Raw genomic sequence first — 55082 nt, 5'->3', positions numbered from 1 at the left:
GCGGAAGCGTGCGAGGCGGTGGACGATGTCCGGCGGGACCTTGCCACGCGCAGCCTGGTTAACCGCACCAATGGCGAGCGCATGGAACGGGTGAGCTTTTCGGCGGGCGTCGCCAATGTGCTGGCCCATGACGATCCGCGCGCGGCGCTGAAGGCGGCCGACCGGGCCTTATATCTGGCCAAGGAGCATGGCCGGAACCGCGTTTATCTGGCGGTCGAAGGCGAATGAACGTCCACGGCATCTCGCCTTCCTATGGCCGCCCCGGAATTTTCCTGACCTCAGCTCAAAAATCCGGCTTTTCATAATGGGGCGGGGGGGTGATGACCTCCATCCGCTCCGACAGCAAAGGCCGGAACGACGGGCGCGACTTGAAGCCTGCATACCAGCGCTTCACCGTCTCATGCCCGGCCCAGTCTATGCCGCCCAGATAATCGGCAACCGATAGATGCGCTGCCGCCGCAATGTCCGCAAGGCTCATCGTGCCGCCCGCCATCCAGCTACGGTGATCGAGCAGATAATCCATATAATCCATGTGGACATTGGCGCGCTTCATCGCCTCGCGCAGCACCCGCGCATCGGGAGGGGCGCGTTCGATCAGCCGCTTCTTCATCCGCTCATGCAGCAGTGGGCCGACGACGTCGCCATAGAAATTCTGGTCGAAGAAGGCGACGAGCCGCCGCACCTCCGCCCTGCCCGCAGCCGTGCCGGAGATTAGCGGGAATTTCTCGACCGTTTCCTCAAAATATTCGCAGATCGCCTGGCTGTCGATCAGCGTCGATCCCTTTTCCTGATCGACCATGACGGGCGTCGTTCCGGCGGGGTTGAGATCGAGAAACTCGTCGCGCGCTTCCCAGGGCGATTCGCGCACAAGGTCATAGCCTATCCCCTTTTCGCCAAGCAGCAGGCGCACCTTGCGGGAGAAGGGACAAAGCGGGAATTGGAAGAGCTGCCACATGGCTTCCTGTTAAGCGGAGGCGGCGCCTGCGAAAAGCGGCAAAATGGGTGGCTCCTGCTTTAATGTGAGGGGTAATGGTAGAACTTTGGCGGCAACGGAACGATCCGGGCTTCCGATGATCGCCTCTACCCTCTAGAGGGGCAGGCAACGCACAGGAAAGGATACTCGATGTCTGACGATTTTTTCCCGGTATCTAAGGAATGGGCCGCTTCGGCGCTGCTCGACCGGGATGGGCGTGAGGCAGATTATCAGCGGTCGATCAACGAGCCGGAATCCTACTGGCTGGAGCGCGCAAAGCGCCTGGATTGGCTGACTTTCCCCAGCAAGACGAACGAAAGCAGCTTCAACGAAGCGGATTTCGGCGTGAAATGGTTTGCCGACGGTGTGCTCAACGTCAGCGCCAACTGCATCGACCGGCATCTTGCCGAACGGGGCGACCAGACCGCGATCATCTGGGAGCCGGACTCGCCGGATGCCGAGCCGCGCCGCTACACCTATGCCCAGGTGCATGAGGAAGTCTGCCGCTTCGCCAATGTGCTGAAAGCCGCTGGCACGAGGAAGGGTGACCGCGTTACCGTCTATCTGCCGATGATCCCGGAGGCGGCGTTTGCCCTGCTCGCCTGTGCGCGGATCGGGGCGATCCATTCGGTTGTCTTTGGCGGCTTCTCGCCCGAGGCGCTGGCGGGGCGGATCATCGATTGCGATTCCAACATCGTCATCACCGCCGACGAAGGCTGCCGCGCGGGCAAAAAGGTGCCGCTCAAGGCCAATGTTGATGCCGCGCTCAAGGATTGCCCGAGCGTCAAAAAGGTCGTCGTGGTGCAAGCGACCGGCGGCGCCATCGCCATGCAGGAAGGCCGCGACCTGTGGCTGCATGAGGAAGCCGGGAAGGTGTCAGCCGAGTGCGCCCCTGAGCCGATGAACGCGGAAGACCCGCTGTTCATCCTCTATACGTCGGGTTCGACCGGCAAGCCCAAGGGCGTGCTGCACACGACGGGCGGCTATCTGCTGTGGGCGAGCCTTACCCATGAGCTGTGCTTCGATTATCGCCCCGGTGACATCTACTGGTGCGCGGCAGACATCGGCTGGGTCACGGGGCATAGCTATATCGTCTATGGCCCACTGGCGAACGGCGCGACGACGCTGATGTATGAGGGCGTGCCCAACTATCCGACCCCCAGCCGCATCTGGGAAGTGGTGGATCGGCATCAGGTGCAGACGATCTTCACCGCACCCACAGCTCTCCGCGCGCTGATGAAGGAAGGTGATGCCTTCGTCCACTCCACCAGCCGCAAGTCGCTGCGCCTGCTCGGTACCGTGGGCGAGCCGATCAATCCCGAAGCGTGGCGCTGGTATCATCATGTCGTGGGCGAGGATCGCTGCCCGATCATCGACACCTGGTGGCAGACGGAAACCGGCGCGGCGATGATCGCGCCGATGCCGGGTGCGACGGACCTGAAGCCGGGTTCGGCGACGCTGCCGATGCCGGGCGTGATCCCCCAGATCGTCGATAGCGAAGGCAAGGTTCAGGATGGCGCGGCAGAGGGCAATCTGGTCATCGCCGGAAGCTGGCCGGGACAGATGCGCACCGTTTGGGGCGATCATGAGCGCTTTTTCCAGACCTATTTCACCACCTTCCCCGGCAAATATACGACCGGCGATGGCGCCCGCCGCGATGCGGACGGCTATTATTGGATCACCGGGCGCGTCGATGATGTGATCAACGTGTCTGGCCACCGGATGGGCACCGCCGAGGTCGAGAGCGCGCTGGTCCTGCATGAAGCGGTCGCCGAAGCGGCTGTGGTTGGCATGCCTCATGACATCAAGGGGCAAGGCATCTATGCCTATGTCACGCTGAACAGCGGCGAAGAGCCGAGCGAGGAATTGCGCAAGACGCTGGTCGCCTGGGTCCGCACCGAGATCGGTCCGATCGCTACGCCCGACGTGATCCAGTTCGCCCCCGGCCTGCCCAAGACCCGGTCGGGCAAGATCATGCGCCGAATCCTCCGCAAGATCGCGGAGGGCGAAGTATCGACACAGGCTCTGGGCGACACCAGCACCCTTGCCGATCCCTCGGTGGTGGATAATCTGGTCGCCAACCGTCACGGATAAAACGCCCAAGGATCAGGAGACGCCGGTGGAACGATACAGTTTGGTTGCCCGAGCGTTGCACTGGATCATGGCGATCCTGATCCTGTTCAACCTGTGGCTGGGGCTGGCGCACGAGTCCCTGCCGCGCGATTGGCAGGTCATGCCAGTGCATAAATCGGTTGGACTGACCGTGTTGGCGCTGGCGATCCTTCGGCTGTTCTGGCGCCTGATCCACCGGCAGACACCCTTGCCCGAGGGACTGCCCGCTTGGGAAAGGCTGGCCGCGAAGGTCACACACTACATCTTCTATGCCTTCATGCTGCTGGTGCCGCTGACCGGCTGGATCATGAGTTCGGCCGGAAAATGGCCGCTCAACTGGTTCTTCCTGTTCGATGTGCCGAAATTTGCGGTGACGAAGGATGACGCGATCGTTGGCTTTTCTGCGGAGGCGCATGAGATACTCGCCTTTGCCTGGATCGCGCTCCTCGCCCTGCATGTCGCGGCGACGCTGCGCCATCACTTCATCCTGAAGGATGACGTGATGCGGCGGATGTTGGGGTAGCGGCCACCCAGGCGTGACCCCAGCCAAAGCCGGGGTCTACATGCCAGCTTTCGCTGGCATGACGGGAGAACCTAGACCAATTCCCCAATCAGCAGCTTGGGTAGCGCGCCGGATTCGCCGCGTGCCTCCGCCATGAAGCGGTTCTTGAGCATCGGCGTGCGCTGGACGGCGGCGAGCCCGAAGCGGCGGACGGCGGACGGGATGCGGCCGGGAACGTCGAACAACCGGACAAGTCCGTCCATGGCGACGCTGACGGACATCGCGTCCAGCCCGCGCCAGCGCTGGTAGCGCGCCATCAGCTGCGCGTCGCCCGGATCAAGGCCGAGGCGCATGCCATCGACCAGAACTTCCACCAGCGCAGCGACGTCGCGGAAGCCGAGGTTGAGGCCCTGCCCGGCGATCGGGTGTATCGCATGGGCACTGTCGCCGACCAGCGCCAGCCGGGTGTCGGTGATGCGCGCGGCGTGGTGGAAGCCAAGCGGATAGCTGGAACGCGGCCCGGCGAGCGATATCTCGCCCAGGAAGCCGCCCATGCGCTTCTGCGCTTCGGCGAGCCACGCCCGCTCGGATAGTTTCAGCATTACCGGCGCCTGTTCGGTCGGCACGGTCCACACGATTGCCGATCGCGTGCCCGGCAGCATCGGCAGCAGCGCGAAGGGGCCGCCGGGATAGAAAATCTCGTACGCCGTGTTGGCGTGCGGCACCTCATGATCGATCGCCGTCACCATGGCGGTATGCTTATATTGCCAGCGCGTGGTGCGAATGCCCGCTGCTTCACGCGTCGGGCTGTTCCGGCCCTCGGCGGCCACCAGAAGCGCGCCGTGCAGAACCTGCCCACTGGCGAGCGTCAGGCTGACGCCATCGGCATTGCGATCGACATGGATGGCGCGGTCTGGCTGGAAGCGGGTGAGATTCTCCGCCTTCTCCGCCGCTTGAGCGAGGGCGATGCGCAGGTCGCGATTGGGAAACATGATGCCCATGACGCCATCGTCAGCATCGGGCGCGAAGTCGAGCGCACCGGGCTCCAGCCCGTCGCTGACCCAGATGCGGTCGATGGGGCAGCCCTTCCCTTCCAGCAATGCGGCTACACCGATCGCTGACAACATGGCATGGCTGGTCGAGGAAATGGCGGACACGCGCCCGTCGAAACCGACGGCGCTGGTTTCGACCGGATCAGCAGGGTCGATGACGGCGCAGCGCACCCCATGACCGGAAAGCGCGATGCCCAAGGTCAGCCCGACAAGGCCCCCGCCCAAGATGACGACATCAAAACGTTGCATGCAAGCTATCTAGGCGCTTGGCGGGGGAATGGGAAGCGTGACGAACCGCACCAAGAGTGCCGATTATTTTGGTTCGCGCAGAGGCGCAGAGGACGCAGAAGATTTTTCTCTGCGATCTCCGCGCCTCTGCGCGAATAATCTTTCCACATCCCCGGTCGGCAGTGAGAGGTTCGCCGCCTTAGGCGCTGTCTGCATTCACAGGATTCCCATTGAGTTGAAGTTCTGATTCAAGGTTGTCGAAGGAGACGATCATTGAGCAGACGTGCACTGACGGACGACCAGTGGGAGCGGATCAAAGGGCATCTTCCCGGGCGATCTGGCATGCCGGGCCGGAGCGGAGTGGATAACCGGTTGTTTGTCGATGCGATCTTGTGGATGGCGGGCAACGCAGCGCATTGGCGGGATCTTCCTGAGGTTTTCGGGAAGTGGACGGGGGTGCATGCCCGCTTTCGCCGCTGGTCTCACAATGGCGTGTGGGAAGAGCTTTTCCATGCCATGGCCGATACGCCCGACTTTGAGTATGTCATGATCGACAGCACGATCTCAAAGGTCCACGCCGACGCGGCGGGCGCAAAAGGGGGGCTCAAAGTGCCGCCATCGGTCGTTCGCGTGGCGGGCTGACAACCAAATTGCATGCCGTGGTCGATGCGATCGGCCTGCCGCTGCGCATCCATCCAACGCCGGGGCAATATGGCGATTGCCCGCAGGCCCAGTCCCTCCTGGCCGGGCTCAAGGACGTTGATCATGTCATTGCCGATGCCGCCTATGACGCCGATCCGCTACGCGCCTTCATCGCCGGTGAACTCGGCGCAACCGCTCAAATCAAGGCCAATCCCAGCCGCGCTGTCGCGCCGCCCATTGACTGGAGGCTCTACAAGGAGCGCCATCAGGTCGAATGCTTCTTCAACAAACTCAAACGCTTCCGTAGGATCGCCTTACGATGCGAGAAAACCATCTCAGCCTTCATGGGCTTCGTCCATCTCGCATGCGCCATGATCTGGATACGGTGAATGCAGACGGCGCCTAGAGCTTGCGCACCCAACCAGCGGGGTCCGCCACCGTCCCGCGCTGAATGCCGGTCAGCTCGGCGCGCAGGGCTTCGGTCACGATGCCGCCGTCGCCATTGCCGATGGTGAAGTCGCCATCGACGCTCTTGACCGTGCCGATCGCCGTCACGACCGCAGCGGTGCCGCAGGCGAACGCCTCGCGAAGCTTGCCGCTGGCCGCATCGTCGCGCCACTGCGCAAAGCTATAGGGTTCTTCGCGCACATCATGCCCCTTGGCGCGGGCGAGGGTGATGATGCTGTTGCGGGTGATGCCGGGAAGGATCGTGCCCGACAGCGGCGGGGTCACGATCGACCCGTCGTCCATAACGAAGAAGACGTTCATGCCGCCCAGTTCCTCGACCCACTTATGCTCGGCGGCGTCAAGGAAAACGACCTGATCGCAGCCATGCCTGGTCGCCTCGGACTGGGCGACCAGGCTCGCGGCATAATTGCCGCCGCACTTGGCCGCGCCCGTGCCGCCCTTCGCCGCGCGGGTATAATGTTCCGACACCCAAAGCGTGACGGCCTTCTTGCCACCCTTGAAATAGGCCCCTGCGGGCGAAGCAATGACGCAGAAGATATATTCCGCCGCCGGGCGGACGCCCAGAAAGCTCTCGCTCGCGAACATGAAGGGGCGCAGATACAGGCTGCCTTCGCCGCTGGGTATCCACGCGGCGTCGATCTTCACCAGTTCCTCGACCGCTTCCATGAAGATGTCTTCGGGCAAGACGGGCATCGCCATGCGTTCCGCCGATTCGGCGAAGCGGCGGGCATTTTCTTCCGGCCGGAACATGGCGATGCTGCCGTCCTCAAGCCGGTAGGCCTTCATGCCTTCGAAGATTTCCTGCGCATAATGCAGCACGGCGCAGGCAGGATCGAGCTGGAACGGCTCACGCGGGCCGACGGCATGGCTGTGCCATCCCTGCCCCTCGGTGTAGCGGATTGTCACCATATGATCGGTGAATAAGCGGCCGAAACCGGGATCCTCCAGCAATACCGCGCGCTGGTCAGCCGATACAGCCTTGCTGCTCGGGTTGACGGTAAAGCGCGACTTCTGCTGGACGTCCATGATCAATGCTCCTCTAGTAGGACCGGCCGCCTATGTCACAAACGGCTGGCCGAAACAATGGGTCATGATTACTGACCAATTTGTTGCGGTTTCGAAAGGGCCGCTCGCCACCTGCTGGCATCTTGGCGCAAGGCAGCGGTGCGCTTATGCCGCAGCCATGCACTTCTTCTCGGACAATGCGACACCGGTTAACCCACAGGTCATGGCGGCGATGGCAACGGCTGATGTCGCCGATCATGGCTACGATTGCGACGCGTGGACCGCGCGGATGGATGGCGCCTTCTCGGGCCTGTTCGGCACCCCGGTTCGCGCACTGTGGGTGACGACCGGCACGGCGGCGAACAGCATCGCGCTAGCCGGCCTCTGCCCACCCTATGGCGGCATCTTGGCCCATGAAGAATCGCATATCGTGGTGGACGAATGCGGAGCGCCCGGCTTCTACACCCATGGCGCGAGCCTGATGAGTTTGTCGGGAGATGGCGCGAAGCTCTCCCCCGAACTGCTGATCGAGCGGTTGAAAGCGATCCGGCCAGACGTGCACCAGATCCCCGCTCGCGCGATCAGCATCACTCAGGCGAGCGAATATGGCCGGGTCTATACGCCAGCAGAGGTCGCCGCGATCGGGGATGTGGCGCGGGGCCATGATCTTGGCCTGCACATGGACGGCGCCCGCTTTGCCAATGCCGTGGCGCATCTGGGATGCCATCCGGGTGATGTGTCTTGGCGGGCTGGCGTCGATGTCCTGACGTTCGGCTGCGTCAAGAATGGCGGTATGGTGGGTGAAGCGCTGCTCTTCTTTGGTCCGCGGGCGGATGCGCGGGCGACCGAAGCGGCACGATGGCGCAAGCGCGGCGGTCATCTGCTGTCCAAGGGTCGCTACCTTGCCGCGCAGATATTGGCGATGCTGGAGGATGATCTGTGGCTTACCAACGCCCGTGCCGCCAATGCCGCCGCTGCCGCTCTGGCGCAGGCTGCGCCCGACCGACTGCTCCATCCCGTGGAGGCCAACGAGCTGTTCATCCGCCTCTCCCCTGCCGAGGCCACAGGTTTGCGCGCGCAGGGCTTCGACTTTTACGACTGGGGTGAAGGCGCCGCGCGCCTTGTCACCAATTGGGCGCAGGATCCTGCGTCGGTCCAGCCATTCGCAGACGCCCTTAAGGCTCTGGCATGAGCGGATCGTCGGACGCGCGGGGCGGCGTCATCCTGCCATTCCTACTGGTCACGCTGATCTGGAGTTCGACCTGGATCGTCATCCGCGATCAGTTGGGCGCGGTGCCGCCGAGTTGGTCGGTCTGCTACCGATTTCTGCTGGGCGCGGCGGGCATGGCGCTGTTCGCGATGATCCGCCGAGTGCCATTGCGTCTGCCACCGGCCGGGATCGCCTTTGCGGGCGCATTGGGCGTCGCGCAGTTCGTGCTCAATTTCAACTTCGTCTATCGGGCAGAACATTATCTGACCTCCGGCGTCGTCGCGACGGTCTATGCGCTGCTGCTGATCCCCAACAGCATCCTCGCGTGGTTCGCCTTTCGCCAGCCTGTCAGCCGCGCCTTCGCCCTGGGCTCGCTGGTCGCGATCGCTGGCATCATGCTTTTGCTGCTGCGCGAATATCGGGCTGCACCGGTGTCGGCCGAAGCCGTACTAGTCGGCATCGCGCTCAGCATCGCGGGGCTGCTCAGCGCATCCACGGCGAACGTCATGCAGGGTATGCAGATCGCCCGACGCTTGCCCATGGCGGCGGTACTCAGTTGGGGGATGTTGATCGGCAGCGCAGTTGACGCAACTTATGCTTGGGCGACCGTGGGACCGCCGGTGATCGAATGGCGCGCGGGTTATCTGTTTGGCATAGCCTGGCTAGGCATTGCGGGGTCGGTGGTGACCTTCCCGCTCTATTTCCAGCTTATCCAGCGGGTGGGGCCGGGGCGAGCCGCTTATAGCAGCGTGCTTATTCCCGTTATCGCCATGCTGATTTCCACGCTGTTCGAGGATTACCGCTGGTCTACGCTGAGTGTCGCAGGCGCAGTGCTGGCGGTGGCTGGCATGGTGATCGCGTTGCGGGCGAAGGTGACTTAACGGCGAAGGCCAGGCTCGTAACCGCGCTTCGCCGCATTCACCCGGTCGATCAGGCTGGCAAGCGATTGGGGCGCGGGCGCTGCGGCTTCGGGCATCGCCAGGCGGCTCATGCGCTGGCTGAGTGCGGCGAAGTTGCGGTCGATCCGTTCCATGGCGAGAAGTCCTTGGCGTAAGCTGTGGGACCATCCATGGGGCTCTTTGGTTAACGCCGCGTAAGCGATGCGGCGACCCGAGTCATTCCGCCCCGGCAAGGCAGGCGGCAAGGCCTTCGCGATAGGTGGGGTAGCGCGGCGCCCAGCTCAGCAGCCGCTTGGCCCGACCGTTCGCCACCCGCCGATTTTCCGCATAGAAGGATAGTGCCATGGGGGACAGCCGCGCTTCCTCCAGCGTCAGCAGCGGCGGCAGCGGTGCGTCCAGCATGGCGCAGGCCGCTTCGATCAGCCGATTCTGCGCGCACGGCAGGTCGTCGGCCAGATTATAGGTGCCCGGCGGTCCGTCGAACGAAGCGATGATGCCGCTCACAATGTCATCGACATGGGCGCGGCTGAAAATCTGATCGGGCAGGTCTATGCGGTGCGCCTTGCCTTCGCGCACGCGCTCGATCGCGGAACGGCCGGGACCATAGATGCCGGGCAGGCGGAAACAGCGCATGTCCTCGCGAAGGGCGCGCCAGTCGCTGTCCGCTTGCACTCGCGCCGCGCGGCGGCCCGAGCCGATGGGGCTCGCTTCGTCCACCCAAGCGCCCGCAGCGTCGCCATAGACACCGGTCGAGGATAAATAACCGCTCCAGAGGGCCGGGGCGCCGACGATGGCCGTGCCGTAGCGGGTGAGGACCGGGTCGGCCTCCCCTTCCGGCGGGACAGAGGAGAGAATGTGGGTCGCGTTGCCGATGCTGGCGCGCACGGCATCGTCGTCATCGAAGGCGAGTGAATCGGCATCGGCGGCCCGGCGGACGCCTGTCACCTCCCAGCCCTCGTGGCGCAGGCGAGCGGCGAGGCGGGAGGCGGTGTAGCCCATGCCAAGGATCAGCATGTGGGGGATGGCGGGGACCCTCCGGAACTAGACCGTGAAGCTTTCGCCGCAGCCGCAGCTACCCTTGGCGTTAGGATTGTTGAAGACGAACCCGGCGGTGAAGTCGTCCTCCACCCAATCCATCGTCGATCCGACGAGATACAGAACCGACGCGCCATCGATGTAGAAGGTGCCGCCCGGCGTCTCGATCTTTTCGTCGAACTTGGCTTCCTCGGTCACATAATCGACCGAATAGGCGAGGCCCGAGCAGCCCCGGCGCGGGGTCGAAAGCTTGACGCCGATCGCTCCCTCGGGCGCCTGATGCATCAAATCGGCGATGCGCGCTTCCGCGTTCGGCGTCAGGATGACGGCGACGGGACGAGCGCGGGTCTTGGTGGTCGTCTCGGTCATGTTGTTCCTCTTCTCTCCTCCCGCCTGCGGGAGGGGAGATGGTTAGAGCATCCCTAGTTCGAGCTTGGCCTCGTCGCTCATCTTCTGCGGGTCCCATGGCGGGTCCCAGACCAGATTGACCTGCGCATCACCCACGCCCGGCACCGCGCCGACGCGCAGTTCGACTTCACCCGGCATGGATTCGGCCACCGGACAATGCGGCGTGGTGAGCGTCATCGTGACGACGACATGGCCGTCCTCGGTGACATCGACGCCGTAGATCAGGCCGAGGTCATAGATGTTCACCGGAATTTCCGGGTCGTAAATTTCCTTCAGCGCATCGATGACGCCGTCATAGAGGCTGCCGCCCGGCTCACCGACAGGCGTTTGGGCGGGCTTCTGTGCGAGGAAGCCGTCGAGATAGTCGCGCTGGCGAGGCTCATCATCCACGCGCGCCTTGGGCGGCGTATCCACCGCTTCGACTTCTTCCACCAATATCTTCCGCTCTTCGCTCATCCGAAGATCTTCCTCACTCGCTCAATGCCTTTGACCAGCGCGTCCACGTCGCCTTCGTCGCTATAGATGCCGAAGCTGGCCCGCGCCGTCGCTTCGACGCCCAAATGGCGCATCAGCGGCTGAGCACAATGATGCCCGGCGCGGATCGCAACACCCGTTTCGTCCAATATGGTGCCGACATCATGCGGATGCACCCCCTCGACTTCGAAGGAGAGGATGCCCGCGCTGTCCTCCGGGCCAAAAACGCGCACGCTGTTCAGGCTCTCCAGCGCCGCCCGCGCCTTGGCCACCAGCATGCATTCATGGGCGTGGATCGCGTCGAGCCCGATCGCCTGCACATAGTCGATTGCGGCGGACAGTCCGACCACGCCGGTGATATGCGGCGTCCCCGCTTCGAACCGGGTTGGCGCAGGGGCGTAGGTGGTCTTCTCGAACGTCACCTTGTCGATCATCGACCCGCCACCCTGATAGGGCGGCATGGCGTCGAGCAATTCCTTGCGGCCCCACAGCACGCCGATGCCGGTCGGGCCGTAGAGCTTGTGCGCGGAAAAGACGTAGAAATCACAACCGAGCGCCTGCACATCCACGGCAAGGCGCGGCACGGCCTGGCAGCCGTCGATCAGGATTTTGGCGCCAACGCTGTGCGCGATGTCAACCGCACGGCGGACGTCGAGGACGCTGCCCAGGACGTTCGACACATGGGCGAGCGCGACCATCTTGTGCGCGGGCGTGATCATCGCCTGCATGGCGTCGAGGTCGATCTGGCCGTCGGCGGTGAGCGGCACGACGTCGATCTGCGCACCGACGCGTTCGGCGACGATCTGCCAAGGCACGATGTTGCTGTGATGCTCCAGCATGGAGAGCAGGATGCGGTCGCCCGCCTTCAGCTGCGTGCCTGCCCAGCTATGCGCGACAAGATTGATGCCCTCGGTCGCGCCACGAACGTAGATGATCTCGCTGTCGGACGCGGCGCCGATGAACTGAGCGACCTTGCGGCGGGCGGCTTCATAGGCGAGCGTCATGTTGGCGGAGCGCTCATAGACGCCGCGATGGACAGTCGCATAGTCGGGGCCATAGGCACGCGCGATGGCGTCGATTACGGCGTTGGGCTTCTGCGCGGTGGCGGCGCTGTCCAGATAGTGCCAGTTGCCGACACCGGGGAAGTCATCCCGCAACCGCAAAACGCCGTTCGGCTGTTGGGTCTGGTCGGTCATACCAGCGTCTCCAGCTTGGCGAGCGCAGCGGCTTCGAGGCTGTCCTTGACCGCCTCATCAGCCACGTCGTCGAACACGCCAGCGACGAACGCCTTCAACAGCAGCGTTTTGGCCGTTGCCGGGTCCATGCCGCGACTCGCCATATAGAACAGCGCCTGGCGATCCAACTCGCCCACGGTCGCGCCATGGGCGCATTTCACGTCGTCGGCGTAGATTTCGAGTTCCGGCTTGGCATTGGCCGTGGCGGTGCGGTCGAGCAACATGGCCTTTACCGACTGGAAAGCGTCCGTCCGCTGCGCATCACGCGCGACGTTGATGGAGCCGAGATAGCTGCCCGTTGCGCGTTGGCCGAGGATCGAGCGGATCGTCTGCCCGCTGGTCGCGTCCGGCTCGGCATGGGTGACTTTGGTGATGATCTCCAGCACCTGATCCCCGCCGCCGATGATCGCGCCGTTCAGTTCGAAATGGCTCCCCTTGCCCAGCGTCACCGCGAAGGTCACGCGACCCAGCTTCCCGCCGATGTTGAGCACATGAAAATCGCAGCGCGCGCCGTCCGCGATGGTGATGACATAATCATGCACGGCCGCCGCGCCTTCGGTCGCATCCTGCAACAGATGGTGGCGGGAGGTTTGTCCGGTCGCAACATCGATCCGCGTCGGCGCGGGCGTCGGCCAGATGGTGGCCACAGCTTCCAGATCGCTGTAGCGCCATTCTTCCGCCTTGCGCGTGGGAAGGGTGAGCGTCGTCACGCCGCAACCACCTCCGCATAGCCTTCGCGCTCCAGTTCCAGCGCGAGTTCGGGGCCGCCCGACTTTACGATCCGGCCGCCAGCCAACACATGGACATAGTCCGGCTTCACATAATCGAGCAGGCGCTGATAGTGGGTGATCAGCAGCACCGCCTTGTCAGGCTTGCGCATGATGGCGTTGATGCCCGCGCCCACGATCTTGAGTGCGTCGATGTCGAGGCCGGAGTCCGTTTCGTCGAGGATCGCCAGCTTGGGATCGAGGATACCCATCTGCACCATTTCCGCGCGCTTCTTCTCGCCGCCCGAAAAGCCGACATTCACCGGACGCTTCAGCATCTCCATATCAAGGCCGAGCAGCGCCGCCTTTTCCTTGGCGAGCTTGATGAACTCGCCGCCGTTCAATTCCTTCTCCCCGCGCGCGCGGCGCTGCGAATTGAGGCTTTCGCGCAGGAACTGGAGGTTGGACACGCCGGGAATTTCGACGGGGTACTGGAAGCCCAGGAACAGGCCAGCAGCGGCGCGCTCATGCGGGTCCATGCTGAACAAGTTCACACCGTCCAGAGAGGCCGTGCCGCCGGTCACTTCATAGTTCGGACGGCCGCCGAGCGTATAGGCCAGCGTGGATTTGCCCGCGCCGTTCGGCCCCATGATCGCATGGATTTCGCCCGCCTTGATGGAAAGCGAGAGGCCCTTCAAGATCGCTTTGCCGTCGATTTCGTTGGTCAGATTCTCAATCGTCAGCATTGGTTATCCCTTGTGCGTGCGCTGAAGCGTCCGCGCGGTCCAGAAGGCCATGTCGCGCACATCGCCCGGCGCGGGAAACAGCGTGTCGATATGGCGCTTGATCGGCATATAGGGCCACCAGTCGGCGCCCGGCTCGGGCGAACCCTTTTCCAACAGTCCGGTCACGAACTCTGTCACCGGACCCATGCGGGCGAGGTTGGGGGCCTTCGCTTTGTGAAATGCCTTGTCGGTCCTCAGCTTCTCGGTGAAGGCGACGTCGCCCTTCTCCAGCGCGGCGCGGCATTCGGCCTGATAGGCGTCAAGGTCGCCGAAATCCTTGGCGGCGCGGGTCTGAAGCTCGCCCTCTTCCAGCTCATAATCTTCAGTCAGGATCCGGATCGCTGCGGTCCATGCCTGACCATTGCCGACATCCTCCGCGAAATCGGCGAGGGCATCCTGAATATCGTCTTCGTCGCTCAAGTTTCAGTCCTCTAATAAGTAGCGTGGCAGGGCAGCTGTATCAGCGCGCCCGACTTTCCGCCGTTAGACGGCTGCCCAGATATTGCTCCGTGTCCTCATTTAATTTCTTGCGATCGGCAGCGGAAAGTGCCGCCAGCGCAGTCCCGCCATGCGGCTCGCATGTCGCCATGGCCATGTTCAGGAGCGTGCCGTCGCTGTACGGGGTAGCGCCCTCCTGACGAGCAACAGCAGCTTCCATGCCAGCATGCGACCAAGCGTCATATCCCGGACCTGCCATACAGGCGGCCCAATCTGTGAGCAGCCCCTTCGTCGATAAAGCTCGCCAACGGTCAGCACCGGAGGCACAGCCGGTAACCAACCCCAACGAAGCGAGGGAGAGCGCCACGCGATCAATCACCCCACGCTGCCTTCCAGGCTGATCCCCAGCAACTTCTGCGCCTCAACCGCAAACTCCATCGGCAGCTGTTGCAGCACCTCTTTAGCGAAGCCGTTCACGATCAACGACACGGCGCTTTCCTGATCCAGTCCGCGCTGCATTGCGTAGAATAGCTGGTCGTCGCTGATCTTGCTGGTCGTAGCCTCATGCTCGATCTGTGCCGAGGGATTGCGCACCTCGATATAGGGCACGGTATGCGCGCCGCACTGGTCGCCGAGCAGCAGGCTGTCGCACTGGGTGAAGTTGCGCACGCCCTCCGCGCCCGGCGCGACGCGCACCAGTCCACGATAGGTATTGTTCGAGCGACCCGCCGAAATCCCCTTCGACACGATGGTCGAGCGCGACCCCTTGCCATTATGGATCATCTTGGTGCCGGTATCGGCCTGCTGCATGTTGTTGGTCAGCGCCACCGAGTAGAACTCACCGACGCTATTCTCACCATTCAGCACGCAGCTGGGATATTTCCAGGTGATGGCGGAGCCGGTTTCCACCTGCGTCCAGCTGACTTTCGAATTCCGCCCCTGACAGAGCGCCCGCTTGGTCACGAAATTATAGATGCCGCCCTTGCCATTCTCGTCACCGGGATACCAGTTCTGGACGGTGCTGTACTTGATCTCCGCATCGTCCAACGCGACCAACTCGACCACAGCGGCGTGAAGCTGATTCTCGTCCCGCATCGGCGCGGTGCAGCCTTCGAGATAGCTCACATAACTGCCCTCGTCCGCGACGATCAGCGTGCGTTCGAACTGCCCTGTATTCTCCGCGTTGATGCGGAAATAGGTGGAAAGCTCCATCGGGCAGCGCACCCCCTTGGGGATGTAGACGAAGGTGCCGTCGGAGAAGACCGCACAGTTGAGCGTCGAGAAATAATTATCGTGCATCGGCACGACCTTGCCGAGCCACTTCTTCACGAGGTCGGGATATTCGCGCACCGCTTCGCTGATCGAGCGGAAGATGACGCCCGCTTCCTCCAGTTCCTTGCGGAAGGTGGTGGCGACGGACACGGAGTCGAACACGGCGTCGACCGCGACCTTGCGGCTACCCTTTACTCCAGCCAGCATCTCCTGCTCGGCGATGGGGATGCCCAGCTTTTCATAAGTGGCGAGGATCTCCGGATCGACCTGGTCCAGCGAGTCCAGCTCCGCCTTCTTTTTCGGCTCGGCGTAATAATAGGCGTCCTGATAGTCGATCGGCGGGATATTGAGCTTGGCCCAATCCGGGGATTCCATCTTCTGCCACATGGCAAAGGCCTTCAGCCGCCATTCCAGCAGCCATTCCGGCTCCTGCTTCTTGGCGGAAATGAAGCGGACGGTATCTTCGTTAAGCCCCTTGGGCGCGAAGTCCTGCTCGATGGCGGATGACCAGCCATGCTCGTAGGCAGAGGCGCGCTCGGCGGCCTCATGTGCTTCAAGGTTGCGGATGGTCGTAGCTTCTTCAGTCATGCCATTTCTCGGGTCAAACTGGCGATCGTCACCCCGGCCAAGGCCGATCGTATCGCATTGTTCGCGACATTCATGTGCGGTCGCACGCGGCAGCCATGTTCCAGCGTGCAATCATGGGCGCCCTGTTCGGCGCAGGCGGTCATGGCGATCGGACCTTCCACCGCTTCCACGACATCCACCAGGGTGATTGCCGCCGCAGGGCGCGCAAGCCGCACGCCGCCGCCCGTTCCGCGACTCGATTCCAGCAGCCCCGCAGCCGAGAGACGGCTCACCAGCTTTTGCGCGGTGGGCAGTGGGATGCCGGTTTCGCTGGCAAGCGTCGTGGCATTCATCTTCACATGTTTGTTGGTCGCAGGGTCAAGCCCAGCTCCCGCTCCGCAATGACGCGCAGCGGCCGACATCAGCACCACGGCATAATCTGCGAAACTAGAAAGCCTCATTCTGGCCAAGCGTCCCGGTTGCGAACCATTCTCAAATCGGATCGAATCAATCCGATTGCGCATGTGGTCGCGCGGGCGCGTGGAATCAAGCCATTTCTATGAGTCTGCTCGTCTCAGCTGAAACGGTTTAGCACCGCCACGTCCCCACCCAGCGAGCGCCGCAGCAGGGTAAGCTGTGCCACTGCCGTCGGTTCGGTCTGCAACTGGTGCGGGGTCAAGCCGATGAAATGCTTGATCTCGCGGATGAAGTGCGACTGATCGTAGAAGCGGCCATCCTCGCACAATTCCTGCCAGCTATGCTGGTCCAGCGCGATGCGCGCACTGCATCGCAGCGCCCGATATTTTCGTGCCAGCAGCTTGGGCGGGCAGCCATAATAACGATTGGTCAACCGTGCGAGCTGGCGCGGCGACAATCCCGTTGCCTCCACCAGCGCTTCGATCCGGGGCGATCCTTCCCCCATCAGCCACGTGTCCACTGCCTCCAGCAATTGCCAGGTCGTAACCGGCAGGGGTTTTACCCATTGTTCCAGAACCGACCAGCAATGGGCAGCTATGGTTTCCGGGTCGTGCATGTCGGCCAGGCTGGCATGAAGCGCGGCCATTGCTCCCTTTTTCTCAGGGGTCATGTCCCGCACGCCGTCGGCAAGCGCACTGGCATCGCCGCCATCCAGGCTGACCCAACCGGCCGGGAGCAGCGACACGCCCACGACGCAAGACGGTCCATCCAGTTCGAACCGTGTCGCGCCCAGCGTCGGGCCTAACAGACATATCTCCGGCGTGGGGGCCACTGTTCCGTCATGGAAATGATAGCTGCCCGACCCCTGCAACATGAACCGTAACTGGGGAACATCGGCACGCGTCACGTCCAGATAGCGCTCCGCGCTTTCGGTGAAGAGGTAAACCGACCCGAAATAGGCCCGCAGATGTTCGGGCGGCGCGAAATAGCTTAGCCGAACCGGGCCTTGAGCCGCTTCCACCATATAGGAAAGCGGTAGGTCTCCGACCTTTTCCCTTCCATCCGGCATCCCCCCGGACGCACTGTCGCGATGCGGCCCCATAATCACCCCGTAGGTGTACTATGAAGCTTCTTTGTTCCCGCGCAAGAGAGATACTGAGGCCCGGGTCATTTTTTTCGAACCGCTTCGAAAAAAATGACCCGGCGGTTTTACCCGCCGGGTCAGTAAAAGGTCTCGTCAGCCAATAATGGCCAAGAGCCTTCGGGTCGCAGCACTTTCATAAGTCCGAATCGGACTCGGTTGATTGGATGGATCGGACATCTCGCGACTTGAATCGGGACTAATATGAATGATTTTGCAGCAGAAATTATCGTTATCGATCAACTGTTGCGCTATTGTCACAGCGACTCGACGGCGGCCTGCGGCAATGGCATAGGCGCCCCATGTCTTACCGCCTCGTCCGCCCGCTTTTCTTCGCGCTCGATGCAGAACGCGCGCATCATCTTTCGGTCATGCTGCTCCGCTTGATGCCCGCTTCCCCTCCACCCGCACCGGACGCCGCGCTGGCCCAAACGGTGGCGGGCATCCGCTTTCCCAATCCGGTCGGACTGGCTGCCGGCTATGACAAGGAAGGGCTGGTGGCGCACAAGATGCATGGATTGGGCTTTGGGTTTACCGAACTCGGAACGCTCACCCCGATGCCGCAGGCGGGTAATCCCAAGCCTCGACTGTTCCGTCTTGTCGAGGATCGCGCGGTTATCAACCGCATGGGTTTCAACAATGGCGGGCTAGCGGCGGCGGCAGAGCGCGTTGCCAAGCGCCGCCGTCCTGTAAGCGAGGGGTCTGCACCGATCGTCGGCATCAATATCGGCGCGAACAAGGACGCGACCGACCGCATCGCCGATTATGTCACCGGCATCACCTGCATGGCGCCGCTCGCCGATTATCTGACGGTCAACATCTCATCCCCCAACACGCCGGGATTGCGCGCCTTGCAGGACAGGGCAGCGCTGGACCAGTTGCTGGGCGCCGTCATGGCCGCGCGCCGCGTAAATGGGGGCCGGGACGGGAGTCACCTGCCGCCCGTCTTCCTGAAGGTCGCACCCGATCTGGAGCCCGAGGATGTCGAGGACATCGCCGCCGCTTGCCTCGATCACGGGGTGGACGCGTTGATCGTGTCCAACACCACCATTTCGCGGCCCCCGCTCCGATCGGTCCATGCCAATGAAAGCGGGGGATTGTCAGGCGCGCCGCTCACCGATCTGTCGCTTCAGCGGCTGTGCGATTTCCGCCGGGTATTGGGTGCGCGCCTGCCCTTGATCGGCGTTGGCGGCATCGGCAATGCGGAACAGGCCTATGCCCGGCTCCGCGCGGGGGCGAGCCTGATCCAGCTATACAGCGCGCTTGTCTATGAAGGGCCGTATCTCGCCTGGCGCATCAATGCGGGGCTGAAAAAGCTGATGGCGCGGGATGGCTTCACGCATATCAGCCAGGTCATCGGCATCGATAGCTGATCTCGACGGGTGATCTCAGGGGCTTGCGGCGGCCTGGCCGAACGATAGGGTGCGGGGCATGACGCCTCGCCTCACTGGCCTGCTGGCCCCCATAGCGTTCGCCTTCCTATATGCCGCCCCCGTCGCGGCGCGCGAGCCTGTCTCACTCAATGCCACGGTTTCCGCCGCCGATCCGCGCGCGGCGGCGGCGGGGCAGGAGATGCTTCGCCAGGGCGGCAGCGCGACCGACGCCGCCATCGCCATGATGCTCGCCCTCAATGTGGTCGAACCGCATAATAGCGGCATCGGCGGCGGCGGCTTCCTGATGCATCATGATGGCGAGACGGGGGTGCTAGAGTCGATCGACGGGCGCGAAACCGCCCCGGCGGCGGCCCAGCCCGACCGATTCATCGGTGCGGACGGTCAGCCCCTTCCCTTCCGATCGGCCTGGCCTGGCGGCTATTCAGTTGGCGTGCCCGGTAACCTCCGGCTCGCCTGGGAAGCCCATCGCAAATGGGGGAAGCTTCCATGGGCGGCATTGTTCGCGCCCGCGATCCGCTTGGCCGAGGATGGCTTTGAGGTCCGTCAGCGGCTTGACACCGCGATGAAGGCGGTCGCCCCCATATGGGCCGACTTTCCCGAGATACGAAAGTTCTTCTGGATAGATGGCGCCCCCGCACCCATCGGCACGACCCTTAAAAACCCTCCGCTCGCTGCCCTGTTTCGGCGGATTGTGGCGGAAGGGCCAGACGCCTTTTACAAGGGCGAGACCGCACGAGCGATCGCCAGCACCGTCACCAACGCACCCAAAAATCCCGTGCCGATGACAGAGGCCGACATCGCCGCCTATCAGGTGAAGGCGCGCAAGCCGGTCTGCGGCCCGTATCGCGGCTACAGCATCTGCGGCATGGGTCCGGCTTCGTCAGGCGGCATCACCGTCCTGCAAATCCTGGGCATGGTCGAACGTTTCCCGCTAGCCCAATGGGGGAAGGATGATCCCCGTTCCTGGCATGTCATCGGCGAAGCCATGCGTCTTGCCTATGCTGATCGCGACACATGGCTGGGTGATCCCGAATTCGTGTCCGTGCCGATCGCGGGACTGATCGACCCGGCCTATCTTAAGAAGCGATCGGCGCTCATCGCGCTTGGCCGCACCCTCAACGACTATCGTCCGGGCAGCCCTCCAGGCGCGGAGTCACGCACCGCGGCGTTGCCCCAGCCGGAAAGCGGCACCAGCCATTTCGTGGCGATCGACCGGGATGGCGACATCGCCGCCTGGACATCGACCGTCGAAAGCTTCTTCGGTAGCCAGTTGATCGCCAATGGCGTCATCCTCAACAATGAACTGACCGATTTCAGCTTCACGCCCGAAAAGAACGGCGCGCCTGTGGCCAACCAGGTGGAACCGGGCAAGCGGCCCCTGTCGTCCATGTCCCCGACCATCGTCTATGACATGAAGGGAACGCCGATATTCACCGTCGGCGCGGCGGGTGGGCGGACGATTATCATGCAGGTAGCCAAGGCGTTGATCGCCCATTTCGACTGGGGCCTTTCGGCGCAGGAGTCGATCGCGCTGGGCCTTGAATTCTTCAATGCGGAAGGGCTGGTGCTGGAACGGGGCACGTCGCTGGAAGCGATGAAGGCGCCGCTCGAAGCATGGGGCCACAAGGTCACGATCGCTCCGATGGGGTTGAAAGCGAATGCGGCAGAGCGCGCGCCCGATGGGCATTGGCGGGGCGCAGCTGATCCCAGAAGCCCCGGCGTTTCGCTTCAGGAATAACCATCCACCTACCTCCCGTCATCCCAGCGGAATCTGGGATCTCAGGCGAGAGGGCGCAAGCTAGCCTCACGAGATCCCCTGAGTTCACGGAACAAGTGCAACACCTGCTAGGGTGTTGTTGCGATGGGACAGAGATATGGCCAGCTCAGCCTTGAGGAGCGGATCGAGATTTACCGCCTGCATGCAGGCGGTAAATCGCAAAGAGCCATAGCGGCGCATCTCGGGCGGGCGCCAGCTACGATCAGCCGCGAACTGCGGCGCAACAGCGTGCGAACCAAGGTCTGGCCCGGTGGCTATGAGCCTGTCCGCGCCCAGCAGCTTGCCGAACGCAGGCGCCGATGGGATTGCCGCTTCAAGCTGGAACGCCAACCGGACCTGCGCGGCCTTGTGAGGGACGGCCTTGCGATGGGATGGTCCCCCGAGCAGATCGCAGGCCGATTGACGCGCGAGCACGGTCGCACCCTCATCAGCCCTGAGTCAATCTACCGCTTCATCTACCACCGTTCGGCGCAGAAGGATTATTGGCACCGCCTGCTGCCGCGCGCCCGGCACAGGCGCGGCCACCCTGTCCCTACCGGCGGGAGCATGCTCGACATCATCAAGCATCGCCGCTCCTTGAGCGAGCGCCCTCCTGACGCCGATGATCGGCAAAGCCCAGGCCATTGGGAAGCCGATTTCATGCTCTTTGCCCGCTATGGCCAGGCCATCCTCGTCGCCCATGAACGCGCCTCCCGGTTCACGATCATCCACCGGCCACAGGATCGAAAGGCCCCAAGAACCGCAGGCCATCTGGCGGACATGCTGGCCGACCTGCCCCAAACCCTCCGACGCTCCATCGCCTTTGACAATGGACCCGAATTTGCCCGGCATCACCAGCTCGCAAGCCAGATCGGCATCCAGACCTTCTTTTGCGATGTTCGATCACCCTGGCAGAAAGGCGGCGTCGAAAATGCCATCGGACGCCTCCGCCGCAGCCTGCCGCGCAAAACCAACCTCGATGCCATCACCACCGATGACATCCTCGCTGCCGTACAGCGCTATAATCATACGCCAAGAAAATGCCTCGACTTCCTTACTCCCGCAGAGGCATTCTCACGCTTCAATCCAAATGTTGCACTTCAAACGTGAATCTACATCCCAGCTTCCGCTGGGATGACGAGAACGTTTAACCGAACATCACTTCTGCAAATCCAATCCCGCGACATTGAACGCGAACGGGAAGGTCTTGTCCTTCGGGCCAACCACCAGATTGACTTTCAGCACCTTCGTCCCCTTGATCGCCTGATCAGCCTTGGCGGCGGGCAGCACCTCTATCCCGTCCTTATTTTCCGTCATCCGCCCGCGCCAGTCGTGGCTCTTACCATCGTCGGTCACGGCCGTGACGCGGCAGTCGGACAGGTCGCAGCTGAAGGGCGCGCCCACCAGCTTCACCGTCACGTCCGCGCCGCCTTCCGGCATCGGTTGCATCAGCAGCACCGAAAATGTGTCTTCGGCCGTCATGGTCTGCACGCTGTTCGCGCTGCCGATATAAGCGACCTTGGGTTTACCCGCCTCGCCGCCTTCATATTTCCACGTCTGGCCGATCTGCTCGCGCTGCGTCGGGCCTTCTTTTTCGCCGCCAGAGCAGCCCGCCAGCAAGCCGATTGCCGCCAATGCCCACAGGCTTCGCATCGCGCATCTCCTCAACTTCCGTTTCGATCACGCAAGGAGAACGCCCGGACGTCGGCAGGTTTCCGCTTAGCTGTAACGCTCCGCAGTCTGCCGGATCAGTGCGATCATGTTGGGGATGCCCTGTGTCCGATTGGAGCTGAGTTGATTTTTAAGATCGAACGGCGCCAGTGCGCCTTCGATGTCGGCCGCCCCGATCTGCGCGGGCATCTGGTCCTGCACCGTCAGCAAGACCAGCGCGATTATCCCCTTGGTGATCGCCGCATTGCTGTCCGCCAGGAAATGCAGCCGCCCATCGTCGCGCACCGTCGGGTAGACCCAGACCGCCGCTGAACAGCCGCGCACCAGCGTCGCGTCGGTCTTGAGCGCGTCGGGCATCGCCTCCAGCGCGCGGCCGAGGTCGATCAGCAACCGATAACGGTCATCGGCGTCGAGAAATTCATATTCTTCCTGAAGATCGGCAAGGGCAGGCACATCGGTCATGCCCTGCATATAGGCAGAAAAGCGGCCCGCGAAAGCCGCTTTTCCTTACAGATCGACCCCGGCCGCGATCGCCTCCAGCTTGCGGATGCGTTCCTTGAGGTCGGCGAGTTCGATTCGCGCGCTCGCGAAGGGAGAAGCATCCGAAACGGGCCGCGCCAGTTCCGCGCGCTTCAGTGCCAGCCAGCCGTTCCAGCCGCGCAAAGTAGCCGTCGCGACGATCAACAATGCGATAATGCAGCTCGCCGTGACGGTCAGGGTAATAGCCATGTCCTGCATGCCGTCCTCTGAACGCCTTGATCAACGCAGGCTGTCGATCTCGTCCGCCAGCCTCGTGTTGCGGCTGGTGTAGAATGTCTCGATGTCCGCCAGCCGCCGGTCGATGTCCCGGAATTTGGACCGTACATCCCGCGCCGACCGCGCCGGATTGGTCCGCACGCCCTGCCAGAATTTCTGGTCATCCTGATCGGCATAGAGGTCCAGCGGCTTGGTTTCCGCGAAATAGGCCACAGCGAAATAGGCGATCAGCGACCAGGGAAAGGCACCCATCAGCGTCACCAGCACGGCGCCCACGCGGACCCATATCACGTCGATCCCGGTATAGTCGGCGATGCCTGCGCATACGCCCATCCATTTGCCATTCTGCTTGTCGAGATAGAATTTCGTACGGCGCGCAGCCATGTCAGTTCCTCCTGCCGAAATCTTGGCGGTCGAGATCATAAGCGTCGTCAGGCGTCGGGCGAGACGGACGGAAATCGGGATTATCAGCCGCGACGATCCGCTCGACCGTTTGCAGCCGGTCTTCCAACCGCCGCGCGAGCAAATGCAGCTCATCCAGCAACCGCTCATCCTCATCGGTGATCTTGGGCGCCTGCTTCCACTTTGTCGTATAGTGCAGGATCAGCCAGGGCATGCCGATGAACAGCATGCCGCAGATCATGATCGGCAAAAACACATCCCCCATGCGTCAAAACTCCCCTGTTCAGGCCGGTCGGTTCATGCTGGCTTTCATCGCGGCGAGTTCGGCATCGACCTTCTCGGTCGACTGCAACTCGGCAATTTCCTCCTCCAGAGTCTTCTGACCCTGACCGAGATTCAGCGCATCCGCACGCCCCTCGGCCATGTCGACCCGGCGCTCCAATATGTCGAAGCGGGCGAAGGCCTCATTCACCTTTTCCCCGGCATAGGCTTCGCGCATGCGCATACGATTTTGCGCGCTTTCCATCCGCGTGACCAGACTGTTCTGCCGGGTCCGCGCCTCGCGTAGCTTCCCTTGCAGCTTGGCGATGTCTTCTTCCGAAGCCTTCAGCGCTTCGTCCAGCACCTCGATCTCATGGGAGAGCTTCTCCGCCATGTCGGCCGCCTTCTGCTTTTCCACCAGTGCCGCCTTGGCCAAGTCCTCGCGATCCTTGCTCAGCGCCAGCTGCGCCTTCTCGGTCCAGCTGTCCTTCAAGCCCTGCAGCTTGCCGATATGGCGGCGCATCTCCTTTTGATCAGCGATGGTCCGCGCGGCGGACGCACGCACCTCGACCAGCGTTTCCTCCATTTCCAGGATGATCATGCGGATCATCTTCGCGGGGTCTTCGGCCCGGTCGAGCAGGTCGGTGACATTGGCGGCGATGATGTCACGTGTGCGAGAAAATATACCCATCGGAACTGCAATCCTTCCGTCTGACGGTTTGACCGCTTGCTTTGCAGGAGCCGTGCCAATTCGTGAAAAGACGGATTTTCTGGGTTTATCCCCGCTGGTTCCAATATATCTTGCCAATAAGTGGTAATTTTCACCATAATCTGGCAATGGAACGAAACAGCCAGTTCATCGGCCAGTCGCTGCCCTTCCTTGACGCCGTCGAGCAGGCAGGACGCGCCGCCGACCTCGATCGCCCGATCCTGGTTGTAGGTGAGCGTGGCACGGGCAAGGAATTGATCGCCGAACGCCTCCATCGCCTCTCCCCGCGCTGGGGCGAGCCACTCATCGTCATGAACTGCGCCGCGCTTCCCGAAACGCTGATCGAAGCGGAACTGTTCGGCCATGAACAGGGCGCCTTCACCGGCGCCACCCGCGCCCGCGCGGGCCGGTTCGAGGAAGCCGATGGCGGCACGCTCTTTCTCGACGAGCTGGCGACCCTCTCGATGGCGGCGCAGGAAAGGCTGCTGCGGGTCATCGAATATGGTGAAGTGACCCGGATCGGCGCCTCGCGCCCGATGACCGTGGACGTCCGCATCATCGCGGCGACCAACGAGGACCTGCCGCTGCTGGCCGAGACAGGCCGTTTTCGCGCGGACCTGCTCGACCGGCTCAGTTTCGAGGTCATCACCCTGCCACCACTTCGGGCTCGCGAGGGAGACGTGGCCGTGCTCGCCGATCATTTCGGACGCCGCATGGCCGCCGAACTGGGACAGTCCGAATGGCGTGGCTTTACGCCCGACTGCCTCGCCGCGCTAGAAGCGCATGGCTGGCCCGGCAATGTCCGCGAGCTGCGCAATGTCGTGGAGCGGGCCGTCTATCGCTGGGAAGATCCCTCGGCACCCGTTGGCCGGATCATCTTCGACCCATTTGCTTCGCCCTGGAAACCGCAGGCACCCCCGCTCAGCACCGTAGCCGAGGAACCCAAGCTCGCCCCCACAACCGGCTTCACCGACGTCAGCGACCTGCGCGCAGCCGTGGACGCGCATGAAGCCGCAATTGTGCAGAGAGTGCTGGAGCGCCACCGCTACAACCAGCGCGCGACCGCCAAGGCCCTTGGCCTAAGCTATGATCAGCTGCGCCATTGCTTGAGAAAACATGGATTGGGCGCTGATCGCTCTGTCTGATTACCACCGTCCGGGCTGAGGCCGACAGCCCGAACGGAGTGGTATATTATCGGGTTGGCACGGGTTCCGGCCCGGAATAGTCGTAAAAGCCCTTGCCGGTCTTGCGCCCCAGCCAGCCCGCCTCGACATATTTCACCAGCAGCGGCGCCGGGCGATATTTGGAATCCCCGGTCGTCGACCGCAGCACGTTCAGGATTTCAAGGCAGGTGTCGAGCCCAACGAAATCGGCCAGCGTCAGCGGACCCATGGGATGGTTCAGCCCCAGCCGCACGCCCGTGTCGATGTCGCGGATGTTGGACACTCCTTCGCCCAGCGCGAAAATGGATTCGTTGATCATGGGCAGCAGGATGCGGTTGACGACGAAACCGGGGGAATCGAACGCCTGCACGACGTGCTTGCCCAGCCGCTTGGTATAGGCTTCGATCGTCGCGACCGTCTCATCCGACGTCGCCAGCCCGCGGATCAGCTCGATCAACGCCATGACCTGCACCGGGTTGAAGAAATGGATACCCACGAACAGCGCCGGATCGGGCACCACCTGCGCCAGCCGGGTGATAGGGATGGACGACGTATTGGTCGCCAGGATCGTGCCGGGCGTGATCACCGCGCTCACATTGGCGAAGATGCTGCGCTTGATCTCCTCCCGCTCGGTCGCGGCCTCAATCACCAGCTGCGCCTCAGCCAGCGGAGCCAGATCGCCGCTCGGGCGGATGCGCGCAAACGCAGCCTCGGAGTCCTCCGCGCTCAGCTTGCCCTTTTCCACCGCACGGGCAAGCTGCTTGGAAATGCCCTGAAGCCCCTTTTGCGCGCGCGCCAGATCGACGTCGCACAGGATCACATCATAGCCAGCCTGCGCGCTGACCTGCGCAATCCCCGCGCCCATCTGACCAGCGCCGATGACGCCCACGGTCTGAATGTCGGTCATGCTAATGTCCTCGCAAAATCAATTTGCCGCCCACTAGCGCTATGGCAAGCGGGGGGCCAGCGCTTTCGAACATCAATCACAACGAACGCTGTGTTAATCGGGGCTGAGCGCGCCTTGTTTATGGGACGGATAGCCCCTGCTGCCCGGCAGGCCGCTCCGATCCTGTTCATTTACGCCTTTGCCTGCCGCGTGCATGATGGTTAAAAGGCCGCGCATGTCCGTTTCAGCGTCCATGCCCGAGCCGGCGACCGGAAGGTTCATTGCCGCCGTGCATCACTTTCCCCTGCGCGTCTATTTTGAGGATACGGACCTGTCCGGGCTCGTCTACCACGCCAATTATCTGCGCTATATGGAGCGCGCGCGATCCGACATGCTGCGCGTCGCCGGGATCGATCAGCGGGCGGCGCAGGAAGGTGGCACCGGCGTCTATGCCGTGACGAATCTCCAGATCGCCTATAAGCGCCCCGCGCGGCTCGACGATGACCTGCTCGTCGAAAGCCGCGTGACCGCCATTCGCCCCGTCGCCTGCACCATTCATCAAAGAGTCAGGTGCGGCGATGAAATACTGACGGACGGCGAGGTCTCTGTCGCCTTCCTGACCAGCCAGGGCCGTCCTACGCGGCAACCCAAGCCCTGGATCGACATTTTCAGCCGTTTGATGAGAGGGGAAGACATCAACCCATGAGCCTTTCGATGCCCGACGTTGGCGCCGCTGTCGGCGCCGCCACCCAAGCTGCGACCATTTCGCCGCTCGCCCTGTTTTTGCAGGCCGACATCGTCGTGAAGGTGGTGATGCTGGGCCTCGTGCTCGCCAGCATCTGGACCTGGGCGATGATCATCGGCTTCAGCTTCACCCTGCGCAAGGCCAGCCGCCAGAGCAGCGCGTTCGAGGATGATTTCTGGAAAGCGGAGGACATCGACCGCTTCTATGAGGCACGCGGCAAGTCGTCCGACTTCCCCGCTGCCAAGGTCATGGCCGCAGGCGTCACCGAATGGCGCCGCTCCACCGCGCAGAAGGTGATCGACCGCGACGGCACGCGCGACCGGCTGTCCACCGCCATGTCCAGCATGATCGCGGCGGAGGTTGATCGCCTGTCCGATCGCCTGAACATCCTTGCCACCATCGGCTCGGTCGCGCCCTTTGTCGGCCTGTTCGGCACCGTCTGGGGCATCATGCGCGCCTTCACCGCGATCGCGAAGGAGCAGAACAGCTCGCTCGCCGTCGTTGCGCCGGGTATCGCAGAGGCGCTCTTCGCCACCGCCATCGGCCTGTTCGCGGCGATCCCCGCCGTCATCGCCTACAACCGTTTCAGCCATGGCATCAACCGCATGGAATCCAAGCTAACCCGCTTCGCCGACGGCTTCTATTCGACACTGAGCCGGGAGCTGGAGGCGCAGCGGTGAGCGTGTGCCCGCTCCTCCTCCACCCCGTCATCCCAGCGAACGCTGGGATCTCGTGCCTTATTCACAGCCTCCTCCCCCCGTTCGGGCTGAGCCTGTCGAAGCCCTTCACTTCACTTGAAGAGAAGAAAAGCCCTTCGACAAGCTCAGGGCGAACGGAGGATAGAGCAACCCACTTGGCCGGAGGTCGCCGCTAATGGCCATGTCCGGCCCACCCTCCCACCGCCGTGGCCGGGGTCGCGCGCCGATGGCGGACATCAACGTCACGCCGCTGGTCGATGTCATGCTGGTGCTGCTCATCATCTTCATGGTGACCGCCCCGCTGCTCGTCACCGGCGTGCCTGTTAACCTGCCCGAAACGCGCGCCAAGGGTCTTGATCAGGACGACAAGCCGACCGTGGTCTCGATCGATCGCGACGGGGGCCTCTACATCGACGAGACGCAGATCAGCGACGCCGATTTGGCCGATCGCCTGGCCGAGATCGTCTCGGCCAACGCAGGCAAAGCCGAGCCGCCGCAAATCTTCCTGCGCGCAGATACAGGACTCGACTATGGCCGGGTCATGCGTGTCATGGGCGAACTCAATCGGGCGGGCCTCAACAAGGTGGCGCTGGTCAGCACCGGCGGTGAAGACGGCGCCGTCACCGGCAGTTCAGAATAGGGGCCATAGGACTCGGGCATGGAACGCGCGGAGAAGATCGGCCTTGGCGTGGCGACGGCGGGACATGTCCTGCTGTTCGGCTTGCTGTCGGTCGGATTCCTGGCAACGCCCAATCCGCTCAAGCTGAACTCGCCGCCGATGGACGTCAGCCTGGTGGACGAAGCGGCGCTGCAATCCGCCGCGCCACAAATCTCGACCCAGCCCCCCCCGCCCAGCGTCGCGCCGGAAGCAGGCCCGACCGAGGATGCGGCACCGGCTCCTGTACCGGAAACGGCGCCCATTCCTGAACCCCAACCAACACCCGCGCCGCCGCCGCCAAAGCCTGCTCCGGCCAAAAGGGACGTGGCGAAGGTTCAGTCAAAACCCAAGCCCGCACCTGAAAAGCCCGCAGCGAAGCAGACGCCCTCAAAGGCGAAACCTGCCCCTGCGGCGACCAAGGCTACCCAAAAGCCTGCCGCAAAGCCCAAGCCAAACGCTCCTGCCCGGGCGTCCGGCCAGGGCAAGGCCGAAAAGCCGCGCGGCTCGCTGCTCGGCAAGGATTTCCTGAAGGGCATCAACACCGAAGCCGACGCCCCGCGCAAGGCCGCACCGCCACCCGCTGCGACCATGGGTCCCGCGCAAAAGGCTGCGCTTGATCGCCTGATCGGCGATCAAATCTATCGGCATTTGAAGCTTCCCTCCGGCGCGGACGTCGAGCAGTTGGTGGCCTTTCTGGAGGTGAAGATCGACCGCAGCGGCCGCGTGATCGGCCGGCCCGAGGTGATCGATGTGCAGGGTCAGACCGCCAGCAACAAGCCGCAAGTCTCGATCTACAAGGAACGCGCCGTGCAGGCGGTCATGCAGGCTTCCCCTTTTCAAGGGCTGCCCGACGAATATTATGAACAGTGGAAATGGCTCAAACCCTTGAGAGTCTACGCAAGGAAAGCGCGATGAGAAGCTTTGGAATAACCGCACTGCTCGCCCTTTGCGCAGCCTTTACCAGCCCTGCGATGGCCCAGTTGTCGGTCGATGTGACCGGCGACATCGACAGCAACCTCAAGATCGTCGTGCCCGCCCTGCCCCCGCAGGCCGAAGTTTCCACGCCTGCCGGTTCGTCCAGCGAACTTGGCCGCAAGATCGCCGAGGTAATCGCCTCCGACCTCAAGGGCTCGGGCTTGTTTGATCCGTCCGGTCCGGGCGGCATCCCTGCCATCGGTTTCCCCGAAGTCACCAACCCCGCCTACGACAAGTGGGGCGCCTATCAGGCGCTGGTGCAAGGCTTCGTCCGCACCACAGGTGGAGAGGCGGACATCACGGTTGGCTGCTATCTCTATGACGTGGCGCTCAAGCAGGAACTGACGCGCCAGGGCTATGTCGTCGCCCCGCGCGATTGGCGCCGCGCCGCGCATAAATGCGCCGACGCCATCTATGCGCGCCTTTCCGGCGAGAGCCCCTTCTTCGACAGCCGCATTGCCTATATCGCGGAAAGCGGGCCGAAGGGGAACCGCACCAAGCGCCTCGCCATCATGGATAGCGATGGCGCGAACCACCGCTTCATCACCAATGGCCAGTCGATCGCCCTCACCCCGCGCTTTTCGCCTGACTACAAGTCGATCGTCTATGTGAGCTATCTGGGCAGCCGGGTACGCATCTATGTCTATGACATCGGCACCGGCCGCCAGCGCCTGGTCACCGAAAGCAACAATGCGACCTTCGCGCCGCGCTGGTCGCCCGATGGCCGCAACATCCTCTTTTCAATGGCGGTAGCAGGCAACACCGACATCTACCGCGTGTCGGCCCAAGGCGGCCAGCCCGTCCGCCTCACCACGGCGCCCGGCATCGATGTCGGCGGAAGCTATTCGCCCGACGGCACCCGGATCGTCTTTGAAAGCGATCGTTCGGGCAGCCAGCAGGTCTATGTCATGAACGCGGATGGTTCGGGCCAGCGCCGCATCAGCCATGGCGGGGGTCGCTACGCCACGCCCGAATGGAGCCCGCGCGGCGACCTGATCGCCTTCACCAAGATCAGCGGCGACATCAAGATCGCCGTCATGACGCCGGAGGGTGGCAATGAACGCATCCTCACCAATGGCTGGCAGGATGAGCAGCCGACCTGGTCGCCCAACGGCCGCGTGCTGCAATATTTCCGCACGAGCCCCGGTCGCGACGGTGCCAGCCAAGTCTGGCAGGTCGACCTGACCGGCGTCAACGAACGCCGCATTCCCACGCCGCTCAGCGGCTCCGACCCTGCATGGGGTCCGCTGCTGCCCTGACAGGGAACCACTTCATCGCGCAAGCGTAACGACCGCATAGACTTTTTTGAGGAGCCTCCCATGAAACTCAACCGCCCCCTTCTGATCGCCGTGTCCGTGCTGGCGCTCGCTGCTTGCGGCAAGAAAGCACCCAAGGACCTGCCGCCCCCGCCCGCGACCGACAACAGCGCCCAGACTGGCACCGGGACCGGCACGACCACTGGCTCGGTCAAGGGCAGCCAGGAAGATTTCGTCGCCTCGGTTTCGTCCGACCGCATCTTCTTCGACACCGATCAATATGATGTCGATGTGCAGGACCAGCAGACTTTGCAGAGTCAGGCGGCATGGTTGCAGCAGAATCCCAATGTTCGCGTCACGATCGAAGGCCATGCGGACGAGCGCGGCACCCGCGACTACAATATCGCGCTGGGTGAACGCCGCGCCAACGCCGCGAAAAACTATCTCGCGTCGCTGGGCATCGACCCCAGCCACATCAACACGGTCAGCTATGGCAAGGAACGCCCGGCGGCGCTGGGTTCGGATGAATCCGCCTGGGCACAGAACCGCCGCGCGGTGACGGTGACTGTTCAATATTAAAAGCCTTCGGGTCGCACCAGGCTTTCAGGAAGTCCGCCGGTCCCGACCGGCGGACTTTTCTATATGAGAATGTTGGCAGCAAGCGCTGAGGGTGAGCGGCTCCGCTTGGGGAGCGCTCACGAATGGCGGCGCGTCCTAAGCCTGCTTGCGCCGTTCAGCGATGCGACGAGTGAGGAGTTGCATCATGTTGACGGTGATCTCGACCGCGGCTTCGGGGACGCCTTCGAACAGCTGCTGCGACAGATAATCCAGCCGTGCTTCGATCCGTGCGGCGAGGTCGCGGCCCGCATCGGTGAACTCCACCCGGTTCGATCGCTTGTCTTCCGGATGCGGCAGGCGCTCGATCAATCCCATCGCCGCCAGCCCATCCAGCGTCCGCACCAGTGACGGCTGGGTAATGCTCAGCTGATCGGCAAGGTCAGCCTGTCGTACGTCGGGTCCCAGCCGGGCGAGATGCACCAGGCACCAGCCCGCGCTGGAGGACACGCGCAATTCCGCCAGAGCTTCGTCGGCCAGATGCCGCCAGCCGCGCGCGACCAGCGGGAACTGTTGCACCAACCCCTGCGTCAGACCGGAACTAGACATCAGGATAATCCCACGGTGGCGCGGCCGGTCATTGGTGGAAACGTCGGCTTAAACGCGCCGCGTGCCGGAAAAGCCCGCCACCCCGAACGCGCCCAGTTGCATGGTGCCGTTGATCGCGTCGCCTTCCACGACCGCTTCGCATTCCATCGTGATGGGCATGGGCATCGTCATATTCATCTTCCAGTTGAGCTTGTCGCCATCGACCTTGCCCTCGGCGACGTCCAGCGACCCCATCATGCCCGCGAAGGTGCCGTGGAAGCTGTTACCATTGCTGATGACGGTGAATACGCCCTTTTGATCGCCCAGAGGGGTCTTTGCCACGCAGTCATAAGCGCCATCGACATTCGCCATCACTTCATCTCCTCAAAGCAGCCTCAATCGGCAAGGGTTCCCATTTCGACGGGCAGGCCCAGCGCGTCAAGCTGCGGCCGGACGAGTTTTGCATCGCCCACGACGACCCAGATCAGCCGGGCGGGATCGATCGCCTCGCGCGCGGCCTTGTCAAGGTCGGCGGCGGTCATGGCGCGGTAGAGTCCCGGCAGCGTTTCATAAAAATCGTCCGGGCGGCCCAGCAGACGGTTGCGCATCATCGCCCCCATCAGGTCTGACGATGTTTCGAAACTGCCCGGCAGCGACAGGATCTGGCTGTTGATGGTCTGGTTACGTTCAGCCTCCGTCGTGCCCTTGGCAGTCAGAAAGTCGGCTATGTCTTGGCGCGCGGCCGCGATGGACGCGCCGGTCTTGTCGGTCTGGACAGGGGCGTAGACCAGCAGGGGGATGGTTTCCTTGACGCCGGGCAGGCTCGTGCCAGCGGAATAGGCCCAACCCTTCGTTTCGCGCAGGTCCATGATCAGCCGCGAGGTTGAGCTGCCACCCAGAACTTCGTTGGCGGTCTGCAGCGTCAGCGGATTGTCGGTGCCCTGCTTGCCCGTCAGCAGGCCCGCCAGGATCATCGATTGGGGGCTTTGCGGCTTGTCGACCAGGATGATCCGCGCCGGGCGCGCCATCCGGTCCATGCGGAAGAGCTTCGTGCCTTTGGCCACCGCAGGCGCTTTCCAGTCGCCGAAGCGTCTTTCGAGCAGCGCCATGATTTCGGCCAGACTGGTGTCGCCGGTGACGAAGATGGTGGCATTGTCAGGCCGCATCCACTTGTCGTGGAAGGCAACAAGATCGGCGCGGGTGGTCGCCTTGACGCCGCTTTCCGTGCCCGACCCGGTAAAGGGGATGCCGTAGGGATGCGCGGCGCCATAGAGCAAGGGCGGCAAAAGGCGCTGGGCGATCGGCATCGGCGCGGTTTTCTCGGCAGCGATGCGGGTCAGTAATTGGCCCCGGATGCGTTCGACCTCGGTCAGAGCGAAAGCCGGATTGCGGATCACGTCGGCGAGCAGTCCGAGCGACGCGTCGAGATTGGGCTTGAGCGCATAGAGGCCGACATTGGTGCTATCCATGCCATTGCTCGCGCCGATCGACGCCCCCAGCCGTTCCTGTTCTTCCGCGATCTGCACCGAACTGCGCGTCTTCGTGCCCTCATCCAGCAGGGCCGTGGTCAGCGCGGCCGTGCCCAGTTTTGCCTTGTCATCGGCAGCATTGCCCGCGTCGAAGGATACCGACACCCGCACGACGGGAACGGTTGCGCGCCGGGCGAAGACGACGGGAATCCCGTTCTTGAGCTTCCCCTCTTCGACAGCGGGGAAATCCAGATCCTTTACCGGCTCGATCGACGGTTCGGCGATGCGGGTGGGCGGCGGCGGCGTGGCAGCAACCGGCGCGAGCTTTTTGGGATCGCGGAAATAGGCGGGGTGGTGCGTGGCGTTGCCCGCGAGCGCATTATCCTCTGCCGTCCGTTCACCGGGCGCCACGGTCAGCCGGAATACGGGACGACCAAGCCATTTGCGGGCGGTGTCGCCCACCGACTGCGGCGTGGCGGCGGCGTAGAGGGCGAGGTCCTTCTTATATTTCCCCGGATCGTCGGAATAGACCGCACCTTCCGCCAGGGTCACCGCCTTGCCACTGAAGCCGCCAACCTTTTCCAGACCGCCGATCGTACCCGACAGCTGCTGGGTCGCGGCGCGTTGAACCTCGTCGGCGGTGGGACCCTTGGCGAGATAGTCGGCCAGCAATTGGTCGAGCCGCCTGCCAACGGCGGCGGCATCCTGCCCCGGCTTCACGTCAACGGTGATTTCCGCGATCGACAGCTTTTCGAACGGTTGGATGCTGGCCTTGACGCCGACGGCCACTTTCTCGTCGCGCACCAATATATTGTCGAGGCGGGATGATTTGAGGCCACCGAACACCGACATCGCCAGGTCGAGTTGGGGCAGGTCGGCCGAGTTGACGCCCGGCACGATCCAGTTGCGGTAGAGCCGGGTCGCCGCGACATTGTCGTGCATCAGCTTGTCGACTTGCCTGTCGAGCGTTGGCACGGTCGCGTCCACATCCTTGGGCGCGGGACCGGCCGGGATGTTGCTGAACCATTTTTCGACCTTCGCCCTGGCGGTCGGCACGTCGATATCGCCCGCCAGCACCAGCACGGCGTTGTTGGGGCCATAATGGGTCTTGAACCAGTTTTGCACGTCGGCAAGGCTGGCTGCATTCAGGTCCGCCATCGATCCGATGGTCGAATGGCGATAGGGATGGCCTTCGGGCAGCATGGCGGCGAGCTGGGCATATTCGACCAGACCATAGGGCTCATTCTCGCCCATCCGCTTTTCATTCTGCACGACGCTGCGCTGCGCATCGAGCTTGGTTTGCGTCACCGCGCCGAGCAGGTGACCCATGCGGTCGGATTCGAGGAACAATGCCCGGTCGAGCGCGCCGGTCGGCACCGTTTCGAAATAATTGGTGCGATCGAACCAGGTCGTACCGTTCCAGTCGGTCGCACCTATATCCTCCAGCCGTCCAAAGAAAGGCCCGTCGGCATTTTCGGAACCATAGAACATCAGATGTTCGAACAGATGAGCAAAGCCGGTCTTGCCCGCAGGCTCGAAGCGCGAGCCGACATGATACCAGACCGACACCGCCACCACGGGAGCCTTGCGATCGGTATGCACGATGACGCGCAGGCCGTTTTTCAGCGTGAACTGCTCATAGGGAATATCGACGGCGGAAACGAGGCTGGCGAGCGGGGCTGGAGCCGTCTGAGCCGCTGGTGCAGCGAGGGCGACGGGGACTGGAAAGGCGATGATCGACAGGCTCAAGGAAGAAAGGCCAAGCGACAGAGCCAGGCGACGCGAGGTGGAGGAAAAAGTCATGGGCGCCCTCATCGAAGCTGGAGATAATAGCCGGGGAGGCGGCAATGGACGCCCGCAGCATAGCGGCGCATGGGGACGGCGCAATATGCATTGGAGGGACGGCGCGTCGGGATCGGACGCTTATCTCCCTCTAATATGGGCAGGTTTGCGCCGGGAAGGCGAGCGATGCTAAGGATAATTGCGTAGCGCCTCTTGTGTGTCATTTATGCAACATTACATCGTGGCTAGTTTCACGAAGGGCTTCCTATGAACCTCGAAAAATTCACTGACCGCGCCAAGGGCTTCCTGCAATCGGCGCAGACTGTCGCGATCCGCATGAGCCATCAGCGGATCAGTCCTGAGCATCTGCTGAAGGCACTCCTGGAAGACAATCAGGGCATGGCGTCCGGCCTGATCAAGGCGGCGGGCGGCGATCCCGCTGTCGCACTGCGGGAAACCGATGCGGCACTGGCCAAGGTGCCTGCGGTATCGGGCAGCGGGGCGCAGCAGACGCCGGGGCTGGACAATGACGCGGTGCGGGTGCTGGACAGCGCCGAGCAGGTCGCGGGCAAGGCTGGGGACAGCTTTGTCACGGTCGAGCGGCTGCTCCTTGCGCTTACCCTCGCGACCACCTCGGCGGCGGGCAAGGCGCTGGCGGCAGCGGGTGTGAAGGCGGAAGGATTGAACGCCGCGATCAACAATCTGCGTGGCGGGCGCACGGCTGACACAGCGGGCGCGGAAGATCGCTATGATGCGCTGAAGAAGTTCGCGCGCGACCTCACCGAAGCGGCGCGCGAGGGCAAGCTGGACCCGGTGATCGGGCGCGACGAGGAAATCCGGCGGACGATCCAGATTCTGGCGCGGCGGACCAAGAATAATCCCGTGCTGATTGGCGATCCGGGCGTGGGCAAGACCGCGATTGCGGAGGGCCTCGCGCTGCGCATCGCCAATGGCGACGTGCCCGATACGCTGAAGGACCGCACATTGATGGCGCTCGACATGGGCAGCCTGATCGCGGGGGCGAAATATCGCGGCGAGTTCGAGGAGCGGCTGAAGGGCGTGCTGGACGAAGTGAAGGGCGCGGAAGGGCAGGTCGTGCTGTTCATTGACGAGATGCACACGCTCATTGGTGCGGGCAAATCCGAAGGCGCGATGGACGCGGGCAATCTGCTGAAACCTGCCTTGGCGCGCGGGGAGCTGCACTGCATCGGCGCGACGACGCTCGATGAATATCGCAAATATGTTGAAAAGGACCCCGCGCTCCAGCGGCGGTTCCAGCCGGTGTTCGTGGGCGAGCCGACGGTGGAGGACACCATCTCCATCCTGCGTGGGCTCAAGGAGAAGTACGAACTCCACCATGGCGTGCGCATCACCGACGGGGCGATCGTGTCAGCGGCAACGCTCTCCAACCGCTACATCACCGACCGTTTCCTGCCGGACAAGGCCATCGACCTGATGGACGAGGCAGCTTCTCGCCTGCGCATGGAGGTGGAGAGCAAGCCGGAGGAGATCGAAAATCTCGATCGGCGGATCATCCAGCTTAAGATCGAGCGCGAGGCGCTGAAGAAGGAGACGGACAAGGCATCCAAGGATCGGCTCGACGCGCTGGAAGAGGACCTCGCGAATCTTGAGGAACAGTCGGCGGCGCTGACGCAGCGCTGGCAGGCCGAGAAGGACAAGATTGCGGGCGAGAGCAAGCTCAAGGAACAGCTGGAGGCCGCGCGCGTCGAGCTGGAACAGGCGCAGCGGGCGGGCGACCTCGCCAAGGCGGGCGAGCTGGCTTATGGCCGCATCCCCGATCTGGAGCGCAAGATCGCCGAGGCGGAGGGCGCGACCGAAGGCGCGATGCTGCGCGAGGAAGTGACTCCGGAGGATATCGCCTCGGTCGTGTCGCGCTGGACGGGCATTCCTGTCGATAAGATGATGGAGGGCGAGCGCGAGAAACTGCTCGCCATGGAGGAAGAGCTTGGCAAGCGGGTGATCGGGCAGGCCGATGCGGTGAAGGCCGTATCGACCGCCGTACGCCGGTCGCGCGCGGGCTTGCAGGACCCGAACAGGCCGCTTGGCTCGTTCCTGTTCCTCGGCCCCACGGGCGTCGGCAAGACCGAGCTGACCAAGGCGCTCGCCGGATTCCTGTTCGACGACGACAGCGCGATGGTGCGCATCGACATGAGCGAGTTCATGGAGAAGCATTCTGTCGCCCGGCTGATCGGCGCGCCTCCGGGCTATGTCGGCTATGAGGAAGGCGGCGTGCTGACCGAGACTGTGCGGCGGCGGCCCTATCAGGTCGTGCTGTTCGACGAGGTGGAGAAGGCGCACAGCGACGTGTTCAATGTGCTGTTGCAGGTGCTGGACGATGGCCGCCTGACCGATGGGCAGGGCCGCACGGTCGATTTTACCAACACGATTATCGTGCTGACGTCGAACTTGGGCAGCCAATTCATCGCTTCGCTGGCCGACGACGAGCCTGTCGAAAAGGTCGAGGATCAGGTGATGGACATCGTCCGGGCGCATTTCCGGCCGGAGTTCCTCAATCGTCTGGATGAGGTCATCCTGTTCCACCGGCTGGGTGCGAGCCATATGGCGCCGATCGTCGATATTCAGGTCGCGCGGATCGGCAAGCTGCTGAAGGATCGCAAGGTGGTGCTGGACCTGACGGACGGCGCGCGGGCGTGGCTGGGGCGGGTCGGTTATGATCCGGTCTATGGCGCGCGGCCGTTGAAGCGGGCGGTGCAGCGTTATTTGCAGGACCCGCTCGCCGACCTGATCCTGCGCGGCGAGGTGCCGGATGGATCGACGGTTCGGGTTGATGAGGGTGACGGCGCGTTGAAGCTGGGCATCGCATGAAAAAGGGGCGGCAGTTGCGACTGCCGCCCCTCTTTTTGTTCGATCCGTAGACGGTCAGAATGTCACTGATGCGCCTATGAAGAAGGATCGACCAAGCGGGTCATAGGTGGCTGGGAAGGTGTTGCCGCTGTTTTCCGCCGTGCCACCATAATCATTGCCGACGACCGGCGGCTTCTTGTCGAACAGGTTGTTAATGCCGCCGCGCAACTGGAAGCGTTCAGCGACGCGAACGGTGCCGCTGAGATCGAAATAGCTGCGGGCACCGATCACCGGAACGACGAAGTCCGCCGGATCGGCTCCGTTCAGGACAATGTCATCCTTGGTGAGCTTGCCGATATAGCGCCAGCGAAGCAGCAGGCTGACCGGACCATAATCCAGCTGCGTGTTCTGAACGAACTGCCACTTGGGCTGCGGACGGAGGCAGGTCTTCCCTACCAGACCGACGCAATCATAGGATGGGAAAATGGCGGCCGGTTGGTCCACTGACTTGATCGCGCGGGTGGCGTTGATACCGAATTGCAGACGGGCATCCTCGCCAATCCTGAACTGATAGGCGGCGGCGATGTCGATGCCGGTACGCTTCAGCGATGCTGCGTTAAGCGTGCTTGCGTCCACCCCGGTTTCGGTTCCCCCGCTGAGCGACCCGTTGATCGGGTTGCGGCTGATCAACTGACAGAAGAAACCATTGGGATCCTGTTCCTGTTCGTAGCAGGCATCGACAATGACCTGTTCCGAAAACTGGGTGATGGCATTTTTCACCTTGATGTCGAAATAGTCGATCGACGCAGTGAAGCCGGGCAGCTGACGCGGGGCCAGAACGAGGCCAACGCTGAAAGTATCGGATTTTTCGGGCGTCAGAGTAGGATTGCCGCCGACATAATTGTTGATCTGTCCGGCGATCGGACCGTTGACGGTGCCGATGCGTCCCGCGGGAACCCCCGTATCAAGGCACAACTGCGTGAGGGCCGCATTACCCACTGGATTGGCACCTGCGCAGGGATCATTTTCCAGATCGCCCGTGCTGGATGTGCGCGGTTCGCCCAGTTCCTGGAGGTTGGGCGCCCTTACGGCCCGCTGGTACAAGCCGCGAACGCGCACGCCCTCGGTCGGCTCCCACTCGCCGCCAGCCTTGAACGTCCAGTTGGTAAAGCTGTTTCCAAATGTGCCGCCCGTAACGAGGTTGGTGACACTGCTGTTATATTTGGAATAACGCAGGCCGCCCTCGAATGTCAGGGCTTGCGCGAAGGGCATGTCCTCCAGCAAGGGCACGCGGATTTCAGCGAACAGCTCCTTCACCGTATATTTGGCGTCGATGGGCGATTGCGCCCCGAAGCCCGGCGAATTGCCCGCGATCAGGTTTGCATCTGGGCGGGACACCGTCTTTTCCCGGCGATATTCCGCGCCGACCGCGAAACCAGCGGCAGACGTCGCGGTGGGGAGCGTGAACAGATCGCCCGCGAGCGAGCCGCCAGCCACGAACTGCGTCGTCTTGTCATTCGCTTCCAGGTCGAGGCGGATGAACTGCCCCGCTTCTGGTGTCAAATTGCCCGCGCCGAAGAGGTTGACGGGCACACAGCCATTGCTGGGGTCGATGCAGGTGGGCACGCCGTTCACATTGCGGACCAGCAGCCCCTGCTGCGTCTTGGCGAAATCAATATCGTTCAGATACTGCTGGCTGCGCTTCACCTGACCATATTGAGCGAAGACTTCGTAATTGAGGGAGTCGGTGATGTCTCCGCGAAGGCCGCCGACAAATTGCAGCGCCTTGTTGCGATAGATGGAATCGCGCGTGCCCAGTTCGGTGGTGCGGCGCCCGAAGGCAATGTCCACGTCGCCGTCACTATCGGCATCCAGCGGCGCTAATACGCTGCGGGCCTGATCGGACAGGAAGGGGTTGTCGAGGTTCACGGTGAAGGGAAAGAAGAAGGTGCCCGACGGCGCGAGGATCGTCGTGACCTTCGTATCGATATAGGACACGCGGCCAAAGAAGCGGGCGGCATCGGAGAATTCATATTTGAGCAGGGCATGCGCCTGGTATCGTTCCTGCGGCACCTGGAAGAGATTGTAGGGATTGAAATTGAACGATCCGATCACCGGCCCCAGATCGCCATTCGGCCTGAATTGGGCAAAGCAGTTGCCGTCATCGATATCGGCCTGCGAACAGATGGTCGGGAAGCTGTCGGAAATATTGCCCGGCGTGTCGGTCAGGCTGCCTGAAGGCTGAAGATCCGCCTGTCCCAGCGCAAATTCGGAAAAGCTGCGCCGACCCTGGCTAAGGGCGGCCTGCTTGGTATAGCCGCCGTTCACGACGATATGCCCGCGCCCTTCATTGAAGCTGGTGCCGTAGGTCAGGCTGGCGTCGAATGTCCGCGCGTCGCCACGGCTCGTGATGCCATATTGCGCGTCTGCCTTGAAACCCTTGAACTCGTCATCGAGGATGAAGTTGACGACACCCGCCACCGCGTCGGACCCATAAACAGCCGAAGCGCCGCCGGTCACGACGTCCACGCGCTTAATCAAAGCCGCGGGAATCATGTTCACGTCGACGATGCCGTCCTTATTAAAGGGGACGAAGCGCTTGCCATCCACCAGAACCAGCGTCCGCTGCTCGGTCAGATTGCGCAGGTCGATCGTCGCCGCGCCTTCGTTGCCATTGTTCGTCTGACCGCCAATGCCCGGAACGGCCTGGGGAATGTCGCGCAGCACGTCCTCTACGGAAGTGGCCCCGGACAGCTTGATCGTATCGGCCGAAATGACCGAAATGGGCGAATTGGACGTCAGGTCCGGCCGGGAAATACGGGACCCGGTCACAATGATTGTCGCCTCTGGTTCTTCGGCCACGGTGCCAGCCGGAGTATCCTGCGCAAAGGCAGGAGCGGCGAGCGCCGCAAAACCGGCGCCCGCGCATGCGAGCGCTTGCAGCGCTGCGCTATTGCGCAGCCACGCATTATTCGAAATTTTCTTCACGATCCAGTCCCTTGCTCTGGAGCGACGCAAGCAAACCTGCGCCCTTGATTTTGACGCATGAAGGGGGACCTTGGAGCCCGACAGCAAACCCCTCTTCATCCGTGCTCGGGATAGTCTGCGCAGTCGTTTTATGCGTGTAAAGCAATGCTGCTGGCATTAGCGCACTTTGCTGTTTCACTGTCGTAAATTTACCACATAGGCGACAAGCGCGGTTTTACGTTCGTTTAACAACTTTATTTGGCGTCATTCATGGCCGACGGAACTTTGATGCTCTGCCATTGCCACAGGTTACACTAAGTTGCGCGAATGCATCTCAGATCAGTTGGCTGGCATTGGTCCGGTGAGCAGAAGCGGGTCGATCCGCGCCTCGTTCCAGCGCAAACCCCAGTGAAGATGCGGACCTGTCGCGCGGCCAGTCGCACCAACCGCGCCGATGCGCTGACCTTGGCGGACGGCTTGGCCAAGCTGCACGTCGATGCGCGACAGATGGAGGAAAGCGCTGCTGAGGCCTTGGCCGTGGTCGATGATCAGCAGATTGCCCTCCAGCGAGAAGAGGTGATCGGCCGCCAGCGTCACCACGCCGTCAGCAGGCGCCAGAACGGGATCGCCGGTCGTCCCGGCAATATCGATCCCGCCATGATAGGCGCCGGGGATGCCCTGATAGACGCGCTGCGATCCGAACAGGCCGGAGATACGGCCGACGCGCGGCCAGAGGAAGCGCTGGCGCCAGCCTTGAGCCCCGGTTTCCTGCGTGCGGGCCGCAGCGATTTGCGCCAGTTCCGGGCGGCGCAGCGCGAGGAAGGCTTCATTGTCGCGCACCGGGCGGAGCGGTGTATTGACGCGCTCTATCCGCCAGGCGCGTGGGGCGATGCTGATGGGCTGGTTGATGATGCGACCGTCGGAGAGGCGGGCGGTGAGCTGTGCCTGCGGCCCGGCGTCACGGTCGAAGGCGATGAGGAAGCGGCCATCGGGATCGACGCGGACGAGTTGATTGTCGAGGCGCAATTCCGCCGTCGCGGGTGGCGCTGTGCCGGTGAGCGTACCGCCCTGTTGCGGAGTGCCTTGAAGGGTGATGCTGGCGGCGGGGACGGGAGCCGGATCGCTCGCCGCGCCCACACTGCCGGTTATCAGCAGCAGCGCGGCTACCAAGCGCTTCATCGCAGGCCGCGCGCCTTCAGCTCCGCTTGGGCCGAGGCTTCGGCGCTGGCATAGGGTTCCTGCCGGGCGATGCTCCAATAGCGCAGGTCGTCGAGCGCAATTTTCTGGCCAGTGACGGCGCAGACGACATGGTCGCCCGCCTGAAGCACTCGGAAGCTGTAGGCCATATAATGGAGGCGGGCCGGACGATCGCGGTTGGACATCAGCATGGGATCAGGCGGCCTTTTTCACATTCATGCACATCAGGAGAACAGGTCCTGCTGGCGGGTTTCGCCGCCTTCCTGCGATTTGCGGGAAGGGCGGGATGAAGGGGATATAGCTTGCGGCGGCGCCTTCTCAAGGGCTGGCGATGACGGGCCGCCGTCCACTGTCGCCGCGACCGCGCCATCGTCGAAATGGAGCGACACCGTACCTGCCGCACGGGCTTCATCGACTGTCTTGACGAGGCGGTCCCCCGCCATGACGCGGGCGAAGCCGCGCTTGAGCGGCAGGTCGGGATTGACCGAGACTAACAGGCGCGACAGGCGGTCGAAGGCGGTGGCGCGGTCGTGAAAAACGCGGGTCAGATAGTCGGGGCGCAGGCGCTGGCGGTCGAGACGCTCCTTCGCGCGGTTCAGATGCTGGTGCAGGAGCGCGGGACGGAGCGCACCGCCAGCTTGCCCCAGATGCGCGCGCGCGTCCGCGACCCGGTGGCGCAGGCCATTGCCAAGATCACCCGACAGCTGGTCGAGCCGCTGACGCTGAGGCGCAAGCAGCATGTCGGGCGTGGGCATGAGCCGGGCCTGCACCTCCAGCCGCTCGCGCGCCTGCGCAGCACCGCGACGCACCGCACGGTTCATGCGCAGGCCCTGTTCGGTCAGCATCGCCATGAGGTCGGCGCGTACCGGCACCGCCATTTCGGCAGCGGCGGTCGGCGTGGGCGCGCGCATGTCGGCGGCATAGTCGCAAAGCGTCGTGTCGGTTTCATGTCCGACGGCGGAGATGATCGGGATCGAACATTCGGCCACGGCACGGACGACGATTTCCTCGTTGAAGCTCCATAGATCCTCAACCGATCCACCGCCGCGCGCGACGATGACGAGGTCGGGACGGGGAACCGACCCGCCGGGCTGCATGGCCGAAAAGCCGCGTACGGCGCGGGCCACCTGCTCGGCCGCGCCCTGTCCCTGCACCAGCACCGGCCAGAGCAGGACGTTGGTCGGGCAGCGATCTTCGAGGCGGTGGAGAATGTCGCGGATCACGGCGCCGGTGGGCGAGGTGACGACGCCGATGGTGCGCGGCATGAAGGGGAGCGGGCGTTTGGCGGAGCGGTCGAACAATCCTTCGGCAGCAAGCTTTGCTTTAAGCTTTTCGAGCAACGCCATCAGCGCGCCCTCGCCCGCCAGTTCCATCCGCTCGATCACGATCTGATATTTGGAGCGGCCGGGATAGGTGGTGAGCTTGCCGGTGGCGATCACCTCCACGCCGTCCTGCGGCGCGAAGGGCAGACGCTGCGCCCCGCCCTTCCACATCACCCCGTCAATGACAGCATTATCATCCTTCAGGCAAAGATAGAGATGGCCTGACGCCGCCCGCTTGAAGCCGGAAATCTCGCCGCGCAGCCGGACATGGCCGAAGCGATCCTCGACCGTGCGCTTCAATATGGCCGACAATTCGCTCACCGAAAGCGGCGGCGCGTTGTCCCCCGCCCGTTCCTCGGCTAACAGGCGGCCCGATGCATCCAAACCAGCTTCATATTCCGGGGACATGGGCGAAATGAACATCCTTTTGTTGGGCAGCGGCGGCCGCGAACATGCTTTGGCCTGGAAGCTGGCGCAATCACCCAGCCTCACGACCCTTTATGCAGCGCCCGGTAATCCCGGCATAGCCCAGCATGCGACATTGGTCGACCTGGATGCCACGGATCATCGTGCGGTGGTCGATTTCTGCCTGCGCCATTCGATCGGGCTGGTGGTGATCGGGCCGGAAGCGCCGCTGGTCGATGGGCTGGCCGACAATTTGCGGGTCAAGGGCTATCCAGTATTCGGGCCGGGCAAGAAGGCGGCGCAGCTGGAAGGGTCGAAGGGCTTCACCAAGGATTTGTGCAAGCGCGCACACATTCCAACCGCCGCCTATGAGCGCACCCACAGCAAGGACGGCGCGATCGCGGCGCTTGGCGACTTCGGCCTGCCGGTGGTGATCAAGGCCGATGGCCTGGCGGCGGGCAAGGGCGTGATTATTGCGGAGACGCGCGATCAGGCTGTCGAAGCGATCGAGGACATGTTCTCCGGCGCGTTCGGCGCGGCAGGCGCGGAAGTAGTCTTGGAAGAATTTATGACGGGCGAGGAGGCGAGCTTCTTCGCACTCACCGACGGCAGCGCCATCCTGCCCTTCGGCTCCGCGCAGGACCATAAGCGGGTGGGCGACGGCGATACCGGACCCAATACCGGCGGCATGGGGGCTTATAGCCCGGCACGGGTGCTGACGTCCGAGCTGGAAGCCGAAGTGATCGAGAAGATCATCCGGCCCACCGTTGAAACGTTGGCCGCAGAGGGGACGCCTTATTCGGGCGTGCTTTATGCCGGGCTGATGCTGACCGACGAAGGGCCGAAGCTGATCGAATATAATGCGCGTTTCGGCGACCCGGAATGCCAGGTTCTGATGATGCGCTTCGACGGCGATCTGGTCGAGCTGCTGCTGGCGGTGGCGCAGGAACGGCTGGCGGAGCAGGGGCCTGTGAAGCTGGCTGACCGGACTGCGTTGACGGTGGTGATGGCGGCGAATGGCTATCCGGGCACGCCGGAAAAGGGCGGCGCGATCGGCGGCATAGACGCGGCCGAAGCGGGCGGCGCGCGGGTGTTCCATGCAGGAACGGCGGACAAGGATGGCGTGCTGGTCGCCAATGGCGGGCGTGTGCTGAACGTTACGGCGAGCGGCGGCAGCGTGGGCGAGGCGCAGGCAGCAGCCTATCGGGCCGTGGATGCCATCGACTTCCCGACCGGATTTTGCCGTCGCGACATTGGCTGGCGCGAAGTGGAGCGCGAGGGGCGCTGAGACCGTCCAATACGGGCTCTTGCCGATTGCGCGCCAGCGCCCTTAGATAAGGGTCTGAAAACAGGAGGGAGCGTGATGCAGGAATTTTTCATGGACTTTGGCCTGTGGCTGCTGATCGGCTTGCTGGTCCTGATCGGCGTCGTGTTCCTGCTGTCGGGGCGCAAGACGCCCATCGACAATGCCCCGCCCGAGCGTGCCCCCATTGTGGAACGGCAAGAACCGTCGGCCGCGCCCGCCCCCGCAGAGCCGGTGACCGTTGCACCCACGACAATCGCGGCTGAACCTCAGCCTGTAGTCGCGCCGGTATCACCACCGATTTCCGCTGCCCCGGCAGCAGCGCCCACATCGGATGCGCATGACAATCTGCTGAGGTTGAAGGGGGTCGGCCCCAAGCTCAACCAGTTGCTGATCGAGCTGGGCGTGACCCGCTATGCGCAAATCGCCAATTGGAGCGAAGCCGACATCGCGGCGATCGATACGAAGCTTGGCAATTTCAAGGGTCGGCCGGTGCGCGACCAATGGGTTGATCAGGCGAAATATCTGGCGGCTGGCGATACTGCCGGGTTCGAGGCAAAATACGGCAAGCTTTAGGCGCCGTCTGCATTCACCGTATCCAGATCATGGCGCATGCGAGATGGACGAAGCCCATGAAGGCTGAGATGGTTTTCTCGCATCGTAAGGCGATCCTACGGAAGCGTTTGAGTTTGTTGAAGAAGCATTCGACCTGATGGCGCTCCTTGTAGAGCCTCCAGTCAATGGGCGGCGCGACAGCGCGGCTGGGATTGGCCTTGATTTGAGCGGTTGCGCCGAGTTCACCGGCGATGAAGGCGCGTAGCGGATCGGCGTCATAGGCGGCATCGGCAATGACATGATCAACGTCCTTGAGCCCGGCCAGGAGGGACTGGGCCTGCGGGCAATCGCCATATTGCCCCGGCGTTGGATGGATGCGCAGCGGCAGGCCGATCGCATCGACCACGGCATGCAATTTGGTTGTCAGCCCGCCACGCGAACGACCGATGGCGGCACTTTGAGCCCCCCTTTTGCGCCCGCCGCGTCGGCGTGGACCTTTGAGATCGTGCTGTCGATCATGACATACTCAAAGTCGGGCGTATCGGCCATGGCATGGAAAAGCTCTTCCCACACGCCATTGTGAGACCAGCGGCGAAAGCGGGCATGCACCCCCGTCCACTTCCCGAAAACCTCAGGAAGATCCCGCCAATGCGCTGCGTTGCCCGCCATCCACAAGATCGCATCGACAAACAACCGGTTATCCACTCCGCTCCGGCCCGGCATGCCAGATCGCCCGGGAAGATGCCCTTTGATCCGCTCCCACTGGTCGTCCGTCAGTGCACGTCTGCTCAATGATCGTCTCCTTCGACAACCTTGAATCAGAACTTCAACTCAATGGGAATCCTGTGAATGCAGACAGCGCCTAGGGCGTAGCGAGCGCCGGTGTTAGCTTCGGCTCAGGAAAAAACGATAGGCGATCGGACCACGTAACGCGCTCTTTCAGCCTTGCCCTAGCAGTTCGCGGGCGCGGGGGGCGAGGCGCTGCGTCGCTGCTTCATGGATGCCGGGGGCTGTGCAGAGGAGGCCGAAGGCGGTGGGATCTGGGCGGTTAAAGGACAGAGGGACGCCGAGCGCGTCGGTGACGGTTGCTCCTGCTTCCTGCGCGATGAGGGCGGCGGCGGCGACGTCCCATTCATTGCCCCAACGGACGGTGGCAACAAGGTCGGCCTCATCGGCGGCGACCATCGCCATGCGCAGGGCTATGCTGTTGGGCTTGTGGACAGTGACGAGGTCGCGGTCGTAGCGGGGGAGCTGGTCGGCGGGGACGCGGGCGCCGGGCAGGATCATGCGGGACCCTGCGGAAAGCGTGCGGCCGTTGCGGGTGGCGCCCTCCCCCGCCCGCGCGATCCACAATTCGTTGCGGGCAGGCGCGGCGAGGATGCCGATGCGCACCGCGCCATGTTCGACCAGTGCGACCGACACAGACCAGCCCGGACGACCGCGCAGATAGTCACGGGTGCCGTCGATGGGATCGACCACCCAGACGCGGGCAAGGTCGAGGCGATGGACGGTGTCGGCGGTTTCTTCGGACAGCCATCCAGCGGTGGGGTCGATGATGCTGAGGCTCTGGCGGAGCATCTCGTCAATTTCGAGGTCCGCCTCGCACACAGGATGGCCGGGGACCTTTTCCCACTGGCGCACCTGTGTCTGGCCGCCCGCCCAGAGGGTGAGCGCCCGGTCGGCCGCGTCCGATACCGCGCCGACGAGCGCGCGCAGGTCGATCTCAGCCCCCGGCAACGGTCATCCCGTCGATGCGGATAGTGGGCACGTTCATGCCGTAGCGGAATACAAGGTCATTCGCCGGGACCAGGGCGCGGAACATGTCCTTCAGATGGCTGGCGATCGTGATTTCCGAGACTGGGCGGGTGATCACGCCATCCTCGATCAGGAAGCCCGCAGCGCCACGGCTATAATCGCCAGTGACCCCGTTCACGCCCATGCCGATCAGTTCGGTGACATAGAGGCCACGCTTGATGTCGGCCATCAAGGCAGTGGGAGAGATGTTGCCCGGTTCCATATGCACATTTGTGACGCCCGCGCCGGGCGCGCCGCTGCCGCCCCGGCTGGCATGGCCGGTGGGCTGGAGGCCAAGCTGGCGGGCGGAAGCGCTTTCCATCAGCCAGCCAGTCAGCACGCCCGCATCGATCAGGGCGCGGCGGGCGACCGGCAGCCCCTCACCGTCGAAGGGGCGCGAGCGCATCCCGCGTGGGCGGAGCGGATCATCGATGATGGTGATGGCGCTGTCGAACAGCTTCTCCCCGAGGGAATCGAGCAGGAAGCTAGAGCGGCGGGCGATGGCGGGGCCGACGATACCGCCGATCAGATGGCCGAGCAGGCTGGAACCAATGCGCGGGTCGAAGATGATGGGCAGCACGCCGCTTTCGAGCTTGGCGGGGTTGAGACGGGCGACGGCGCGCTCCCCCGCGCGAGCGCCGATTGTCGCGGCATCATCCAGATCAACCAGATGGCGGACGCTGTGGCTGGCATGGTCCCGCTGCATGTCCGCGCCGGTGCCCGCAAGGACGCTGGCCCAGGTCGAATGGCTGGTGCCCGCATAGGCACCGGCAAAGCCGTGGCTGGTGGCGAGCGCAACCTGGCTGCGACCGTTGGATGCACCGCCGCCTTCGCTGTTGGTAACGCCAGCGACGGCGCGGGCGGCTTCCTCGACAGCGAGGGCACGCTCACGCAGTTTTGCGGGTTCGGGCTCGCTCGGATCGGCAAGGTCTAGTGCGGGCAAGGCGCCGCGCAGCAGCCGGTCTTCGGGCGCGAGGCCGGCATAGGGATCTTCCGGCGCCTCCCGCGCCATGGCGATGGAGCGGTCGACCAGCGTGCTCAAGGTCGCGGGATTCATGTCCGACGCGGCGATGCTGGCGGAGCGCTGGCCGACGAAGACACGCAGGCCGATTTCTTCGCCCTCCGATCGCTCCACATCCTCCAGCGCGCCAAGGCGCACCGCGACCGTGGTCGAGGCATTGCAGGCGTAGATGGCGTCGGCCGCGTCAGCCCCGGCCCTGCGTGCCGCCGTCACCAGATCCTGCGCGCGGGACTGGGCTTCTTCGAGGCTGAGCATGGGTGCGGGGCATTCCTGCTGAAGGGTGAGGCGTCAGGTCATGGGCCTTACGCGCTTGGACCCGGCTGAGCAACCTGCGCATCGGCCCAATATTTGAGGAGATGGTAAGCGACAGCCATTGGCGGAGGCGAGGTGAAAGGCGCGTCTGAATCCCCTGCCAATGCGGCGCGGACCCCGGTTGCGTCGCACCAGAATGCATGCTGAATCTCGGTCTCGTCCAGCGTCAGCGCATCGTCGTCGGCTTGGGCGACACAGGCGATCATGAGCGATGATGGGAAGGGCCAGGGCTGGCTCATCACATAGCGGACGGAGTGGACGGTGACGCCTGCCTCCTCCTTGATTTCCCGCATGACAGCTTCCTCGATGGTTTCCCCCGGTTCCACGAAACCGGCAAGCGCGGAATAGAAGCCCTGCGGCCAGCTATGCTGCCGCCCAACCAGTACGCGGCCGTCATGTTCGGCCAGCATGATGACGACGGGATCGACGCGAGGGAAATGTTCCGCATCGCAGGCGCCGCAGCGACGCGCCCAGCCCGCCTTTTCCGGACGGGTACGCGATCCGCAGACAGAGCAGAAGGGATGGCGGCCGTGCCAGTGGACGAGGCTGCGTGCTGCGCCGTAGAGCGCGACTTCGTCGGCGGGTACTTCGGTGACGATGGAGCGGCTGCGGGCGCTGGGGATGAAATTGCTGCCATTTTCCTCGGCGAGGTGGACGAACACCGGGCGTTGCGCTTCGTCGAGGCCAAGGAGGAGGTAATCTTCGGCTCGAGCGTCGGGAGCCAATGGCTCCATCCGCAGATGACCGTCCTGCGTGACCGGATCGAGCCCGTCGAGGACGAGGCAGCGGGCATTGGGATTGGCGAACGCCTGCGCCGCAAGGTCCGGGTTGACGCGGATTTGATCGGCACGGTCCAGACGGCCGCCTGCATAACCAAGCTGGTCAGGGGACATGGGCTTCATTCTCCTTTCATCGCCGCTTGCGCCGCGCGGCGGAACAGGGTGGGCAGACCCGCCTCGTCTATTCGAGAGAGCGGCCACCATTCGCCGTCTTCGACAGGCAGGCTTTCCTTTGCCACTTGAGTGACATGAACGGTCAGGGCCAGTGAGAAATGCGTGAACACATGGGCGACGGGTTCGGGCAGCGTTTTCCACGATGCCGCAAAGGGCGGCGTCGCGCCGGGCGTGGCGCTCCAGTCCGAAGAGGGAAGCGCGCGCATGCCGCCCAGAAGGCCCTTAGCCGGGCGGCGGATCAACCAGACATGGCCGTCCGCCCGCTCGATCCACCAGCTATGGCCGATGCGGTGCGGTTTCGCCTTCTTCGCGGCCTTGACTGGGAAGGCGGCGGGATCGGCGGTGCGAAAGGCGGCGCAATCCTGCCGCAACGGGCAAATGCCGCAGGCAGGGTTGCGAGATGTGCAGATGGTCGCGCCAAGGTCCATCATCGCCTGTGCGAAGTCACCGGCGCGGGCATCGGGCGTGATGCCGTCCGCAGCGGCGCGGATGGCGGGGCGGGCAGCGGGCAGCGGCGTGTGGATGGCGAACAGGCGGGCGACGACGCGCTCTACATTGGCGTCCACCACTACGGCGCGGCGGCCAAAGGCGATGGCGGCGACGGCGGCAGCGGTATAGGCGCCGACGCCAGGGAGGGTCCGCAGTCCTTCTTCATTGTCCGGGAAGATGCCACCATGCTGATCCGTCACCGCGCGGGCGCAGGCGAGCAGGTTGCGGGCGCGGGCATAATAGCCAAGGCCCGCCCATGCCGCCATGACGTCGGCATCCTCCGTCCCAGCGAGCGCCGCCACGGTAGGCCAGCGATCCGTGAATTTCGCAAAATAGGGGCCGACGGCGGCGACCGTCGTCTGCTGGAGCATGACTTCGGACAGCCAGACGCGATAGGGGTCCGCCGCATTCGCCCCCGGCGGGGCACGCCAGGGCAGGCGGCGGGCGTGGACGTCATAATGCGCCAGCAGATCTGTGGCGATTTTCATGAGGTTCCGCTCGACGTCCATGGCCGCCCTATGCCATTAAGCAGAGCATGACGGAACGGCCCGCGACACCCAAATTGAAAAGCCGCATGCAAGCAGCGGCGGAACGGCCCCGCATCGGCGGCCCGCGCCAGATTGCCGACCTGATGCCGCAGATCGGCGCTGCCGCTTTCCGCAAGTTTGGCTTTGTCCAGTCGAGCATCGTGACGCGCTGGGCCGAGATTGTGGGGCAGCATTATGCGGAGATTTCCGCCCCCGAATCGATCCGCTTTCCGGTGGGCAAGAAGGCAGGCGGGACGTTGCAACTGACGGTGATGAGCGGCCATGCGCCAATGATCCAGCATGTCCTGCCGGACATCATCGATCGGGTGAACCGCTTCTTTGGCTATGCCGCCGTGGCGAAGGTCGCGATGAAGCAGGGCGAGGTGCGCGGTTCCACGCCCGAACGCCGCCCGCCGCCGCGCAATTTAAGGCCGGTGCCGGTAGAACTTGGCGATTCGCTGCGAGACATTGGCGACCCCGAATTGCGCGCCGTTCTGGAATCGCTGGCCCAAGGGCTTGTCAATTCCAATGGTTTGCCGAAAATCAGCTGAATTATTCAATTGCCGTACAGGGGCGGCGCTTCATTGGAAGAACGCATGACGAAATCGCGCTTGCTAGTCCTTGGCCTCTTCGCATTAATCGCCCTCCCCGGCACGCTGATCGCCGCGCCCGCCGTCAACTGGACGACACGGGTCGCGCTGTCGCCCATTGGGGGACATGTTATGGGCAACCCGGCCGCTCCGACGAAGCTGGTCGAATATGTGAGCTATACCTGCTCGCACTGCGCCCATTTCGTGGGTGAGGCGAGTGCGCCGCTGAAAGCCAACTATGTGAAGAGCGGCAAGGTGAGCGTGGAAGCGCGCAATGCGGTGCGCGACAAATATGACCTGACGGCGGCGCTGCTGGCGCGATGCGGCGGGCCTAAACGCTTTTTTGGCAATCATGAGGCGCTGTTCGCCAATCAGGACGCCTGGATGGAGCAGTTGCAGGCTTATGACCGTGGCGCGGCCAAGCCATCCGAGCAGATCGCCTTGTTGCGCGACATTGGCCGCAACACGGGCCTTTATGCCTTGATGGGCAAGCGCGGCTTCACGCCTGCGCAGCTTGACGCCTGCATCGCCAGTCAATCGGCGATGAAGCAGATATTGGCGATGACCGACGAAGCGTGGAACAAGGTGAAGATTGGCGGCACGCCTGCCTTCACCATCAACGGCAGGCTGGCTGGCGGGTCAAGCTGGACCAGCTTGCGCGATGCATTGCCCGCCGCCGCACAGTAAACTAAACCCTTGATCCTGACGCCCGAGCAACGGAGCCTGCACGCAGTGAAAGCCATTACCGGACTTGCCCTTATCGCCCTGTCGATGACCGTTTCCGCCTGCGGAGACAAGGGCGCCACCAGCACGACGTCCGCCGAACCAATCGCCCCCGTCGCCGCGCCCGCAGGCACGAGCTGGTCAAACACGGTCACCCAGACCGCCGATGGCAACTTCGTCATGGGCAATCCCCAGGCGAAGGTGAAGCTGATCGAATATGCGAGCTACACCTGCAGCCATTGCCGCGATTTCGCGGCTGAGGCTTCCGAGGAGATCCGCAAGATCGTCGATACCGGCAAGATGAGCTATGAACTGCGCAACTTCGTGCGCGACCCGATCGATATCTCGACATCCCTGCTGGCCCGCTGCGGCGGCAAGGATGTTTTCTATCCGCTGAGCGATCAGTTCTTCGCCAATCAGAATGCGATGTTCGAAAAGGCGCAGGCCTTGGGCGATGCCAAATATCAGCAACTGATGAGCGCGCCGCCTGCGCAGCGTTTCGGTAATTTGGCCGAGGCTGTCGGACTGGTCGATTTCGCCAAGCAGCGCGGAATATCGGAAGATCAGGCCAAGCAGTGCCTGGCTGACACCGCCGTCGCCGAGAAGTTGGCCGAGGGTGTCCAGGCGGCAAACAGTCAATATAAGATCGAGGGCACGCCGACGTTCATCCTGAACGGCGTAAAGATCGACAATGTCGCGACTTGGGCGACTTTGCAGCCCAAGCTCAAGGAAGCGGGTATCTGATTGGCTCAAGGGGGGCAGACATTTGCGATGAGTTTGCCTGCTGAAGGCGGGGCGGCGTTACGCTGTCCCGGCAATTGGCCCGGCGGCTGGCCATGCAGATAAAGCGCCTCAAGCTTTCCGGTTTCAAAAGCTTCGTCGATCCAACGGAGCTGCGCATCGAGCCCGGCCTGACCGGGATTGTCGGGCCAAATGGCTGCGGCAAGTCCAATCTGCTGGAAGCAATCCGCTGGGTGATGGGCGAATCCAGCGCCAAGTCGATGCGCGGCGGCGGCATGGAAGATGTGATCTTCGCTGGCACATCCACCCGGCCGCAACGCGACTTTGCCGAAGTGTCGCTGCAAACGGTGCAGGAACAGGGCGAGCTGTTCAACGCGGTCGAGGTGGGCGCGGACGGCGAACTGGAAGTGACCCGCCGGATCGAGCGCGGGGCGGGCAGCGCCTACAGAGCCAATGGCCGCGACGTGCGCGCGAAGGACGTCGCGCTGGTCTTCGCCGACGCCGCGACGGGGCCGCACAGCCCGGCGCTGGTGAGCCAGGGGCGGATCGCCGCCGTCATCGCCGCGCGGCCGCAGGAACGGCGCGCGATGCTGGAGGAAGCGGCGGGAATTTCCGGGCTGCACGTCCGGCGTAAGGATGCCGAGCAGAAGCTGCGCGCGGCCGAGGCCAATCTGGTGCGGCTGGACGAAATCCTGACCGACATGGAGGCGCGGGCCAGCAGCTTGCGGCGGCAGGCCAAGGCGGCCGAACGCTATATCAAGCTGTCCGAGCAGATCAGGGTAGCCGAGGGGCGCGTGATCTTCGCCCGCTGGCGCGAGGCAGCGGCGAGCGCCGATGCCGCGCGTAAGGAAGCGGTGGAGGCGGAGGGCGCCGTCAGCGCCGCGCAGGAGGCTCAGGCGGCGGCGGCGGTTCATGCCAATGCGGCAGTAGATGCGCTCGCCCGGCGGCGGGTGGCGTCACAGGCCGCGCGAGACGAGGCCAATGAGGCGGGGCATCGGCTCGCAGCGCTTAGGACTGAGCGCGATGGGGTGGTGCGGCGGCTGCATGATCTGGCGCAGCAGGCCGAACGGCTGGAAGAGGACCGGGCGCGTGAGGGCACGCTCGCCAACGATGCGGCAGAAGCGATCGCCCGGCTGACGGCCGAGATTGCCGCGCTGAAGACACGGATTACCGAGACCGAGGCCATGCGGCCCGATTTCGCCGGGCGGATCGCGCGGGCGGAGGATGCGGCGCGGGATGCCGAGCTGGACCTGGCAAAGGCTATGGCGCAGCAGGCGGGCGAGCAGGCCGAGCTGCGCGTGGCCGAAGCGGCTTTGGCGGCGGCACAGAGCCGTCTGGAACGAGCGCAGCGGGAAGCCACGCGGCTGGAGGCGGAAGCGGGCGCCCTACCCGATGCGGCGCCGCTGGAGGCGAAGCGAAGCGAGGCGCTGGCTGCACAGGCGACGGCTGGATCGGAGCGCGATGCGGCCGAGGCGGCGATCGGGCAGGCTGAAACGGCGCGGCAGGCGGCTGCCGAGGCGCGCGCGGCGGCCGAAGCGGCGGTATCATCCGCACGGGCGGGACTGGCGGCGCTGGATAGCGAGGCGGCGGCGCTCAAACGAGCGGTCGAAAGCGGAAGCGGGCGCGAACGGGCACTGGACCAGTTGAAGGCCGCGCCGGGCTTCGAGCGGGCGCTGGCCGCCGCTCTGGGCGATGATCTCGAGGCGCCAGTGGGCGCGCAAGGCACGCGGCGTTGGACTGGGGCGGCGACGCTGGAGAGCGATCCGGCCCTGCCCGCTGGATGCGCTTCGTTGGCAGATCATGTGCGCGCGCCTGCGGAACTGGCGCGGCGGTTGACGCAGATCGCGGTCGCCGAGACGGATGATGGACAGGCGCTGGCGGTGGGACAGCGGCTGGTGACCAAGGATGGTCAGCTGCGGCGCTGGGACGGCTATGTCGCGGCCGAGGGCGGCGCGGCGGCGGCCGAGCGGCTGATCCGGCTCAATCGGCTGGAGGCAATTGCTGCGGCGCGACCGGCGGCGGATGCTGAGGTCGAGGCGGCACGCGCGGCGCAGGATAGCGCT

58 protein-coding genes (2 of these 58 running past the window's edge) are annotated in these 55082 nt (G+C 63.6%); 23 read left to right on the top strand and 35 right to left on the bottom strand.

From position 1 onward, the window contains the following. On the top strand, window positions 1–228 hold the 3' end of the coding sequence (locus tag ACZ5U1_RS12155) for a GGDEF domain-containing protein (RefSeq protein WP_464778628.1). Its footprint begins 936 nt before the window's first position; 228 of the gene's 1164 nt are visible here — the last part of the coding sequence; its start codon lies off the left edge, out of view; the stop codon is at window positions 226–228. Window positions 229–283: 55 nt separating this feature from the next. On the opposite strand, the gene ACZ5U1_RS12150 is transcribed toward ACZ5U1_RS12155, so the two are convergent. After that, complete coding sequence (locus ACZ5U1_RS12150) at window positions 284–955, bottom strand: glutathione S-transferase family protein (protein ID WP_196225035.1); 672 nt, start codon at window positions 953–955, stop codon at window positions 284–286. A gap of 168 nt (window positions 956–1123) precedes the next feature. Here ACZ5U1_RS12150 and acs point away from each other — a divergent pair, with 168 nt between their 5' ends. Continuing rightward, on the top strand, window positions 1124–3067 hold the full coding sequence (acs, locus tag ACZ5U1_RS12145) for an acetate--CoA ligase (protein ID WP_464778627.1): 1944 nt from the start codon (window positions 1124–1126) through the stop codon (window positions 3065–3067). A gap of 25 nt (window positions 3068–3092) precedes the next feature. Beyond that, on the top strand, window positions 3093–3608 hold the full coding sequence (locus ACZ5U1_RS12140; RefSeq protein ID WP_464778626.1) for a cytochrome b: 516 nt from the start codon (window positions 3093–3095) through the stop codon (window positions 3606–3608). 71 nt (window positions 3609–3679) lie between these two features. On the opposite strand, the gene ACZ5U1_RS12135 is transcribed toward ACZ5U1_RS12140, so the two are convergent. After that, window positions 3680–4888, bottom strand: a complete 1209-nt coding sequence (locus tag ACZ5U1_RS12135) for an FAD-dependent monooxygenase (RefSeq protein WP_464778625.1) — start codon at window positions 4886–4888, stop codon at window positions 3680–3682. 252 nt (window positions 4889–5140) lie between these two features. Here ACZ5U1_RS12135 and ACZ5U1_RS12130 point away from each other — a divergent pair. After that, window positions 5141–5898 (top strand): IS5 family transposase gene (locus ACZ5U1_RS12130; protein ID WP_464778136.1). Its coding sequence is split into 2 segments (ribosomal slippage): window positions 5141–5459 and window positions 5459–5898, totalling 759 coding nucleotides; the frame shifts between segments, so codons are not numbered across the junction. Between the two features lie 13 nt (window positions 5899–5911). Here ACZ5U1_RS12130 and ACZ5U1_RS12125 read toward each other — a convergent pair. Beyond that, complete coding sequence (locus ACZ5U1_RS12125) at window positions 5912–7003, bottom strand: branched-chain amino acid aminotransferase (protein WP_464778624.1); 1092 nt, start codon at window positions 7001–7003, stop codon at window positions 5912–5914. Between the two features lie 157 nt (window positions 7004–7160). Here ACZ5U1_RS12125 and ACZ5U1_RS12120 point away from each other — a divergent pair, with 157 nt between their 5' ends. Then, window positions 7161–8174 (top strand): threonine aldolase family protein, encoded by a 1014-nt coding sequence (locus tag ACZ5U1_RS12120; protein ID WP_464780042.1) that lies wholly within the window; start codon window positions 7161–7163, stop codon window positions 8172–8174. After that, window positions 8171–9073: a DMT family transporter gene (locus ACZ5U1_RS12115; protein WP_464778623.1), complete on the top strand. Its 903-nt coding sequence runs from the start codon at window positions 8171–8173 to the stop codon at window positions 9071–9073. The genes ACZ5U1_RS12120 and ACZ5U1_RS12115 overlap by 4 nt, the downstream gene beginning before the upstream one ends. Here ACZ5U1_RS12115 and ACZ5U1_RS12110 read toward each other — a convergent pair. The 12 genes from ACZ5U1_RS12110 to ACZ5U1_RS12055 all read right to left on the bottom strand — a co-directional run bounded on the left by ACZ5U1_RS12110 (window position 9070) and on the right by ACZ5U1_RS12055 (window position 17531). Continuing rightward, a complete protein-coding gene (locus ACZ5U1_RS12110; protein ID WP_464778622.1) occupies window positions 9070–9225 on the bottom strand; it encodes a hypothetical protein in 156 nt (51 codons plus the stop codon). The two genes, ACZ5U1_RS12115 and ACZ5U1_RS12110, sit on opposite strands and share 4 nt — an antisense overlap. Window positions 9226–9307: 82 nt before the next feature. Then, entirely contained in the window at window positions 9308–10114 is an 807-nt protein-coding gene (locus ACZ5U1_RS12105; protein ID WP_464780041.1) for a Rossmann-fold NAD(P)-binding domain-containing protein, read from the bottom strand. An 18-nt stretch (window positions 10115–10132) separates the two neighbouring features. Continuing rightward, window positions 10133–10495: a HesB/IscA family protein gene (locus ACZ5U1_RS12100; RefSeq protein WP_464778621.1), complete on the bottom strand. Its 363-nt coding sequence runs from the start codon at window positions 10493–10495 to the stop codon at window positions 10133–10135. 42 nt (window positions 10496–10537) lie between these two features. Beyond that, a complete protein-coding gene (locus tag ACZ5U1_RS12095; protein ID WP_464778620.1) occupies window positions 10538–10990 on the bottom strand; it encodes an SUF system Fe-S cluster assembly protein in 453 nt (150 codons plus the stop codon). Next, window positions 10987–12204 carry an aminotransferase class V-fold PLP-dependent enzyme gene (locus ACZ5U1_RS12090; protein ID WP_464778619.1) on the bottom strand — a complete coding sequence of 406 codons (1218 nt, stop codon included), beginning with the start codon at window positions 12202–12204 and terminating at the stop codon, window positions 10987–10989. Before ACZ5U1_RS12090 ends, ACZ5U1_RS12095 begins: the two co-directional genes overlap by 4 nt. Continuing rightward, a complete protein-coding gene (locus ACZ5U1_RS12085) occupies window positions 12201–12953 on the bottom strand; it encodes a SufD family Fe-S cluster assembly protein (protein WP_464778618.1) in 753 nt (250 codons plus the stop codon). Before ACZ5U1_RS12085 ends, ACZ5U1_RS12090 begins: the two co-directional genes overlap by 4 nt. Next, entirely contained in the window at window positions 12950–13696 is a 747-nt protein-coding gene (gene sufC, locus ACZ5U1_RS12080) for a Fe-S cluster assembly ATPase SufC (RefSeq protein ID WP_196225023.1), read from the bottom strand. Before sufC ends, ACZ5U1_RS12085 begins: the two co-directional genes overlap by 4 nt. A gap of 3 nt (window positions 13697–13699) precedes the next feature. Beyond that, complete coding sequence (locus ACZ5U1_RS12075) at window positions 13700–14155, bottom strand: hypothetical protein (RefSeq protein WP_464778617.1); 456 nt, start codon at window positions 14153–14155, stop codon at window positions 13700–13702. Window positions 14156–14195: 40 nt separating this feature from the next. Next, window positions 14196–14432: a hypothetical protein gene (locus tag ACZ5U1_RS12070; protein WP_464778616.1), complete on the bottom strand. Its 237-nt coding sequence runs from the start codon at window positions 14430–14432 to the stop codon at window positions 14196–14198. 116 nt (window positions 14433–14548) lie between these two features. Further along, entirely contained in the window at window positions 14549–16033 is a 1485-nt protein-coding gene (gene sufB / locus ACZ5U1_RS12065) for a Fe-S cluster assembly protein SufB (protein WP_464778615.1), read from the bottom strand. Beyond that, window positions 16030–16473: an RrF2 family transcriptional regulator gene (locus ACZ5U1_RS12060; protein WP_196225020.1), complete on the bottom strand. Its 444-nt coding sequence runs from the start codon at window positions 16471–16473 to the stop codon at window positions 16030–16032. Before ACZ5U1_RS12060 ends, sufB begins: the two co-directional genes overlap by 4 nt. A gap of 113 nt (window positions 16474–16586) precedes the next feature. After that, a complete protein-coding gene (locus tag ACZ5U1_RS12055) occupies window positions 16587–17531 on the bottom strand; it encodes a helix-turn-helix domain-containing protein (protein WP_464778614.1) in 945 nt (314 codons plus the stop codon). A gap of 341 nt (window positions 17532–17872) precedes the next feature. Between ACZ5U1_RS12055 and ACZ5U1_RS12050 the strand changes: the two genes are divergently transcribed. The 3 genes from ACZ5U1_RS12050 (at window position 17873) to ACZ5U1_RS12040 (ending at window position 21830) form a co-directional block, all read left to right on the top strand. Next, a complete protein-coding gene (locus tag ACZ5U1_RS12050; protein WP_464778613.1) occupies window positions 17873–18943 on the top strand; it encodes a quinone-dependent dihydroorotate dehydrogenase in 1071 nt (356 codons plus the stop codon). A 58-nt stretch (window positions 18944–19001) separates the two neighbouring features. Beyond that, window positions 19002–20702, top strand: coding sequence for a gamma-glutamyltransferase (ggt, locus tag ACZ5U1_RS12045; RefSeq protein ID WP_464778612.1), 1701 nt, complete (start codon window positions 19002–19004; stop codon window positions 20700–20702). Window positions 20703–20825: 123 nt separating this feature from the next. After that, entirely contained in the window at window positions 20826–21830 is a 1005-nt protein-coding gene (locus ACZ5U1_RS12040) for an IS30 family transposase (protein WP_464778611.1), read from the top strand. Between the two features lie 48 nt (window positions 21831–21878). On the opposite strand, the gene ACZ5U1_RS12035 is transcribed toward ACZ5U1_RS12040, so the two are convergent. The 6 genes from ACZ5U1_RS12035 to pspA all read right to left on the bottom strand — a co-directional run bounded on the left by ACZ5U1_RS12035 (window position 21879) and on the right by pspA (window position 24501). After that, window positions 21879–22373, bottom strand: a complete 495-nt coding sequence (locus ACZ5U1_RS12035) for a hypothetical protein (RefSeq protein WP_464778610.1) — start codon at window positions 22371–22373, stop codon at window positions 21879–21881. Window positions 22374–22439: 66 nt separating this feature from the next. Further along, a complete protein-coding gene (locus ACZ5U1_RS12030; protein WP_464778609.1) occupies window positions 22440–22862 on the bottom strand; it encodes a SufE family protein in 423 nt (140 codons plus the stop codon). A gap of 36 nt (window positions 22863–22898) precedes the next feature. Continuing rightward, window positions 22899–23129 (bottom strand): hypothetical protein, encoded by a 231-nt coding sequence (locus ACZ5U1_RS12025; RefSeq protein WP_464778608.1) that lies wholly within the window; start codon window positions 23127–23129, stop codon window positions 22899–22901. A 21-nt stretch (window positions 23130–23150) separates the two neighbouring features. Then, the gene (pspC, locus tag ACZ5U1_RS12020; RefSeq protein ID WP_464778607.1) at window positions 23151–23531 is read right to left on the bottom strand and encodes an envelope stress response membrane protein PspC; all 381 of its coding nucleotides are present in this window, start codon (window positions 23529–23531) and stop codon (window positions 23151–23153) included. A gap of 1 nt (window position 23532) precedes the next feature. Continuing rightward, the gene (gene pspB / locus ACZ5U1_RS12015) at window positions 23533–23814 is read right to left on the bottom strand and encodes an envelope stress response membrane protein PspB (protein WP_464778606.1); all 282 of its coding nucleotides are present in this window, start codon (window positions 23812–23814) and stop codon (window positions 23533–23535) included. An 18-nt stretch (window positions 23815–23832) separates the two neighbouring features. Continuing rightward, window positions 23833–24501 (bottom strand): phage shock protein PspA, encoded by a 669-nt coding sequence (pspA, locus tag ACZ5U1_RS12010; protein WP_464778605.1) that lies wholly within the window; start codon window positions 24499–24501, stop codon window positions 23833–23835. A 146-nt stretch (window positions 24502–24647) separates the two neighbouring features. On the opposite strand from pspA, the gene pspF reads away from it, so the two are divergent. Continuing rightward, window positions 24648–25664, top strand: coding sequence for a phage shock protein operon transcriptional activator (gene pspF / locus ACZ5U1_RS12005; protein ID WP_464780040.1), 1017 nt, complete (start codon window positions 24648–24650; stop codon window positions 25662–25664). A 46-nt stretch (window positions 25665–25710) separates the two neighbouring features. Here the strand turns inward: pspF and ACZ5U1_RS12000 are convergent, their stop codons facing one another. Together ACZ5U1_RS12000 and ACZ5U1_RS11995 are read right to left on the bottom strand one after the other, a co-directional pair. After that, window positions 25711–26589, bottom strand: a complete 879-nt coding sequence (locus tag ACZ5U1_RS12000) for a 3-hydroxybutyryl-CoA dehydrogenase (protein WP_464778604.1) — start codon at window positions 26587–26589, stop codon at window positions 25711–25713. 93 nt (window positions 26590–26682) lie between these two features. After that, window positions 26683–26850: a hypothetical protein gene (locus tag ACZ5U1_RS11995; protein WP_464780063.1), complete on the bottom strand. Its 168-nt coding sequence runs from the start codon at window positions 26848–26850 to the stop codon at window positions 26683–26685. Between ACZ5U1_RS11995 and ACZ5U1_RS11990 the strand changes: the two genes are divergently transcribed. The 6 genes from ACZ5U1_RS11990 (at window position 26804) to pal (ending at window position 31479) form a co-directional block, all read left to right on the top strand. After that, window positions 26804–27274, top strand: a complete 471-nt coding sequence (locus ACZ5U1_RS11990; protein ID WP_464778603.1) for a YbgC/FadM family acyl-CoA thioesterase — start codon at window positions 26804–26806, stop codon at window positions 27272–27274. The genes ACZ5U1_RS11995 and ACZ5U1_RS11990 overlap by 47 nt on opposite strands. Then, on the top strand, window positions 27271–27993 hold the full coding sequence (gene tolQ / locus ACZ5U1_RS11985) for a protein TolQ (RefSeq protein WP_464778602.1): 723 nt from the start codon (window positions 27271–27273) through the stop codon (window positions 27991–27993). The genes ACZ5U1_RS11990 and tolQ overlap by 4 nt, the downstream gene beginning before the upstream one ends. Before the next feature lie 193 nt (window positions 27994–28186). Further along, entirely contained in the window at window positions 28187–28651 is a 465-nt protein-coding gene (gene tolR / locus ACZ5U1_RS11980; protein ID WP_464778601.1) for a protein TolR, read from the top strand. An 18-nt stretch (window positions 28652–28669) separates the two neighbouring features. Beyond that, entirely contained in the window at window positions 28670–29584 is a 915-nt protein-coding gene (locus tag ACZ5U1_RS11975; RefSeq protein ID WP_464778600.1) for a cell envelope biogenesis protein TolA, read from the top strand. Next, window positions 29581–30903 (top strand): Tol-Pal system beta propeller repeat protein TolB, encoded by a 1323-nt coding sequence (gene tolB / locus ACZ5U1_RS11970; RefSeq protein WP_464778599.1) that lies wholly within the window; start codon window positions 29581–29583, stop codon window positions 30901–30903. Before ACZ5U1_RS11975 ends, tolB begins: the two co-directional genes overlap by 4 nt. Window positions 30904–30963: 60 nt before the next feature. Then, a complete protein-coding gene (gene pal / locus ACZ5U1_RS11965; RefSeq protein WP_464778598.1) occupies window positions 30964–31479 on the top strand; it encodes a peptidoglycan-associated lipoprotein Pal in 516 nt (171 codons plus the stop codon). A gap of 135 nt (window positions 31480–31614) precedes the next feature. Here pal and ACZ5U1_RS11960 read toward each other — a convergent pair whose 3' ends face one another. The 3 genes from ACZ5U1_RS11960 to ACZ5U1_RS11950 are packed head-to-tail and all read right to left on the bottom strand — an operon-like array spanning window position 31615 to window position 35315. Then, window positions 31615–32064 carry a MarR family winged helix-turn-helix transcriptional regulator gene (locus tag ACZ5U1_RS11960; RefSeq protein WP_464778597.1) on the bottom strand — a complete coding sequence of 150 codons (450 nt, stop codon included), beginning with the start codon at window positions 32062–32064 and terminating at the stop codon, window positions 31615–31617. Window positions 32065–32112: 48 nt separating this feature from the next. Continuing rightward, window positions 32113–32415 (bottom strand): hypothetical protein, encoded by a 303-nt coding sequence (locus tag ACZ5U1_RS11955; RefSeq protein ID WP_464778596.1) that lies wholly within the window; start codon window positions 32413–32415, stop codon window positions 32113–32115. A gap of 23 nt (window positions 32416–32438) precedes the next feature. Further along, window positions 32439–35315 carry a M16 family metallopeptidase gene (locus ACZ5U1_RS11950; protein WP_464778595.1) on the bottom strand — a complete coding sequence of 959 codons (2877 nt, stop codon included), beginning with the start codon at window positions 35313–35315 and terminating at the stop codon, window positions 32439–32441. 246 nt (window positions 35316–35561) lie between these two features. Here ACZ5U1_RS11950 and clpB point away from each other — a divergent pair, with 246 nt between their 5' ends. Continuing rightward, window positions 35562–38141 carry an ATP-dependent chaperone ClpB gene (gene clpB / locus ACZ5U1_RS11945; protein WP_464778594.1) on the top strand — a complete coding sequence of 860 codons (2580 nt, stop codon included), beginning with the start codon at window positions 35562–35564 and terminating at the stop codon, window positions 38139–38141. 54 nt (window positions 38142–38195) lie between these two features. Here clpB and ACZ5U1_RS11940 read toward each other — a convergent pair whose 3' ends face one another. From ACZ5U1_RS11940 to xseA, 4 genes are all read right to left on the bottom strand, one after another. Beyond that, on the bottom strand, window positions 38196–41108 hold the full coding sequence (locus ACZ5U1_RS11940) for a TonB-dependent receptor (protein WP_464778593.1): 2913 nt from the start codon (window positions 41106–41108) through the stop codon (window positions 38196–38198). 318 nt (window positions 41109–41426) lie between these two features. Next, window positions 41427–42266 (bottom strand): M23 family metallopeptidase, encoded by an 840-nt coding sequence (locus ACZ5U1_RS11935; RefSeq protein ID WP_464778592.1) that lies wholly within the window; start codon window positions 42264–42266, stop codon window positions 41427–41429. Continuing rightward, window positions 42263–42475, bottom strand: coding sequence for a DUF2093 domain-containing protein (locus tag ACZ5U1_RS11930; protein WP_464778591.1), 213 nt, complete (start codon window positions 42473–42475; stop codon window positions 42263–42265). The genes ACZ5U1_RS11935 and ACZ5U1_RS11930 overlap by 4 nt, the downstream gene beginning before the upstream one ends. 33 nt (window positions 42476–42508) lie before the next feature. Continuing rightward, the gene (xseA, locus tag ACZ5U1_RS11925; protein ID WP_464778590.1) at window positions 42509–44014 is read right to left on the bottom strand and encodes an exodeoxyribonuclease VII large subunit; all 1506 of its coding nucleotides are present in this window, start codon (window positions 44012–44014) and stop codon (window positions 42509–42511) included. A gap of 7 nt (window positions 44015–44021) precedes the next feature. Here xseA and purD point away from each other — a divergent pair, with 7 nt between their 5' ends. Then, window positions 44022–45299: a phosphoribosylamine--glycine ligase gene (gene purD / locus ACZ5U1_RS11920; protein ID WP_464778589.1), complete on the top strand. Its 1278-nt coding sequence runs from the start codon at window positions 44022–44024 to the stop codon at window positions 45297–45299. Window positions 45300–45374: 75 nt separating this feature from the next. Next, window positions 45375–45890, top strand: a complete 516-nt coding sequence (locus tag ACZ5U1_RS11915; RefSeq protein WP_464778588.1) for a hypothetical protein — start codon at window positions 45375–45377, stop codon at window positions 45888–45890. 13 nt (window positions 45891–45903) lie between these two features. On the opposite strand, the gene ACZ5U1_RS11910 is transcribed toward ACZ5U1_RS11915, so the two are convergent. The 5 genes from ACZ5U1_RS11910 to mutY all read right to left on the bottom strand — a co-directional run bounded on the left by ACZ5U1_RS11910 (window position 45904) and on the right by mutY (window position 50947). Beyond that, a protein-coding gene (locus ACZ5U1_RS11910) for an IS5 family transposase (protein ID WP_464778136.1) occupies window positions 45904–46661 on the bottom strand; the annotation gives its coding sequence in 2 pieces (ribosomal slippage) (window positions 45904–46343 and window positions 46343–46661; 759 coding nt in all). Window positions 46662–46808: 147 nt separating this feature from the next. Next, entirely contained in the window at window positions 46809–47606 is a 798-nt protein-coding gene (locus ACZ5U1_RS11905; RefSeq protein ID WP_464778587.1) for an inositol monophosphatase family protein, read from the bottom strand. Further along, window positions 47593–48939, bottom strand: a complete 1347-nt coding sequence (locus ACZ5U1_RS11900) for a TldD/PmbA family protein (protein WP_464778586.1) — start codon at window positions 48937–48939, stop codon at window positions 47593–47595. The genes ACZ5U1_RS11905 and ACZ5U1_RS11900 overlap by 14 nt, the downstream gene beginning before the upstream one ends. Window positions 48940–48986: 47 nt before the next feature. Beyond that, window positions 48987–49889, bottom strand: coding sequence for an NAD(+) diphosphatase (gene nudC / locus ACZ5U1_RS11895; RefSeq protein WP_464778585.1), 903 nt, complete (start codon window positions 49887–49889; stop codon window positions 48987–48989). Window positions 49890–49894: 5 nt separating this feature from the next. Beyond that, on the bottom strand, window positions 49895–50947 hold the full coding sequence (gene mutY / locus ACZ5U1_RS11890) for an A/G-specific adenine glycosylase (RefSeq protein WP_464778584.1): 1053 nt from the start codon (window positions 50945–50947) through the stop codon (window positions 49895–49897). 26 nt (window positions 50948–50973) lie between these two features. On the opposite strand from mutY, the gene ACZ5U1_RS11885 reads away from it, so the two are divergent. The 4 genes from ACZ5U1_RS11885 to smc form a co-directional block, all read left to right on the top strand. Next, complete coding sequence (locus ACZ5U1_RS11885; RefSeq protein ID WP_464778583.1) at window positions 50974–51516, top strand: DUF721 domain-containing protein; 543 nt, start codon at window positions 50974–50976, stop codon at window positions 51514–51516. Window positions 51517–51561: 45 nt separating this feature from the next. Beyond that, a complete protein-coding gene (locus tag ACZ5U1_RS11880; protein ID WP_464778582.1) occupies window positions 51562–52242 on the top strand; it encodes a thioredoxin domain-containing protein in 681 nt (226 codons plus the stop codon). Window positions 52243–52287: 45 nt separating this feature from the next. Further along, window positions 52288–53022 carry a thioredoxin domain-containing protein gene (locus tag ACZ5U1_RS11875; RefSeq protein WP_464778581.1) on the top strand — a complete coding sequence of 245 codons (735 nt, stop codon included), beginning with the start codon at window positions 52288–52290 and terminating at the stop codon, window positions 53020–53022. A 92-nt stretch (window positions 53023–53114) separates the two neighbouring features. After that, window positions 53115–55082, top strand: partial view of a chromosome segregation protein SMC gene (gene smc / locus ACZ5U1_RS11870; protein WP_464778580.1) — the 5' portion only. The gene runs 1473 nt beyond the window's last position; the window shows 1968 of its 3441 coding nt (coding positions 1–1968); its start codon is at window positions 53115–53117; the stop codon falls past the right edge of the window.

The sequence above is a fragment of the Sphingobium sp. TomTYG72 genome (assembly GCF_055394715.1).
Note: the sequence above shows the minus strand (reverse complement) of the source record. Positions and strands in the feature narration are given on the sequence as shown.

Excerpts from the sequence above, each read along its gene's own strand:
- ACZ5U1_RS12150 (WP_196225035.1), bottom strand. The coding sequence starts at position 955 with ATGTGGCAGCTCTTCCAATTCCCGCTTTGTCCCTTCTCCCGCAAGGTG.
- acs (WP_464778627.1), top strand. The coding sequence starts at position 1,124 with ATGTCTGACGATTTTTTCCCGGTATCTAAGGAATGGGCCGCTTCGGCG.
- ACZ5U1_RS12135 (WP_464778625.1), bottom strand. The coding sequence starts at position 4,888 with ATGCAACGTTTTGATGTCGTCATCTTGGGCGGGGGCCTTGTCGGGCTG.
- ACZ5U1_RS12125 (WP_464778624.1), bottom strand. The coding sequence starts at position 7,003 with ATGGACGTCCAGCAGAAGTCGCGCTTTACCGTCAACCCGAGCAGCAAG.
- ACZ5U1_RS12120 (WP_464780042.1), top strand. The coding sequence starts at position 7,161 with ATGCACTTCTTCTCGGACAATGCGACACCGGTTAACCCACAGGTCATG.
- ACZ5U1_RS12115 (WP_464778623.1), top strand. The coding sequence starts at position 8,171 with ATGAGCGGATCGTCGGACGCGCGGGGCGGCGTCATCCTGCCATTCCTA.
- ACZ5U1_RS12110 (WP_464778622.1), bottom strand. The coding sequence starts at position 9,225 with ATGGAACGGATCGACCGCAACTTCGCCGCACTCAGCCAGCGCATGAGC.
- ACZ5U1_RS12100 (WP_464778621.1), bottom strand. The coding sequence starts at position 10,495 with ATGACCGAGACGACCACCAAGACCCGCGCTCGTCCCGTCGCCGTCATC.
- ACZ5U1_RS12095 (WP_464778620.1), bottom strand. The coding sequence starts at position 10,990 with ATGAGCGAAGAGCGGAAGATATTGGTGGAAGAAGTCGAAGCGGTGGAT.
- ACZ5U1_RS12090 (WP_464778619.1), bottom strand. The coding sequence starts at position 12,204 with ATGACCGACCAGACCCAACAGCCGAACGGCGTTTTGCGGTTGCGGGAT.
- sufC (WP_196225023.1), bottom strand. The coding sequence starts at position 13,696 with ATGCTGACGATTGAGAATCTGACCAACGAAATCGACGGCAAAGCGATC.
- ACZ5U1_RS12070 (WP_464778616.1), bottom strand. The coding sequence starts at position 14,432 with ATGGCAGGTCCGGGATATGACGCTTGGTCGCATGCTGGCATGGAAGCT.
- sufB (WP_464778615.1), bottom strand. The coding sequence starts at position 16,033 with ATGACTGAAGAAGCTACGACCATCCGCAACCTTGAAGCACATGAGGCC.
- ACZ5U1_RS12060 (WP_196225020.1), bottom strand. The coding sequence starts at position 16,473 with ATGAGGCTTTCTAGTTTCGCAGATTATGCCGTGGTGCTGATGTCGGCC.
- ACZ5U1_RS12055 (WP_464778614.1), bottom strand. The coding sequence starts at position 17,531 with ATGGGGCCGCATCGCGACAGTGCGTCCGGGGGGATGCCGGATGGAAGG.
- ACZ5U1_RS12050 (WP_464778613.1), top strand. The coding sequence starts at position 17,873 with ATGTCTTACCGCCTCGTCCGCCCGCTTTTCTTCGCGCTCGATGCAGAA.
- ggt (WP_464778612.1), top strand. The coding sequence starts at position 19,002 with ATGACGCCTCGCCTCACTGGCCTGCTGGCCCCCATAGCGTTCGCCTTC.
- ACZ5U1_RS12040 (WP_464778611.1), top strand. The coding sequence starts at position 20,826 with ATGGGACAGAGATATGGCCAGCTCAGCCTTGAGGAGCGGATCGAGATT.
- ACZ5U1_RS12035 (WP_464778610.1), bottom strand. The coding sequence starts at position 22,373 with ATGCGAAGCCTGTGGGCATTGGCGGCAATCGGCTTGCTGGCGGGCTGC.
- ACZ5U1_RS12030 (WP_464778609.1), bottom strand. The coding sequence starts at position 22,862 with ATGCAGGGCATGACCGATGTGCCTGCCCTTGCCGATCTTCAGGAAGAA.
- ACZ5U1_RS12025 (WP_464778608.1), bottom strand. The coding sequence starts at position 23,129 with ATGCAGGACATGGCTATTACCCTGACCGTCACGGCGAGCTGCATTATC.
- pspC (WP_464778607.1), bottom strand. The coding sequence starts at position 23,531 with ATGGCTGCGCGCCGTACGAAATTCTATCTCGACAAGCAGAATGGCAAA.
- pspB (WP_464778606.1), bottom strand. The coding sequence starts at position 23,814 with ATGGGGGATGTGTTTTTGCCGATCATGATCTGCGGCATGCTGTTCATC.
- pspA (WP_464778605.1), bottom strand. The coding sequence starts at position 24,501 with ATGGGTATATTTTCTCGCACACGTGACATCATCGCCGCCAATGTCACC.
- pspF (WP_464780040.1), top strand. The coding sequence starts at position 24,648 with ATGGAACGAAACAGCCAGTTCATCGGCCAGTCGCTGCCCTTCCTTGAC.
- ACZ5U1_RS12000 (WP_464778604.1), bottom strand. The coding sequence starts at position 26,589 with ATGACCGACATTCAGACCGTGGGCGTCATCGGCGCTGGTCAGATGGGC.
- ACZ5U1_RS11990 (WP_464778603.1), top strand. The coding sequence starts at position 26,804 with ATGTCCGTTTCAGCGTCCATGCCCGAGCCGGCGACCGGAAGGTTCATT.
- ACZ5U1_RS11995 (WP_464780063.1), bottom strand. The coding sequence starts at position 26,850 with ATGAACCTTCCGGTCGCCGGCTCGGGCATGGACGCTGAAACGGACATG.
- tolQ (WP_464778602.1), top strand. The coding sequence starts at position 27,271 with ATGAGCCTTTCGATGCCCGACGTTGGCGCCGCTGTCGGCGCCGCCACC.
- tolR (WP_464778601.1), top strand. The coding sequence starts at position 28,187 with ATGGCCATGTCCGGCCCACCCTCCCACCGCCGTGGCCGGGGTCGCGCG.
- ACZ5U1_RS11975 (WP_464778600.1), top strand. The coding sequence starts at position 28,670 with ATGGAACGCGCGGAGAAGATCGGCCTTGGCGTGGCGACGGCGGGACAT.
- tolB (WP_464778599.1), top strand. The coding sequence starts at position 29,581 with ATGAGAAGCTTTGGAATAACCGCACTGCTCGCCCTTTGCGCAGCCTTT.
- pal (WP_464778598.1), top strand. The coding sequence starts at position 30,964 with ATGAAACTCAACCGCCCCCTTCTGATCGCCGTGTCCGTGCTGGCGCTC.
- ACZ5U1_RS11960 (WP_464778597.1), bottom strand. The coding sequence starts at position 32,064 with ATGTCTAGTTCCGGTCTGACGCAGGGGTTGGTGCAACAGTTCCCGCTG.
- ACZ5U1_RS11955 (WP_464778596.1), bottom strand. The coding sequence starts at position 32,415 with ATGGCGAATGTCGATGGCGCTTATGACTGCGTGGCAAAGACCCCTCTG.
- ACZ5U1_RS11950 (WP_464778595.1), bottom strand. The coding sequence starts at position 35,315 with ATGACTTTTTCCTCCACCTCGCGTCGCCTGGCTCTGTCGCTTGGCCTT.
- clpB (WP_464778594.1), top strand. The coding sequence starts at position 35,562 with ATGAACCTCGAAAAATTCACTGACCGCGCCAAGGGCTTCCTGCAATCG.
- ACZ5U1_RS11935 (WP_464778592.1), bottom strand. The coding sequence starts at position 42,266 with ATGAAGCGCTTGGTAGCCGCGCTGCTGCTGATAACCGGCAGTGTGGGC.
- ACZ5U1_RS11930 (WP_464778591.1), bottom strand. The coding sequence starts at position 42,475 with ATGCTGATGTCCAACCGCGATCGTCCGGCCCGCCTCCATTATATGGCC.
- xseA (WP_464778590.1), bottom strand. The coding sequence starts at position 44,014 with ATGTCCCCGGAATATGAAGCTGGTTTGGATGCATCGGGCCGCCTGTTA.
- purD (WP_464778589.1), top strand. The coding sequence starts at position 44,022 with ATGAACATCCTTTTGTTGGGCAGCGGCGGCCGCGAACATGCTTTGGCC.
- ACZ5U1_RS11915 (WP_464778588.1), top strand. The coding sequence starts at position 45,375 with ATGCAGGAATTTTTCATGGACTTTGGCCTGTGGCTGCTGATCGGCTTG.
- ACZ5U1_RS11900 (WP_464778586.1), bottom strand. The coding sequence starts at position 48,939 with ATGCTCAGCCTCGAAGAAGCCCAGTCCCGCGCGCAGGATCTGGTGACG.
- nudC (WP_464778585.1), bottom strand. The coding sequence starts at position 49,889 with ATGTCCCCTGACCAGCTTGGTTATGCAGGCGGCCGTCTGGACCGTGCC.
- mutY (WP_464778584.1), bottom strand. The coding sequence starts at position 50,947 with ATGGACGTCGAGCGGAACCTCATGAAAATCGCCACAGATCTGCTGGCG.
- ACZ5U1_RS11885 (WP_464778583.1), top strand. The coding sequence starts at position 50,974 with ATGACGGAACGGCCCGCGACACCCAAATTGAAAAGCCGCATGCAAGCA.
- ACZ5U1_RS11880 (WP_464778582.1), top strand. The coding sequence starts at position 51,562 with ATGACGAAATCGCGCTTGCTAGTCCTTGGCCTCTTCGCATTAATCGCC.